General features: G+C 42.5%; 44 protein-coding genes, 3 tRNA genes, 3 rRNA genes and 1 other RNA gene (2 of these 51 cut by a window edge). 32 read left to right on the forward strand and 19 right to left on the reverse strand.

Annotated features, from left to right (window positions below):
- The 5 genes from NQ542_RS01790 to NQ542_RS01810 all read left to right on the forward strand — a co-directional run.
- Positions 1–1778: the 3' portion of a GH92 family glycosyl hydrolase gene (locus NQ542_RS01790; RefSeq protein ID WP_005640893.1), read on the forward strand. The gene continues 547 nt to the left of window position 1, outside the view; the window shows 1778 of its 2325 coding nt (coding positions 548–2325); its start codon lies beyond the left edge, outside the window; the stop codon is at positions 1776–1778.
- Positions 1779–1896: 118 nt separating this feature from the next.
- Positions 1897–3045, forward strand: a complete 1149-nt coding sequence (locus tag NQ542_RS01795) for a DUF262 domain-containing protein (protein ID WP_005651293.1) — start codon at positions 1897–1899, stop codon at positions 3043–3045.
- Positions 3042–4064 (forward strand): AAA family ATPase, encoded by a 1023-nt coding sequence (locus tag NQ542_RS01800; RefSeq protein ID WP_005640889.1) that lies wholly within the window; start codon positions 3042–3044, stop codon positions 4062–4064. The genes NQ542_RS01795 and NQ542_RS01800 overlap by 4 nt, the downstream gene beginning before the upstream one ends.
- 1 nt (position 4065) lies before the next feature.
- The gene (locus NQ542_RS01805) at positions 4066–4785 is read left to right on the forward strand and encodes a hypothetical protein (protein WP_005640887.1); all 720 of its coding nucleotides are present in this window, start codon (positions 4066–4068) and stop codon (positions 4783–4785) included.
- A 121-nt stretch (positions 4786–4906) separates the two neighbouring features.
- Positions 4907–6553 (forward strand): diphosphate--fructose-6-phosphate 1-phosphotransferase, encoded by a 1647-nt coding sequence (locus tag NQ542_RS01810; RefSeq protein ID WP_005640886.1) that lies wholly within the window; start codon positions 4907–4909, stop codon positions 6551–6553.
- Between the two features lie 450 nt (positions 6554–7003).
- Here NQ542_RS01810 and NQ542_RS01815 read toward each other — a convergent pair whose 3' ends face one another.
- Entirely contained in the window at positions 7004–7342 is a 339-nt protein-coding gene (locus tag NQ542_RS01815) for a TM2 domain-containing protein (protein WP_005640883.1), read from the reverse strand.
- A gap of 86 nt (positions 7343–7428) precedes the next feature.
- Here NQ542_RS01815 and NQ542_RS01820 point away from each other — a divergent pair, with 86 nt between their 5' ends.
- Both NQ542_RS01820 and NQ542_RS01825 read left to right on the forward strand, forming a co-directional pair.
- Positions 7429–8031: a riboflavin synthase gene (locus NQ542_RS01820; RefSeq protein ID WP_005640882.1), complete on the forward strand. Its 603-nt coding sequence runs from the start codon at positions 7429–7431 to the stop codon at positions 8029–8031.
- On the forward strand, positions 8028–8573 hold the full coding sequence (locus NQ542_RS01825) for a nitroreductase family protein (protein ID WP_005640880.1): 546 nt from the start codon (positions 8028–8030) through the stop codon (positions 8571–8573). Before NQ542_RS01820 ends, NQ542_RS01825 begins: the two co-directional genes overlap by 4 nt.
- Positions 8574–8610: 37 nt before the next feature.
- On the opposite strand, the gene NQ542_RS01830 is transcribed toward NQ542_RS01825, so the two are convergent.
- From NQ542_RS01830 to rnpB, 3 genes are all read right to left on the reverse strand, one after another.
- Positions 8611–9966 (reverse strand): MATE family efflux transporter, encoded by a 1356-nt coding sequence (locus tag NQ542_RS01830; RefSeq protein ID WP_005640877.1) that lies wholly within the window; start codon positions 9964–9966, stop codon positions 8611–8613.
- Between the two features lie 35 nt (positions 9967–10001).
- A complete protein-coding gene (locus tag NQ542_RS01835; RefSeq protein WP_005651296.1) occupies positions 10002–11360 on the reverse strand; it encodes a YihY/virulence factor BrkB family protein in 1359 nt (452 codons plus the stop codon).
- Positions 11361–11454: 94 nt separating this feature from the next.
- Positions 11455–11812, reverse strand: an RNA gene (gene rnpB / locus NQ542_RS01840) — RNase P RNA component class A.
- Positions 11813–12231: 419 nt separating this feature from the next.
- Between rnpB and NQ542_RS01845 the strand changes: the two genes are divergently transcribed.
- From NQ542_RS01845 to rrf, 7 genes are all read left to right on the forward strand, one after another.
- Positions 12232–13803 (forward strand): Do family serine endopeptidase, encoded by a 1572-nt coding sequence (locus NQ542_RS01845; protein ID WP_005641657.1) that lies wholly within the window; start codon positions 12232–12234, stop codon positions 13801–13803.
- A gap of 143 nt (positions 13804–13946) precedes the next feature.
- A complete protein-coding gene (locus tag NQ542_RS01850) occupies positions 13947–14807 on the forward strand; it encodes a sigma-70 family RNA polymerase sigma factor (RefSeq protein ID WP_005641668.1) in 861 nt (286 codons plus the stop codon).
- Positions 14808–15338: 531 nt separating this feature from the next.
- Positions 15339–16869 (forward strand): 16S ribosomal RNA (locus NQ542_RS01855).
- 155 nt (positions 16870–17024) lie between these two features.
- Positions 17025–17101, forward strand: a tRNA-Ile gene (locus NQ542_RS01860).
- Positions 17102–17111: 10 nt separating this feature from the next.
- Positions 17112–17185 (forward strand) — tRNA-Ala (locus NQ542_RS01865).
- A 149-nt stretch (positions 17186–17334) separates the two neighbouring features.
- Positions 17335–20210, forward strand: a 23S ribosomal RNA gene (locus tag NQ542_RS01870).
- A gap of 99 nt (positions 20211–20309) precedes the next feature.
- A 5S ribosomal RNA gene (rrf, locus tag NQ542_RS01875) occupies positions 20310–20420 on the forward strand.
- The 16S, 23S and 5S rRNA genes sit together here with 2 tRNA genes alongside, the layout of an rRNA operon.
- A gap of 724 nt (positions 20421–21144) precedes the next feature.
- On the opposite strand, the gene NQ542_RS01880 is transcribed toward rrf, so the two are convergent.
- Positions 21145–21984, reverse strand: a complete 840-nt coding sequence (locus NQ542_RS01880; protein ID WP_005636588.1) for a CvfB family protein — start codon at positions 21982–21984, stop codon at positions 21145–21147.
- Positions 21985–22174: 190 nt separating this feature from the next.
- Between NQ542_RS01880 and NQ542_RS01885 the strand changes: the two genes are divergently transcribed.
- The 12 genes from NQ542_RS01885 to NQ542_RS01940 all read left to right on the forward strand — a co-directional run bounded on the left by NQ542_RS01885 (position 22175) and on the right by NQ542_RS01940 (position 35105).
- The gene (locus tag NQ542_RS01885; RefSeq protein ID WP_005651544.1) at positions 22175–22975 is read left to right on the forward strand and encodes a polysaccharide biosynthesis/export family protein; all 801 of its coding nucleotides are present in this window, start codon (positions 22175–22177) and stop codon (positions 22973–22975) included.
- A gap of 1 nt (position 22976) precedes the next feature.
- Positions 22977–24581, forward strand: coding sequence for a GumC family protein (locus NQ542_RS01890; protein WP_005636584.1), 1605 nt, complete (start codon positions 22977–22979; stop codon positions 24579–24581).
- Between the two features lie 7 nt (positions 24582–24588).
- Complete coding sequence (locus tag NQ542_RS01895) at positions 24589–26397, forward strand: aminotransferase class I/II-fold pyridoxal phosphate-dependent enzyme (protein ID WP_005636582.1); 1809 nt, start codon at positions 24589–24591, stop codon at positions 26395–26397.
- An 18-nt stretch (positions 26398–26415) separates the two neighbouring features.
- Entirely contained in the window at positions 26416–27354 is a 939-nt protein-coding gene (locus NQ542_RS01900) for an ornithine cyclodeaminase (RefSeq protein ID WP_005651542.1), read from the forward strand.
- Between the two features lie 17 nt (positions 27355–27371).
- On the forward strand, positions 27372–28631 hold the full coding sequence (locus tag NQ542_RS01905; protein ID WP_005636578.1) for an oligosaccharide flippase family protein: 1260 nt from the start codon (positions 27372–27374) through the stop codon (positions 28629–28631).
- Entirely contained in the window at positions 28618–29409 is a 792-nt protein-coding gene (locus NQ542_RS01910; protein ID WP_005636576.1) for a LicD family protein, read from the forward strand. Before NQ542_RS01905 ends, NQ542_RS01910 begins: the two co-directional genes overlap by 14 nt.
- A gap of 11 nt (positions 29410–29420) precedes the next feature.
- On the forward strand, positions 29421–30587 hold the full coding sequence (wecB, locus tag NQ542_RS01915; RefSeq protein WP_005636575.1) for a non-hydrolyzing UDP-N-acetylglucosamine 2-epimerase: 1167 nt from the start codon (positions 29421–29423) through the stop codon (positions 30585–30587).
- 9 nt (positions 30588–30596) lie between these two features.
- Positions 30597–31778 carry a glycosyltransferase family 4 protein gene (locus NQ542_RS01920; protein WP_005636572.1) on the forward strand — a complete coding sequence of 394 codons (1182 nt, stop codon included), beginning with the start codon at positions 30597–30599 and terminating at the stop codon, positions 31776–31778.
- An 11-nt stretch (positions 31779–31789) separates the two neighbouring features.
- Positions 31790–32665, forward strand: a complete 876-nt coding sequence (locus NQ542_RS01925) for a hypothetical protein (RefSeq protein ID WP_005636570.1) — start codon at positions 31790–31792, stop codon at positions 32663–32665.
- A 42-nt stretch (positions 32666–32707) separates the two neighbouring features.
- Positions 32708–33064, forward strand: coding sequence for an IS66 family insertion sequence element accessory protein TnpA (tnpA, locus tag NQ542_RS01930; protein WP_005635862.1), 357 nt, complete (start codon positions 32708–32710; stop codon positions 33062–33064).
- 37 nt (positions 33065–33101) lie between these two features.
- Complete coding sequence (gene tnpB, locus NQ542_RS01935; RefSeq protein ID WP_230199192.1) at positions 33102–33416, forward strand: IS66 family insertion sequence element accessory protein TnpB; 315 nt, start codon at positions 33102–33104, stop codon at positions 33414–33416.
- Positions 33417–33491: 75 nt separating this feature from the next.
- Complete coding sequence (locus tag NQ542_RS01940) at positions 33492–35105, forward strand: IS66-like element ISBvu3 family transposase (RefSeq protein WP_005639999.1); 1614 nt, start codon at positions 33492–33494, stop codon at positions 35103–35105.
- A gap of 77 nt (positions 35106–35182) precedes the next feature.
- On the opposite strand, the gene NQ542_RS01945 is transcribed toward NQ542_RS01940, so the two are convergent.
- From NQ542_RS01945 to NQ542_RS01990, 10 genes are all read right to left on the reverse strand, one after another.
- Complete coding sequence (locus tag NQ542_RS01945; RefSeq protein WP_005650368.1) at positions 35183–36403, reverse strand: IS256 family transposase; 1221 nt, start codon at positions 36401–36403, stop codon at positions 35183–35185.
- A 327-nt stretch (positions 36404–36730) separates the two neighbouring features.
- Complete coding sequence (locus NQ542_RS01950; RefSeq protein WP_005640007.1) at positions 36731–37825, reverse strand: glycosyltransferase family 4 protein; 1095 nt, start codon at positions 37823–37825, stop codon at positions 36731–36733.
- Positions 37822–39048 carry a glycosyltransferase gene (locus NQ542_RS01955; RefSeq protein ID WP_005640008.1) on the reverse strand — a complete coding sequence of 409 codons (1227 nt, stop codon included), beginning with the start codon at positions 39046–39048 and terminating at the stop codon, positions 37822–37824. Before NQ542_RS01955 ends, NQ542_RS01950 begins: the two co-directional genes overlap by 4 nt.
- Positions 39045–40259, reverse strand: a complete 1215-nt coding sequence (locus NQ542_RS01960; RefSeq protein WP_005640010.1) for a hypothetical protein — start codon at positions 40257–40259, stop codon at positions 39045–39047. The genes NQ542_RS01955 and NQ542_RS01960 overlap by 4 nt, the downstream gene beginning before the upstream one ends.
- A 126-nt stretch (positions 40260–40385) precedes the next feature.
- Positions 40386–41696, reverse strand: a complete 1311-nt coding sequence (locus tag NQ542_RS01965) for a metallophosphoesterase family protein (RefSeq protein ID WP_005640011.1) — start codon at positions 41694–41696, stop codon at positions 40386–40388.
- 472 nt (positions 41697–42168) lie between these two features.
- Complete coding sequence (locus NQ542_RS01970) at positions 42169–42735, reverse strand: manganese efflux pump MntP (RefSeq protein ID WP_005640015.1); 567 nt, start codon at positions 42733–42735, stop codon at positions 42169–42171.
- A gap of 6 nt (positions 42736–42741) precedes the next feature.
- Positions 42742–43266 (reverse strand): nitroreductase family protein, encoded by a 525-nt coding sequence (locus NQ542_RS01975; RefSeq protein ID WP_005640017.1) that lies wholly within the window; start codon positions 43264–43266, stop codon positions 42742–42744.
- On the reverse strand, positions 43263–44216 hold the full coding sequence (locus tag NQ542_RS01980) for a glycosyltransferase (protein ID WP_005640019.1): 954 nt from the start codon (positions 44214–44216) through the stop codon (positions 43263–43265). The genes NQ542_RS01975 and NQ542_RS01980 overlap by 4 nt, the downstream gene beginning before the upstream one ends.
- Before the next feature lie 20 nt (positions 44217–44236).
- The gene (locus NQ542_RS01985) at positions 44237–44767 is read right to left on the reverse strand and encodes a DUF4199 domain-containing protein (protein WP_005640021.1); all 531 of its coding nucleotides are present in this window, start codon (positions 44765–44767) and stop codon (positions 44237–44239) included.
- Positions 44768–44974: 207 nt separating this feature from the next.
- Positions 44975–45048 (reverse strand) — tRNA-Thr (locus tag NQ542_RS01990).
- A 322-nt stretch (positions 45049–45370) separates the two neighbouring features.
- On the opposite strand from NQ542_RS01990, the gene NQ542_RS01995 reads away from it, so the two are divergent.
- From NQ542_RS01995 to NQ542_RS02010, 4 genes are all read left to right on the forward strand, one after another.
- A complete protein-coding gene (locus NQ542_RS01995) occupies positions 45371–46777 on the forward strand; it encodes an amidophosphoribosyltransferase (RefSeq protein WP_005640025.1) in 1407 nt (468 codons plus the stop codon).
- 112 nt (positions 46778–46889) lie between these two features.
- Positions 46890–48119 carry a peptidase T gene (gene pepT / locus NQ542_RS02000; protein ID WP_036724207.1) on the forward strand — a complete coding sequence of 410 codons (1230 nt, stop codon included), beginning with the start codon at positions 46890–46892 and terminating at the stop codon, positions 48117–48119.
- A 17-nt stretch (positions 48120–48136) separates the two neighbouring features.
- A complete protein-coding gene (gcvT, locus tag NQ542_RS02005) occupies positions 48137–49222 on the forward strand; it encodes a glycine cleavage system aminomethyltransferase GcvT (RefSeq protein WP_005640029.1) in 1086 nt (361 codons plus the stop codon).
- 161 nt (positions 49223–49383) lie between these two features.
- Positions 49384–50334 carry a transporter gene (locus NQ542_RS02010; RefSeq protein ID WP_005640033.1) on the forward strand — a complete coding sequence of 317 codons (951 nt, stop codon included), beginning with the start codon at positions 49384–49386 and terminating at the stop codon, positions 50332–50334.
- Between the two features lie 8 nt (positions 50335–50342).
- Here the strand turns inward: NQ542_RS02010 and NQ542_RS02015 are convergent, their stop codons facing one another.
- The gene (locus NQ542_RS02015; protein ID WP_005640035.1) at positions 50343–50840 is read right to left on the reverse strand and encodes a GNAT family N-acetyltransferase; all 498 of its coding nucleotides are present in this window, start codon (positions 50838–50840) and stop codon (positions 50343–50345) included.
- A gap of 85 nt (positions 50841–50925) precedes the next feature.
- Between NQ542_RS02015 and NQ542_RS02020 the strand changes: the two genes are divergently transcribed.
- Both NQ542_RS02020 and NQ542_RS02025 read left to right on the forward strand, forming a co-directional pair.
- Positions 50926–51363, forward strand: coding sequence for a DUF695 domain-containing protein (locus tag NQ542_RS02020; RefSeq protein WP_005640040.1), 438 nt, complete (start codon positions 50926–50928; stop codon positions 51361–51363).
- Positions 51364–51548: 185 nt separating this feature from the next.
- Positions 51549–52649 (forward strand): DUF4434 domain-containing protein, encoded by a 1101-nt coding sequence (locus NQ542_RS02025; protein WP_005640042.1) that lies wholly within the window; start codon positions 51549–51551, stop codon positions 52647–52649.
- A 108-nt stretch (positions 52650–52757) separates the two neighbouring features.
- Here NQ542_RS02025 and thrC read toward each other — a convergent pair whose 3' ends face one another.
- The 3 genes in view from thrC to thrA are tightly spaced (at most 41 nt apart) and all read right to left on the reverse strand, a layout consistent with a single transcriptional unit that may run on beyond the window.
- The gene (thrC, locus tag NQ542_RS02030; RefSeq protein ID WP_005640044.1) at positions 52758–54071 is read right to left on the reverse strand and encodes a threonine synthase; all 1314 of its coding nucleotides are present in this window, start codon (positions 54069–54071) and stop codon (positions 52758–52760) included.
- The gene (locus NQ542_RS02035) at positions 54068–55270 is read right to left on the reverse strand and encodes a cofactor-independent phosphoglycerate mutase (RefSeq protein ID WP_005640046.1); all 1203 of its coding nucleotides are present in this window, start codon (positions 55268–55270) and stop codon (positions 54068–54070) included. Before NQ542_RS02035 ends, thrC begins: the two co-directional genes overlap by 4 nt.
- A 41-nt stretch (positions 55271–55311) precedes the next feature.
- On the reverse strand, positions 55312–57671 hold the 3' portion of the coding sequence (gene thrA / locus NQ542_RS02040; RefSeq protein WP_005640048.1) for a bifunctional aspartate kinase/homoserine dehydrogenase I. 79 nt of this gene lie beyond the right edge of the window; 2360 of the gene's 2439 nt are visible here — the last part of the coding sequence; the start codon falls outside the window, past its right edge — the gene reads right to left on this strand; its stop codon occupies positions 55312–55314.

Below are 57671 nucleotides of genomic sequence, written 5' to 3' on the forward strand. Positions count from 1 at the left end.
CCAACCTGCGCATGGAAAACGATTCGACCATCACTGGCTATAAGTTGGTGAAAGGGTGGGGACCTGAACGCCATGTCTATTTTGCAGCTGTCTTTTCCAGAAAATTGACGGGTCTGCGCTTCATGCAGGACAAGAAGCCGGTGATCTATAATACATCCCGGTTCAGGAGCGACCGTGAGGCTTGGGGGAAGAACCTGATGGCTTGCCTTTCTTTCGCAACTGGGGAAGGGGAGGAAGTGATCGTGAAAACGGCCATCTCTTCCGTCAGTACCTCCGGGGCGAAGATGAATATGCAGGAACTGGACGGACTGACATTTGACAGCCTCAAAGAGAAAGGGGAGGAACTTTGGGAGAAAGAATTGCAAAAATACCGGATAACTACCGACCGGAAGACAAAGGAAACGTTTTATACTTCTGCCTACCATGCCGCCCTCCATCCGTTTGTTTTCCAGGATGTGGATGGCCGTTTCAGGGGGTTGGACAAGAATATCGAGCAAGCGAAAGGCTTTACCAACTATACGACTTTTTCTTTGTGGGACACCTACCGGGCTTTGCATCCCTGGTTCAATTTAGTGCATCAGGACATAAATGCCGACATCGCCAATTCGATGCTGGCCCACTTTGACAAGAGCGTGGAGAAAATGCTCCCGATCTGGTCTTTTTACGGAAACGAGACTTGGTGCATGATCGGCTATCATGCGGTCTCCGTCCTGGCGGATATGATCGTCAAAGGTGTGAAAGGTTTCGACTACGAACGGGCGTATGAGGCGATGAAAACGACTGCCTTGAACGAACATTACGACTGTTTGCCCGACTATATGCGGAATGGCTACGTCCCGTTTGACAAAGAGGCGGAGTCGGTTTCCAAAACATTGGAATATGCCTATGACGACTATTGTATCGCACAGGCTGCCAAAGCTTTGGGCAAGATGGACGATTATCAGTATTTTCTGAATCGTTCTCTTTCTTATCAGACTCTGATCGACCCGGAAACGAAGTATATGCGTGGTCGTGACAGCCAGGGTAATTGGCGTACTCCGTTTACTCCGGTAGCTTATCAAGGACCGGGATCGGTGAACGGTTGGGGAGATATTACCGAAGGTTTTACAATGCAATATACATGGACAGTTCCGCATGATGTGCAGGGATATATCAATTTGGCAGGGAAGAAACTTTTCGAGAAGCGACTAGACGATCTCTTTACGGTCGAATTGCCGGACGATATTCCGGGAGCGCATGACATCCAGGGGCGTATCGGTGGCTACTGGCATGGCAACGAACCTTGCCACCACATCGCTTATCTGTACAACTATTTAGGCAAACCCTGGAAATGCCAGAAGTGGATCAGGGAGATCGTTGCTCGTTTTTATGGAAATGAACCGGGATCGTTGAGCGGGAATGACGACTGCGGGCAGATGTCGGCCTGGTATATGTTCAACTGCGCAGGCTTTTATCCGGTAGCCCCTTCCAGCAATATCTATAACATCGGCTCCCCTTGTGTAGAGGCGCTTTCGATCCGGATGAGTAACGGAAAGGAAATAAAGATGACCACGGAAAACTGGTCGGAAGAGAATGTCTATATCAAGGAGCTATATGTCAACGGAAAGAAATATGATAAATCATATCTGACCTATGAGGATGTGCAAGCAGGAATTACCCTGCACTTTGTGATGAGCGGCAAACCGAACTACAAGCGTGCCGTTTCGGCGGACGCCCGTCCCGCCTCGTTGTCGTCACCGGGCAAAACGATGTTTTACCAGATATCTGATAGCAAGTAAATGGACGATTTCTATTCGATTTTCCGATAAATCTCAATATCTTTGCATGAAACATTTATCTCTTTATTAATTTAAAGACTATTGCTCAATCGTAAATCAGGATAAATATATGGGAAATATGGATATAAAAGATGAAGCATCAATAATAAACAGTGATGAAAATGTGGTTAGCGATGTGGAACAAGCCGATCTGTCAATAAACGGAGATGATTCATATACCATATATCCGAATGCCGAAGTGAGGGTGGAAAAGGCTCAATATAGTATTATGCATTTGCATACACTTTGCCTGAAGCGGAAAGAATTAATAATTGATCCGGATTTCCAGAGGCATGATGTCTGGAAACAAAGGCAGAAGTCTGAGCTGATCGAATCGATCCTAATGGGAATTCCTATACCATTAATGTATTTATTTGAGGATAAGAATGGGAAGAAGCAAGTTGTTGACGGGCGACAAAGGATAAGTGCTATTCTGGATTTTCTGGAAGGAAAGTTCAAATTGAATAATCTGAGAATATTGAAGCAGTTTAATGGATGTTGTTTTGCGGATTTGGATTTGAAGCAACAGGGAGTTATTGAAGACTTTCAATTACTTTTTTACATTATACAGCCTCCGACTCCTGAGCGGGTAAAGTATGATATCTTTGATCGGGTAAATCGGGGAGGGACTCCGTTGAATAAGCAGGAAATGAGGAATGCCTTATACCGTGGACGTTGCACACGGATGTTGGATAAACTTTGCTGTTCTCCCGAATTTTTGATTGCGACAGGGCGCTCTATTAATAAAGAAAGGATGAAAGACCAATATGTCGTTTTGCGGGCAATCGCCTTTCTTATGTTGCATCGTGGAGAGTTTAAAGATATTCCGGCTCTCCAATACCGGGGGGATATAGATGATTTTCTGGCTCGTTTTATGGTTTATGTGAATGATAATGCACCTGAAAAATTGATTGTAGATTATGAGAATCTATTTATTCGCTGTATGCAGATCAGTTATGATCTTTTAGGAGAAAATGGTTTTCGTTTTTCGGGAAATGGGATTAGAAGACCTATAAACATGCCTCTCTTTGAGGCATTAAGTTATTTGTTTTCTTTTGTCCCTGAGAAAATTGATTACACATGGGCGTCAAGACTCATACTGGATATAGAATCTGTAAAGGAAGAGTTTGATGATTCCCGTTATTTTTCCGGTAATATAGACTCGACTACAAGTGTCTCTTTCAGGTTTGATCGAATGGATAAAATAATAAACAGGATTCAGTTATGATAAAACATATACAAATAAAAGACTATAAATGTCTTCATGATGAGAACTTGGAGATAAAGCCTTTTACAATTGTAACGGGTGTTAACTCGGCAGGTAAGTCAAGTTTGATACAGTCGGTATTACTTCCTGTTCGCAGGATAGGAAAAAATGGACAAATTTTACTGGATACTATTGTGAATCTGACATTCGATACGATTAGAAATAAGTATTATAATGCAAAAAGTGTCAGGGTCGATATCGATATCGATAATGTGCATATTTCCTATCACGGAACAAATGAACTCTCTTTGGTTTTTCTTCCTTCGGAAGAGGATGCCAGCATGCCGATCGACATAGAGCAAAATTTATACTATTTGTCTGCCAATAGAATCGGGGCGGAGTTGCATTCCAAAATTTCGCCACAGTTTAAAGTGGGCGTAGTCGGTGAGTATATAGTAGGTTCATTTGAAAAAGAAAAATCTAATCCTTTAATGCCGGAATTGATTAAAGATGATTCCTCTTATACTTTATCTGCTCAGGTGAATTATTGGTTGTCTTATATTTTAGATATACCGACGGAGTTGCAGACGGAACGCCGTTTGGATGATGTGGTCGAGGTACAGTATAAAAGTGATGGGTTGGGGAATATTTCGCCTTTCCAGTTGGGAGCTGGCGTAAGTTATCTTACCAAAATGTTGATCATGTGCTTGCGGGCAAAAAAGAATGATGTTATTCTTATCGAAAATCCGGAAATCCATCTTCATCCGGCCAGCCAGGCAAAGGTTGGTGAATTCTTGGCCTTTATTGTTAGAGCCGGTATACAGGTAATCATAGAAACACATTGCGAACACCTTATATATAAGGTCGGTTATGAGATTTATAAAAAGCGTTTTTTGAAAGATGATGTGACCATTTTGTATAAAGAGGGCATCCAGAATCCGTTCATTGTACTTGGTTTTAAAGAGGATGGCAAGTTTACTCGTGACTTCCCGGAAGGTTTTTTCGATGCGACTTTAGCTGAACTACTTGAAATGGAATAATATGGGGAAATATAGTTTTGTGTTGTCTGATACTTTGTATAAGCAATATTATTTGTTTAAGGAGCATCAGGACTATGATAAAGATATACTCTTGCACTTGCTTAAGTTTCGTTGTGGCGAGTTTCTGACCAATACCAGACAATTAGATGATATCGGGATTGGCGATCGTGTGTCGAAAAGTCTTTATGACTCTTTAAAGCATGCCCGGTTAACAAAGCAGACTTTGGAAGAACTGGCAAGAAAGACTGACTATAAATTGATATTGTGTGATGACAGAACGGATTATCCGTATGTCAATATCATGTCCGATCAGATCAGTAGCCATATCACCGGTTGTTTTTATAGAAATGCCCATAGAGACAAGGCGATCAGGCACATAAGAGCACTATGCCAGGATGCGAAAAAAATATGCCTGTACGATCAATACCTGAATGCCTGCAAGGATGTCTTGAAATTGATTTTGCCGAACAAAAAAGTAGAACTTGTCTATCATTCGAAGCATTTGAATGATAGTGCTGTTGCTGATTTGCAAAAGTATAATCCTCAATGGTCTTTTTCTTTGGATGATTCACTGTTGACCCATCATGATCGATATATCGTGATTGATAATAAAATGGAAATCATCTTATCCAGCGGTTTTATGTATTTGGAATTGACGGGTAAGGAACTGACTTATGTGGTGAGGCCTGTTCAGGAAAACAGGCTGTTGGTGAATGGCTGAAGAAAAATGCGGAATAAAGGGCTATATCGTATTATCTTCTTTCGCGAATACAGAAAAATTTCTATATTTGCACCGCCTTTAATTAGGAATCAGATACTTTCTAAATAAATCAGATTAAGAAATGACAAAGAGTGCATTACAAATTGCAAGAGCAGCTTACCAGCCAAAGGTTCCCGCTGCATTGAAAGGCGCTGTAAAAGCCGTAGATGGTGAGTATACACAATCAGTTGCCGATCAGGACGAAATCAAAAAGTTATTCCCGAACACGTACGGAATGCCTGTCGTTACTTTCGAAAAGAGCAACGAAAAGAAAGAACTGCCGGCAATGAATGTCGGTGTGATCCTTTCCGGTGGTCAGGCTCCTGGTGGTCATAACGTGATTGCAGGTCTGTTCGACGGTATCAAGGCTAACAACGCAGCTTCTCGTCTGTATGGCTTTATCCTCGGACCTGGTGGTCTGATCGATCATAAATATATGGAACTGACTGCTGACATTATTGACGAGTACCGCAACACGGGTGGTTTTGATATGATTGGTTCAGGCCGTACCAAACTGGAAACAAAAGAACAGTTCGACAAGGGGCTGGAAATTCTGAAAGAACTGAACATCAAGGCTCTGGTTATCATTGGTGGCGACGACTCCAACACAAATGCTTGCGTACTGGCCGAATACTACAAGGCTACGGGGGCCGGTGTTCAGGTAATCGGCTGTCCGAAGACGATCGACGGTGACCTGAAGAACGAGCAGATCGAAACTTCTTTCGGTTTCGACACGGCTTGTAAGGTTTATTCCGAAGTTATCGGTAATATCCAGCGTGACTGCAACTCGGCACAGAAGTACTGGCACTTCATCAAGCTGATGGGACGTTCTGCTTCTCACATCGCTTTGGAATGCGCTTTGCAGACTCAGCCGAATATTTGTATCATCTCCGAAGAAGTTGAGGAAAAGAACATGTCTTTGGACGATATCGTGACTTACATCGCCGGAATTGTAGCAAAACGTGCTGCCGAAGGCCACAACTTCGGTACGGTGCTGATTCCCGAAGGTCTGATCGAATTCGTTCCGGCTATGAAACGCCTGATCGCTGAGCTGAACGACTTCCTTGCTAAACACGATGCCGAATTCAAGATGATCAAGAAGAGCGAACAACGTGCTTACATCATTAGCAAGTTGACAAAAGAAAATTCCGATTTGTATGCTTCCCTGCCGGAAGGTGTGGCACGTCAGTTGTCACTCGATCGCGACCCGCATGGAAACGTACAGGTTTCTCTGATCGAAACAGAAAAATTGCTGTCAGAAATGGTTGGCAAGAAGTTGTCAGAATGGAAGGCCGAAGGCAAATATGTCGGCAAGTTTGCTGCACAGCACCACTTCTTCGGTTACGAAGGCCGTTGCGCTGCTCCATCCAACTATGATGCGGACTACTGCTATTCTTTGGGTTATACGGCTTCTTGCCTGATCGCCGCCGGCAAGACTGGTTATATGTCTTCCGTACGCAACACGACAGCTCCGGCTGACAAGTGGATCGCTGGTGGTATCCCTGTAACTATGATGATGAACATGGAAAAACGCCACGGCGAAATGAAACCTGTTATCCAGAAAGCTTTGGTTAAGCTCGACGGCGCTCCTTTCAAGAAATTTGCTGCTAACCGCGATGAATGGGCTATGACGACAAGCTATGTTTATCCTGGTCCTATCCAGTATTTTGGTCCGACTGAAGTTTGCGACGAACCGACTAAGACATTGCAGTTGGAACAAGCTCAATAATATATTTGACGATATATAATCAATCAATAATGATAGAGGTAAGGCACTTAGCTTTACCTCTATTTTATTGTCATACTATCATGCTTTGCTGTTGAAACTATGAATGTCAAGCCCCACATAAAATGATAGTTGGCATGACAGTTGTTTTTCTATGATTGTACTATCATGGGTGTGATCGCTTTTTTACGCGTACTATATGGTTTATTATCAGATATGTAGTTGCTTTTGTCTGTCGAGATCCGGATCTCAGTTATCTGCAGACCAGGGTTTCGATAGCTTTCAGATGGGGGTGTAAAAAGCGCTCTGACGGGCATTTTGAGAAAAACATCAGGCGTCTTTAGATAAAAAAGTAACGTGTTTCGACAGAAAAGGCTTATTCTTTTCTGAAAACGTTCCACTTTTAATGCTTTTAGCGTACTTCTATGTCTGGTAAAACAGCTAAAATGATAGTTAGGGGTGATTTATGATCTCTTCTAATCTTTCCATATTCTTCCTCTTTGTCGCTCTCACGATCAGGAACCAGTCGATGATGTACCAGATTCCTAGACCACCGCCTGTGAGCAGTTTAATGATCCCTTTACCCCAGTCCCCGATCAGGAAACGATCCAAACCGAAGTATCCTAAGAAACAAGAAACGGACAACATACAGATCGGGCTTTTGAAATGGTTTTTTGCTAAAATCGCCTCTTTTTCAGGAGGAAGGTCGAGCAGTCGATGGATAGGAATTTCATAATCAGGAAATTTGCTTTCATTGGCAAGAAGAAATTTGTCTACTTTATCTGCTTCCATATAATATTAAGTATTATTGTTATATGTGGCAAATATAAGGTTTTTCCGTATCTTTGGACTTCGATAATCATTAAAACAACAATCTTATGTTTTCAGGAATTGTAGAAGAAACAGCTCAGGTCGTGGCGATTGAGCATGATAAGGACAACATTCATATCACTATGAAGTGTTCTTTTGTCGATGAATTGAAAATAGATCAGAGTGTGGCCCACAATGGCGTTTGCCTGACTGTGGTTCGCAAAGATAGGGATACATTCACAACTACAGCCATGCGAGAAACTCTGGAACGTTCCAACTTGGGGCTGCTGAAACCAGGTTCACTCGTGAATTTGGAACGCAGTATGATGATGAACGGACGTCTGGACGGACATATCGTGCAGGGGCATGTCGACCAGACTGCCGTTTGTACAAGTGTGGAAGATGCAAATGGAAGCTGGTATTATACGTTCGAATATCCGTTCGACCAAGAGATGGCGCAGCAGGGATATATAACTGTCGAGAAAGGTTCCGTCTGTGTCAATGGTGTGAGCCTGACTGTCTGTAATTCGAAGCAGAATAGTTTTCAGGTAGCGATCATTCCGTATACGCATGACAACACCAACTTCTGCCAGATCGAAAAAGGTACGGTCGTCAATCTTGAGTTCGACATTGTCGGTAAGTATATCAGTAAGATGATGCAGTTCAAATGAAAGATTTTCTCTCTTTAGCAAGCCGGCGCCAAAGTGACCGGGCTTTTGATACGCAGCGTCCGGTGGAAAAGGAAAAATTACAGCGTATTCTGGAGGCGGCGTGTATCGCGCCGTCTGCTTGTAATTCCCAACCTTGGCATTTTATTGTGGTGGATGATCCCGAACTGAAGAATCGGGTGGCAGACGCAACTTCGAACCGTGTTTTGGGAATGAACCATTTCACCAAACAGGCGCCCGTACATATCTTGGTCGTGGAGGAGAGGCCGAATCTGACAGCAGGTATCGGCTCGTGGATCAAGGACAAGAATTTCTCCCATCTGGATATCGGCATAACGGCCGCTCATCTTGTGCTGGCTGCCGAAGATGAAGGGTTGGGGAGTTGTATTGTCGGCTGGTTTGATGAAACGAAAGTTCGTAAACTATTGGATATCCCTTCCGGCAAACGTGTTTTGCTGGACATCGTCATCGGCTATTCTACCCAACCGGACAGACCTAAGAAACGTAAAGATCTGAAAGAAGTGATTAGCTATAATCGGTACTGAGATTTATGGATTATGATTTATGCAGTGTAACATGAAATCATAATTCATAAATCCTCCTTCTTCTCTTCCAGAACCCTATCTTATAATAAACGAAGGTCACGATTAGTCCGATTGTGATGCTGATACCGATCGCCCACCAGATTCCGTTGCGTCCCAACCATGAACTGAGATAATAGGCGAGGGGAATACGGATCAGCCAGAGGCAGACCAGGCTGGTTATCATTGGGAACAAGGTATCTCCAGCTCCCCTGAGTGCTCCGTTGTACACGTTCAGTGCCCCATGTACAATGAAGAAACCACCGATAATTAGCAGATATTCTTTTCCAATCGCCACGACATCTATGTCTTTCGTGAAAATTCTCATCATCTCGTTGCCGAATAGATAGACGGCGGCAAAAGTTAATAGTCCCAGGGCTATATTCGTGTACATCGTAAACTGTACTCCCTTTTTCACCCGGTCCAGTCTCCCGGCCCCGATATTTTGTCCGCAGAAAGCTGCTAACGCTCCTGATAGGGTGAGGATAGCCTGAGTGATGATCGTGTCTATCTTTCCGGCGGCCCCGTAAGCTGTCAGTGTATTGGTTCCGAAACTATTCACGATCCCCAGCAATGCGATCAGTCCGAGGGCGATCGCACATTGCTGTACGCTTGTCGGCAGTCCGATTTTTAAGCTCTCTTTGAACAGTTTCCAGTCGAACAGCATATCTTGCTTTTTGATGGATAGCAAGGGGTGCGTATTGTTTACATACGCCAGGGCTATACACATGCCGATTCCCTGCGAAACGACAGTCGCACGAGCAGCTCCCTCTATACCCCATTTGAATACGAGTATGAAGAGCAAGTCGAACGCAATGTTCAGGACTGTCGTAATCAGAATGAACAGCATTGGGCGAACAGACTCGCCCACGCCTCGCAAAATCGAAATGATGCTATTGAAGGTTACGAACAGGAATGTTCCTCCTATGTAAATGCGAAAATAGGCTACCGCTTGTGGAATAACCTCTTCCGGCGTATTGGTCAGGCGGAAAACCGGCTCGGCGAAAATAATCCCTGCAATGGATAGTATTATTCCTCCGACTAACATGAATATGAAGAAGGAGGAAAACGCAAGTTGTACCTTTTGATACTGTTTGGCTCCGAAAAGTTGTGAAATGACTACCGTAGTACCGCTTCCTACACCGATCACGAGCGAAATGATGAAGTAATAGATGAAAAAGGAAGCCGATACCGCTGCCAGTGCCTCCTTTCCCAGAAACTGTCCGACAATAATGCTGTCCGTTATGTTATAGAACTGTTGCAGCAGATTTCCGACCAGCAACGGCAATGCAAAGCGAACGATCACTTTCCATACTTTCCCTTCTGTCAGATCTGTATTCCCTTTTCTTTTATCCATCCCTTAATAATTGTCAATAATCCATTGTCAATTGTTCAAAGGTCTTTCAACAAAATGTTGTCATTCGCCTTAATCATGTCCTCGCGGGTTTTCAGCAAGGCTTTCCATTCCTTGCTGAACAATTTGGACGTGTCGATCTTGAAGTTCTCCGAGCCGTATTCGTCCATGCGTGTCAGTAGATAACTGACAGTAATCTTGTTTACGTCGATGGCCGGCTGGTAGTGAACGACGCGTTCGTCATCTCCGTAATTGACTTCGATAATGATGTGCAGTTCGGTCAGTTGATAGAGTATCTGTGTCGTGATACGGATCGGTATGCGGTAAGCGTCTGACAATTCATCTGCCGTATAAGGCTTTTCTCCTTTTACGAACCGTTTTACGATCAGGGACGCTATCAGCAGCGTGAGGAAATCCTTATATCGCCGGCTGATGTTCTTGCTGTCACGCTCGAAACTGAATTTCTTCACGTTTTGGGAAGCATACGAGATTTCCGCCCCGAACAGGCAGATCAGCCATGACAATTGTAACCACAGCAACAACAGGGGCAAGGCGGCAAAACTACCGTAGATCGCGTTGTATTTGCTCACCCAGATCTGCCCGCTGATGTAGATAAACTGGAAGAATTGGAATGCGATGCCTGACAGGATTCCAGCCACGAGGCCGTTTACAAACCGTACTTTCGTATTGGGTAATGAAATATAAAGCCCTGTGAATGCCAGGATCGTAATGAGGTAGGGAGTTATGTTCAGTATCAGTTCGACCAGTGGAGTAAAGAAAAAGTACTGGCTGATAAATGAGTTCTGCAAAGTGGACAGGAAGATGGATAAACCGCTGGACGCCGTCATCAGTACCGGTAAAATCAGGAACAAGGCCAGATAATCGGATAACTTCCGATACCACGGACGTGATTTCTGTATTTGCCAGATGTCGTTGAACGTGTCTTCTATGGATGAGATCAGGTTGACAACTGTATAAAACAGCAGGATCAGGCCGACCCCGATGATTACGCCGCCTTGTGCTTGCTCCAGATAACTTTCCACGAATTCGAAAGCCTTGGTCAATTCCACTTCATGTCCGGGGAAATAGTCGAACAATTCCTGGCGTACGGTGTTTTGGAAGCCGAACCCTTTGGCTATCCCCAACAGAACCGCCAGGAGAGGCACGATGGATAGCAAGGTGCTGTAGGTGAGGGCAGAGGCTTTCGTTTGAAGATTCTCGTTCTGAAACCCCCTGACTGCAAGAATTATTGTCTTGATGATGTTGATATAAAGTTCTTTCAGTCCGCTTACTTCATTTTCGGTGATCCGCCAAATGTCGTAAGTGACGAAACGGATCATTCTTGTCAGTAGGGCGTTGATCCGTTCTCCGAGCGTCTTTTTACCGGTTGTTTTCATATATATGATGTGCCAATAAATTAAATGTGCCAATATACCGATAGAAAACCATTTAATTGGCATATTGTTGAATTGGTATACTGGCACATTATAAAAAAGCAGCCTGCCTATAAGCCGGGTTCTGTACTCCCGTTTGCACAGGAGTGTCTGTCATTTATCTCGTCTTACTGTCACCAGTAAGCTTTAGCGGTCTACCCCCCGGCATCGGACGAGCAATCCTACATGCGCCGGTATACATGACCTTACAACCCATAAGGCGTACGGCATCCTATATTGCTATAAGACCCGGTGAGCTCTTACCTCACCTTTTCACCCTTACCGGACAGGCCGGCGGTCGTTTTCTGTTACGCTACTCTACCCTTACGGACAGCTTCCCGTTAAGAAGTATGGTGCTCTTTGTTGCCCGGACGTTCCTCCCGTCCTGAAGGACGAGCGACAGACCGGCAGACTGCAATGCGACAAAGGTAATTCTTTTAATCGACAATTGAAAATTGAAAATAGGGATAACCACATCAAAATGGTTCGATATGGTTCTCTTTTACTTTTCTTCCAGTCTAATTTGTTTTCGATAATGCTATGTATATGTTCGACATTGTTGAAAATAAATTACATAGATATCTGATGGCAGGTTCATGGGAAACATTCTGCCTTTCCTGCTGTTATATTATTGAATGTATGACCATTTGGCAGACAGTTGATTGTTAAAAAGGTACTTTGCATTACACAGTACTGTTAATCGCAGTTAAGCCCTTGCAGAGTGCCGTTAAAAGTGATAAAAAAATAGTTGCAAATGGAATAATCGCACGATTTTTGACTTTTCTTTGTCGAAAGAAAAATGTTAAATTTAAATGTTTGATAAAATAATGAGAGTATGAAAAAGATGTGGAAAAATGTGCTTGGTATAGTTCTCGTGGCTGCAATCAGTGCGGGGGCGGCTGTTGGGACGAGTGCTTACCTGATTAATAAGAATCAACCGGTATTTGGCACTTCCGGCTCAGCAAATACCTTCAACCAGCCGATCCGGTTAGCCGGTTATAACACGGTTGCTGCAGAGAATACGGATTTTACTACGGCTGCAGAAAGTACGGTTCATGGCGTTGTGCATATTAAGGCCACGACAAATGCCAAACAATATGCCGACGGAGGCAATCAGCCGCAGTATGTCGATCCATTCGAGTATTTCTTCGGATTCGGAGGACGTGGAGGGTTCCAACGCCCGCAACCGCAACCACGGGTCGGGGCCGGTTCCGGGGTGATCATTTCGACCGATGGATATATTATAACGAACAATCATGTGATCGATGGAGCGGATGAGCTGGAAGTGACATTGAATGACAATCGTAAGTTTGCAGCCAAATTGGTTGGAACCGATCCGACGACAGATATCGCTTTGCTTAAGATCGATGCGAAAGATCTTCCAACCATTCCGTTCGGTGATTCTGAAAAACTGAAAGTCGGGGAATGGGTGTTGGCTGTCGGTAACCCGTTTAATTTGACTTCTACGGTTACGGCTGGCATTGTGAGCGCAAAAGGGCGTGGTATCTCGATGGGAGGTGGAGACAAGAGCAAGATCGAGTCCTTTATCCAGACCGATGCAGCCGTGAACCCCGGTAATAGTGGGGGAGCGCTGGTGAATACGAAAGGTGAGTTGGTCGGTATTAATACTGCTATTTATTCCGAAACAGGAAACTTTGCAGGTTATTCGTTTGCAGTGCCTATCAGTATTGCAGGGAAAGTGGCAAACGACTTGAAGCAGTATGGTACAGTGCAGCGTGCAATCCTGGGTGTCCAAATTATGAGTGTGGGTGACATCGCCGACATGCTGGGCTATCCGAACTTGCCGGCTAAACAGAAAGAAGAGCTGAGCGCCTTGAAATCCAAGATAAAAGTTTCCGAAGGTGCGTGTGTGGCTGATTTCGCAGATCGCAGTACTGCCAAGGAAGCCGGAATTGAAAAAGGTGACGTGATTGTTGCTGTAAATGGTGCAAAAGTGAAATCTGCGAATGCTTTGCAGGAACAGATTAGTAAATATCGTCCGGGTGACAAGGTACAGGTTACTGTAGACCGTAATGGTAGCACCAAGACATTTAATGTGGAACTTCGTAACGCACAGGGTAGTACGGCTGTAGTGAAAGGAGCCGCCGACAGTGCTGAAGTTTTAGGAGCCGCTTTTAGCGCGTTGACAAACGAACAGAAACGTGAATTAGGTGTAAGTTATGGTATTGAAGTGACTGGTTTGTTGAATGGTAAACTGAAAGATGCCGGTATCAAAAAAGGCTTCATTATCATGGTTGTAAACGATCAGAAGATTTCATCTCCTGAACAACTTGAGAAAATAGTTGACAAGGTTTTGAAAGGAAATGAGGACGATCGTTATATCGTAGTAAAAGGTTTCTACCCGAATGGACGTACGAAAGTATATGCTATAGACCTGGCTGAATAATAAAATAACGTTATATTTGTCTTATTTGGCGGGAAGATTGTTAAAGGTTTATAATTGGCTGGGTGTAGGGTGCATCCAGCCAATTCTGTCAATAAAAATAATATTATCTTTGCACCCTGATATTCTCAATATAAAAACATTGGATGAGACAGTTAAAGATCACAAAGTCCATTACCAATCGCGAAAGCGCTTCTCTAGACAAGTATCTTCAGGAAATAGGCCGTGAAGATCTGATCACAGTAGAAGAAGAAGTAGAATTGGCACAGGCTATCAAAAGAGGCGACCGGAGAGCATTGGAAAAATTGACCAGAGCGAATCTGCGTTTTGTTGTATCTGTAGCTAAGCAATATCAAAATCAGGGGTTAAGTTTACCGGACCTTATAAATGAAGGTAACCTGGGGTTGATTAAGGCGGCTGAAAAATTTGACGAGACCAGAGGTTTTAAGTTTATTTCCTATGCTGTGTGGTGGATTCGTCAGTCTATTTTGCAAGCTTTGGCAGAACAGTCAAGAATTGTACGTCTTCCGTTGAATCAAGTGGGGTCGTTGAATAAAATCAGCAAAGCCTTCTCTAAATTCGAACAGGAAAACGAACGCAGACCTTCTCCTGAAGAACTTGCAGACGAACTGGATATTCCGGTGGATAAGATTTCTGATACGTTAAAAGTGTCAGGAAGACATATCTCGGTAGATGCTCCGTTTGTGGAAGGCGAAGACAACAGTCTTTTGGATGTGCTTGTTAACGATGATGCTCCTATCGCAGACCGGTCGTTAATGAACGAGTCATTGGCAAAAGAAATTGATCGAGCCCTTGCTACATTAACCGAAAGAGAATGTGAGATAATCAAAATGTTTTTCGGTATAGGCTGTCAGGAAATGACATTGGAAGAGATTGGCGACAAATTTGGCCTCACAAGAGAGCGTGTCCGCCAGATCAAGGAAAAAGCAATTAGAAGACTAAGACAAGGTACGCGTAGCAAGCTCCTCAAATCGTATTTAGGTTAACCTCCTCCGGAGGAAGACAAAAGGATTTAAAAAGCCCTTTATCCGTCAGGATAGGGGCTTTCCTTGTTTTTTTAGGTTTAGGCTTATGGTTGTCATGTACATTATAAAGATCTATAAAATCATTCCGTATATCCATAAACTGTTGTAAAGTGAGAGATAAAAGAAGTTGCAGTTGTAACGTTCAGAGGTTCAGGAGTTAGCGTAAAGAGATAGCAACCGGGTGAAAAAAAGTTGCAGAAATGTTTGGTGGATATGTTGTAAAGCACTACTTTTGCATCCGCATTCGAGAGAGAACGCAGGTGTTTAAATGATGAAACAAAAAACTTTTGAAAAAAGTTCCGATAAAATTTGGAAGTTAAAAATAAAAGTTATTATCTTTGCACCCACGTTCGCTAAGAGAAAGCGAAAAAAAGTTCTTTGAAAGCATTACATATCAACAAGTAGTACAAGAGACGTAGTAGGAATACTGACATACCGTCAAGACTACAATAGACAGATAGAGATTCTGAGCAAAAGGTATAAACAAAATCAACAACGAAGAGTTTGATCCTGGCTCAGGATGAACGCTAGCGACAGGCTTAACACATGCAAGTCGAGGGGCAGCATGATTTGTAGCAATACAGATTGATGGCGACCGGCGCACGGGTGAGTAACGCGTATGCAACTTACCTATCAGAGGGGGATAGCCCGGCGAAAGTCGGATTAATACCCCATAAAACAGGGGTCCCGCATGGGAATATTTGTTAAAGATTCATCGCTGATAGATAGGCATGCGTTCCATTAGGCAGTTGGCGGGGTAACGGCCCACCAAACCGACGATGGATAGGGGTTCTGAGAGGAAGGTCCCCCACATTGGTACTGAGACACGGACCAAACTCCTACGGGAGGCAGCAGTGAGGAATATTGGTCAATGGCCGAGAGGCTGAACCAGCCAAGTCGCGTGAAGGAAGAAGGATCTATGGTTTGTAAACTTCTTTTATAGGGGAATAAAGTGGAGGACGTGTCCTTTTTTGTATGTACCCTATGAATAAGCATCGGCTAACTCCGTGCCAGCAGCCGCGGTAATACGGAGGATGCGAGCGTTATCCGGATTTATTGGGTTTAAAGGGTGCGTAGGTGGTGATTTAAGTCAGCGGTGAAAGTTTGTGGCTCAACCATAAAATTGCCGTTGAAACTGGGTTACTTGAGTGTGTTTGAGGTAGGCGGAATGCGTGGTGTAGCGGTGAAATGCATAGATATCACGCAGAACTCCGATTGCGAAGGCAGCTTACTAAACCATAACTGACACTGAAGCACGAAAGCGTGGGGATCAAACAGGATTAGATACCCTGGTAGTCCACGCAGTAAACGATGATTACTAGGAGTTTGCGATACAATGTAAGCTCTACAGCGAAAGCGTTAAGTAATCCACCTGGGGAGTACGCCGGCAACGGTGAAACTCAAAGGAATTGACGGGGGCCCGCACAAGCGGAGGAACATGTGGTTTAATTCGATGATACGCGAGGAACCTTACCCGGGTTTGAACGTAGTCTGACCGGAGTGGAAACACTCCTTCTAGCAATAGCAGATTACGAGGTGCTGCATGGTTGTCGTCAGCTCGTGCCGTGAGGTGTCGGCTTAAGTGCCATAACGAGCGCAACCCTTATCACTAGTTACTAACAGGTGAAGCTGAGGACTCTGGTGAGACTGCCAGCGTAAGCTGTGAGGAAGGTGGGGATGACGTCAAATCAGCACGGCCCTTACATCCGGGGCGACACACGTGTTACAATGGCATGGACAAAGGGCAGCTACCTGGCGACAGGATGCTAATCTCCAAACCATGTCTCAGTTCGGATCGGAGTCTGCAACTCGACTCCGTGAAGCTGGATTCGCTAGTAATCGCGCATCAGCCATGGCGCGGTGAATACGTTCCCGGGCCTTGTACACACCGCCCGTCAAGCCATGGGAGCCGGGGGTACCTGAAGTCCGTAACCGCAAGGATCGGCCTAGGGTAAAACTGGTGACTGGGGCTAAGTCGTAACAAGGTAGCCGTACCGGAAGGTGCGGCTGGAACACCTCCTTTCTGGAGCTGGAATCTCTAGATTAAGTCCGATGAGGTATGTAGCTCTCTGGTACTACGGTTGAATATGTATATATATATGATCTTAAACTGGAAAGACCAGTATATAGAGAGAAAGATGATGCTGAGATGAAAATTTCAGGCACATAACGGTTGACAGTCCTATAGCTCAGTTGGTTAGAGCGCTACACTGATAATGTAGAGGTCGGCAGTTCAACTCTGCCTGGGACTACCAGTTGAAAAACGGGGGATTAGCTCAGCTGGCTAGAGCATCTGCTTTGCACGCAGAGGGTCAACGGTTCGAATCCGTTATTCTCCACGATAAACTCCGTAAGGGGTAAAAAAAGATCTTTGACGTATTGGACAACTTCAAAAAAGTAAAGTAACAAAAAAATAGAGCAAGCTGAAGATATATCAATCCGACACGGGCTTCAATTTTAGCAATAAAAGGAAGCAGTGTCAGTGATAAAGAAAGTAAGCAAGGGCAGACGGTGGATGCCTTGGCTCTCGGAGGCGATGAAGGACGTGATAAGCTGCGATAAGCTTGGGGTAGGTGCAAATAACCTTTGATCCCAAGATTTCCGAATGGGGCAACCCGGCTGGTAGAAGGCCAGTCATTCCGTAAGGAAGGCGAACGTGGGGAACTGAAACATCTAAGTACCCATAGGAGAAGAAAACAAAAGTGATTCCGCAAGTAGTGGCGAGCGAACGCGGAACAGCCCAAACCGATGATGTTTAGGCATTGTCGGGGTAGTAGGACCACGTTGTGGCAAGAGATTAAGGAAGTAGAACGTTTTGGAACAAACGGCCGTAGACGGTGAAAGCCCAGTATACGACTCTTTAACGAAGCCTAGTGGAATCCTGAGTAGCGCGGAGCACGAGAAATTCTGTGTGAATCAGCGGGGCCCATCCCGTAAGGCTAAATACTCCCGAGAGACCGATAGCGAACCAGTACTGTGAAGGAAAGGTGAAAAGCACCTCGAACAGAGGAGTGAAATAGTCCCTGAAACCGTCTGCCTACAAGCGGTCGGAGCAACGTAAGTTGTGACGGCGTGCCTTTTGCATAATGAACCTACGAGTTACTTTCTCCGGCAAGGTTAAGGGCTTCAGGCCCGGAGCCGAAGCGAAAGCGAGTCTTAATAGGGCGTGATAGTCGGAGTGAGTAGACGCGAAACCAAGTGATCTACCCTTGGTCAGGATGAAGGTTGGGTAACACCAACTGGAGGTCCGAATGGGTATACGTTGAAAAGTGTTCCAATGAACTGAGGGTAGGGGTGAAAGGCTAATCAAACTTGGAGATAGCTCGTACTCCCCGAAATGCATTTAGGTGCAGCCTTTATTTAGTATAGCATGAGGTAGAGCGACTGATTGGATGCGAGGGCTTCACCGCCTATCAAGTCCAGATAAACTCCGAATGCGTGCTATATATTGATAAGGAGTGAGGGCGCGGGTGCTAAGGTCCGCGTCCGAGAGGAGAAGAATCCAGACCATCAGCTAAGGTCCCCAAATAACAGTTAAGTTGAACTAACGAAGTCGGACTGCAGAGACAGCTAGGATGTTGGCTTGGAAGCAGCCATTCATTTAAAGAGTGCGTAACAGCTCACTAGTCGAGGAGTCCGGCGTGGATAATACTCGGGCATAAACTGTTTACCGAAGCTATGGATGTAGAAATACATGGTAGGGGAGCATTCCAACGGCGTCGAAGGTGAAGGATGACCTTTGCTGGAGCTTTTGGAAACGCAAATGTAGGTATAAGTAACGATAAAGGAGGTGAGAAACCTCCTCGCCGAAAGACTAAGGTTTCCTGATCAACGTTAATCGGATCAGGGTAAGTCGGGACCTAAGGTTAAGCCGAACGGCGATACCGATGGAAGAATGGTTTAATATTCCCATACTACTTTATGGAGCGATGTGGAGACGGAGAAGTGAAAGTCCTGCCATCTGACGGAATAGGTGGTTGAAGAGTGTAGATGTAGATTCCTGTAGGCAAATCCGCAGGGAGAGTCGACCTTGACAGTATGCCGCGTGCTTGCACAAGGCAAAATGGACGTAATCAGGCTCCCAAGAAAATCCGCTAAGCATATTCATAAAGTACCCGTACCGTAAACGGACACACGTAGTTGGGTTGAAAATACTGAGGCGCTCGAGTGATTCACGGTTAAGGAACTAGGCAAATTGACCCTGTAACTTCGGGATAAAGGGTCCCTACTGAGAGGTAGGGCGCAGAGAATAGGTCCAGGCAACTGTTTAACAAAAACACATGGCTGTGCGAAATAGAAATATGAAGTATACAGCCTGACACCTGCCCGGTGCTGGAAGGTTAAGAGGAGAGCTCATCGCAAGAGAAGGCTTGAATTGAAGCCCCAGTAAACGGCGGCCGTAACTATAACGGTCCTAAGGTAGCGAAATTCCTTGTCGGGTAAGTTCCGACCTGCACGAATGGTGTAATGATCTGGACACTGTCTCAACCGTGAGCTCGGTGAAATTGTAGTATCGGTGAAGATGCCGATTACCCGCGATGGGACGAAAAGACCCCGTGAACCTTTACTATAGCTTTACATTGAATTTGGGCAATCGATGTGTAGGATAGGCCGGAGACCGTGAAGCAGGTACGCCAGTATTTGTGGAGTCGCCGTTGAAATACGGCCCTTTGGTTGTTTGAGTTCTAACCCGCAGAAGCGGGGACACTGTATGGTGGGTAGTTTGACTGGGGTGGTCGCCTCCAAAAGAGTAACGGAGGCTTCTAAAGGTACCCTCAGACCGATTGGTAACCGGTCGTAGAGTGTAATGGCATAAGGGTGCTTGACTGGGAGACAGACAAGTCGATCAGGTAGGAAACTAGAGCATAGTGATCCGGTGGTTCCGCATGGAAGGGCCATCGCTCAAAGGATAAAAGGTACTCCGGGGATAACAGGCTGATCGCTCCCAAGAGCTCATATCGACGGAGCGGTTTGGCACCTCGATGTCGGCTCGTCACATCCTGGGGCTGGAGAAGGTCCCAAGGGTTGGGCTGTTCGCCCATTAAAGTGGCACGCGAGCTGGGTTCAGAACGTCGTGAGACAGTTCGGTCTCTATCTATCGTGGGCGTAGGATATTTGAGGGGCTCTGACACTAGTACGAGAGGACCGTGTTGGACAGACCACTGGTTTACCGGTTGTACCGCCAGGTGCACCGCCGGGTATCTAAGTCTGGATTGGATAAGTGCTGAAAGCATCTAAGTACGAAGCCAGCCTCAAGATGAGATATCCCTAGAGGGTCGTTGTAGACTACGACGTAGATAGGCTACAGGTGTAAGGGCAGCAATGTCGAAGCCGAGTAGTACTAATAGCCCGAGACTTTCGATCATGTAAGGGTTGATATATCAGCAGATGGCTGATGCCATATGTTTCTATTAGTTACTTCAGGTAATGGGGTTGTCCAGTCAAAATCTTACAAAGAGGTATTAAGGTGGTTATAGCGTTGGGGATCCACCTCTTCCCATTCCGAACAGAGAAGTTAAGCCCAACCACGTCGATGGTACTGCGTAAAAGTGGGAGAGTAGATAGCCGCCGTTTTTTAGGAGTGAGAGCGAAAGTTCTCCGTGAAGGAAGCCGATTCAGTTTTGAGTCGGCTTTTTTCGTTTCCGACAGCCCATTCTTTAGAGATCGTGTTTTTGGATGGCGAGTTTGTCCTCCACGACGTTATGTTTGATTTGCATGTAATGCTCGTATTGTAATGTCCCAAGATCCGGCAGGTGCACGAATGGGGGGATAAATGATCCGACCGTTCAGTGGAGAAAGCCCGACTTGGATCAGAATTCTACACTGGGAGTATAGAGGACACGCGGTGTACGACAAGAGGCTTAAGGAAGGCCGTTCAATGAAGAGGTTTAACCAGCCTTACAAATGGAAGGCATATCGTCCGACAAGCAGGAATCCAGAATCCGGGATTCCGGAAGATGCATTCTAGGAGCGGGAGGGTCTGATAAAAAACGGGGCCTCTCAGTGTTGAGAGCCCCCGCATAAAAGATCTTATTAAGATAGCAAACGCTTCGATTAACAAATTCTTTTTTTGAAGTCATAGTCAAGGTTACATATTTTTTCTTAGTCAAGGACTTGGATGCACAAACGTAGGCATTCCTTTTTTACTATGCAAGTATTTGTTTGTTTATTTTTGAAACAATCGGATTTTACTCTCTGAGTTATTGGAAAAAGTCGGCATGTCGACCGTTATCGTGGTCACTTGATGGGGGCGTGACGGGATATGAGCATGAGTTTTGCAATGGATATATTTTTGTGATTACTCTTTATCGATTAATCGGATTCCTTCAGGCTCGATATTGATTATCTTTTGTTTGTAAAGAGCCCCGATTGCCTGTTTGAATGCTTTTTTGCTGCAGCGAAATAGGGAATAAATAAGTTCAGGTTCACTTTTGTCATGGACGGCCGCATATCCTCCTTGAGCTTTGAGTGAATCCAGAATAGTCTTGGCAATACCTTCTACCTTTTGATATCCTAAGGGGGTAAGGCTGACATCTATCTTTTCGTCTTTTCTGACTTCTTTGATGTACCCTTTTAGATGTTCTCCTTTTTCCAAGCGTTGAAAAACTTCATTGTGATAAACCAATCCCCAATGAGTATTGTTGATGATTACTTTATAGCCTATTTCTGTGTCTTCTGCAACCAACAAATCGACCTCCTGGTTAAAGGAGTAATTGGGGATTACATTGTCTAAATATTTATCGATTCTAGCGGAGGCAACTATACGTCCAGTTACATGATCTACGTGTACATATACCAAATACCATTTTCCTTCTCGCATGGGCATTTTTTGTTCCTTAAATGGAACCAATAAATCTTTCATTAATCCCCATTCTAAAAAAGCACCTGTATTATTAACTGATTTCACTTCCATAAACTGGAATTCTCCTGCTTGAGCAAGTGGGTTGGCTGTCGTTGCAATCAGCCTGCCTTCATTGTCGTGGTAAATAAAAACCTCGACTTCATCTCCAGGTTTTACATTTTTTGGCACATAACGGGCCGGCAAAAGTATCTCCATCCCATCTCCACCATCCAGATAAACTCCAAAGTCCAGATCTTTTATGATCTTTAATGTATTATATTTTCCTATTTCTACCATTTCGCTATTTATTTTGAGGCAAAAGTACGGGAAAATAGCCTAATATCCTATATTTTTTATTTCTCAAGCAGCAATATAACAAAATTTGCATCGTTATAGTTGTAATAGTTTTTATAAGGAGTTTTTAGATGGACGGTTCCTTTGAAAGTTGTATCTTTGCAGTTCTAATTTAGAAATACTTAATAATAGCATGAGGTTGAAATATTATTTATTAGCCATTTTTTGTGTATTGATGTGTGCATGTAAAGCACCAAAAGATGTGATTTATTTTCAGGGTATAGATGATTTAACTCCTGATGAATTGGCAGAGATGAGCCAAGCATATACGATTAAAATAGAGAATGATGATCTTTTGTCAATTAATGTTACGGCTTGGGATCCTGTTGCCGTTACACCTTTTAATCCGCCAGTGTTTGCATATTCATCACAAGGAGAACAGCCATTGATTGCTTCTGAGTCAATGTATACTTATTTAGTAGATGAAGATGGGTGTATAAATTTTCCTATTATAGGAAAGGTTCATGTAGCGGGATTGACTCGTCAAGAAATTTCCAAAAAATTGGAATCAAAGATTTCTAAATATGTGAAAGATCCTTTAGTGAATGTTCAGCTTCTTAATTTTAGAATAGTACTTATGGGAGAATTTTCGCGTCCTGGTTCATATTCGGTAAAAAGAGATAGGGTATCAGTTCTTGACGCTATAGGTATGGCTGGAGATTTGCCTCTTACTGCAAATAGGAAAAATATTTTGGTAATACGGGATAACAATGGATTAAAAGAAACATGTCGTTTGGATATTACCAACCCAAACATATTCGAATCGCCATATTTTTATTTGAAGCAAAATGATATAGTATATGTAGAACCTATAAAAACAAAGCAACGTGCAAGAACTAGTTCGGATCGTCAGTTTACAATATCTTTATTTTCGACAGTGATCAGCTCCTTGTCTGTGATTGTTGCGATGGTGTTAAGCTTAACAAATAAGTAATATGGAAAATATGCAGAAAGATAGTGAGACTATAAGTCTGAAAAAAATAATAGTAGATTATTTATATCATTGGAAAGTTTTTTTAGTTGCAGCTTGTATTTCATTAGTTTGCGCAATACTATATATGGTGCTTTATCCTCAAACTTATGAATTTGTGGCTCGAATAAAGATTCAAGAAGATAAAAATCTTGGTAGTGGTGGAAGCATGGGATTGGGAGAGGCTGCCGGATTAATGAAATCGTTTGGACTGGGAAGTATTTCGGGGGGTGCCGTCAATATAGATGATGAAATTGCTATAATGTCTTCTAATGATTTGTTGAAGAAAGTTATTATCCGTTTGGGATTAAATGTTACATATAAGAAACCATATTCATTGATTTCTTTATATGAAGATTCTCCTTTGTTAATTATTCCGGACTCTTTGACTCAAGAAAATTTGGACTGTTTTGTTTCATTTAAAATAGAGGTAAGTAAAAATGGTGCTGTTTTAATAAAAATGAAAGAAACCGGTAAAGAGTATTCTTTTGCCTCTTTACCTGCTCAGCTTCGAGTGCCAGAAGGTGTATTTGATATATTATATGGAACAGAAGGAGATGTGACGAAGAAAATAGAAAAGCCTTTTTCTTTGAACATATCTGTATCTCCGGCAGGTTGGATGGCAGAAGATTTGGCAGAGGCAATAACTGTTGAAGAGTTTTCAAAAAATGCCAATACATTGGAACTATTGTATTCGGACTATTCAAGAAAACGGGGCAAGGATCTGTTGAATACTTTGATGGATGAGTATAATAATAGTTCTGAGTCTGTAAAAAAAGAAGAAGGACATAAAGCTATGACTTTTTTAGATGTTCGTATCAATGGTGTTTTACAAGAGCTTAATGGTATTGAGCGCACTATTGAAACTTATAAAATTAAGAATAAATTGACAGATATAGAATATGATGTTCAATTTTATGCTGATGCAGTGAAAAATATCCGAGAAAAAATTATTGAATATGAGGCGCAGAATCATATCATTAATTTGTTAGATACTTATGTGAAGGATCCTAAAAATAAGTATAGTGTAATTCCTGCCATGTTGTCTGCTGATGGCGAAAAAGGTGGAGCTATATCTGCTTATAATGAGGCTTTAATGGAAAGAGACAAAATAACTAAATCAACAAACTCAGTGAATCCTTTGTCTGAAATAGCTGATTCTCAGATAGACAAATTGAGAGATGGGGTTGTTTTGGCTATTGATAATGCACGAAAAAGCTCTCAGTTTGTATTGAATGATCTTAAGTCTCAAGAAAAAGCAATTATGAGTAAAATGGACTATGTTCCTACATACGAAAGAGAGTATCTTGATTATAAAAGACAGCAGGAAATTCTTCAAGGAGTGTATTTAATACTTTTACAGAAGAGAGAAGAAGTAGCTTTGTCTTTAGGTCAAGAGCGTGATAAGGGATTTATTGTAGATGCTGCAGTTGCTAAATATCGTCCTGTAGCTCCAAGAAAACTTTTTGCAGTTTTAGGATTTCTGATTTTAACAATTGTAATTCCAATGGGATATTTGTTCGCAAAACAGCAATTACGAGATTTGATAGATATTTATAAAAGAAAGTGAGAATTATATGCAAGTTATTATATTAGCCGCAGGGATGGGGAAGCGTTTGGGGGAACTTACTCAGAATAATACGAAATGTATGATTCGGGTAAATGGTGTGACCTTAATTGAACGTGTTTTGGATCAATTCTCTAAATTGAAGTTGAATAAGGTTATTATGGTAATCGGCTATAAGGGAGAGGAACTTCGTAGTTTTATTGGTGATTCATATAAGGGGCTACCGATTGAATACATTACAAATCCGATTTATGATAAAACAAATAATATCTATTCATTGTCTTTAGCAAAAGAACAGTTGCAGCAGGATGATACTTTACTTATAGAATCTGATCTTATTTTTGAAGACAAGGTGTTGGATAAAATTTTATCAGATCCATTTCCTAATATTGCATTAGTAGCCAAGTATGAAAGTTGGATGGATGGTACAGTTGTGATGTTGGATAATGACAATAACATTCTAAACTTTGTTGTAAAAAAAGCATTCAATTTTGATCATAAAGAATTTTATTATAAGACAGTCAATATCTATAAATTCAGTAAAGAGTTTTCAAGAACTCATTATGTTCCATTTTTGGATGCATATATAAATGCATTGGGTAATAACGAATATTACGAGCAGGTCTTGCGTGTAATTGCATTGTTGGATAAGCCAGATTTAAAGGCGTTGCCACTTCACGGTGAAAAGTGGTATGAAATTGACGATATTCAAGACTTAAGTAACGCTGAAACTATTTTTGCGGAAAAGGAGAATCAGTTGGCTTGCTATCAAAAAAGATATGGTGGTTATTGGAGATTCCCTTCTTTGTTGGATTTTTGTTATTTGGTTAATCCTTTCTTTCCTTCTTTGAAGATGAAGAAAGAGATGCGGGCTAATTTTGATATTTTACTAAGTGAGTACCCTTCTGGGCTGAATGTAAACTCTCTATTAATTGCGAAATATTTCGGATTGGCACAACAATATGTTTGTCCGGGAAATGGTGCTGCCGAATTGATTAAGTATTTAGTGGATGAATTAACAGGTTGCTTGGGTGTTGTTTATCCGACTTTTGAGGAGTATCCTAATCGTATGCAGGAAGATAAGGTGATTGCTTATGTCCCACAGAATAAAGATTTTTCTTATACAGCTGATGATTTGATGGCATTTTTTGCAGTTCGTGAGGTTGCTGCTATTTTATTGATTAATCCGGATAATCCTTCTGGAAATTATATTTCAAAAGTTGATGTAGTTCATTTAGCTAAATGGTGTAAGGATAAGAAGGTAACATTGGTTGTCGATGAATCGTTTGTCGATTTTTCTGAACAATCAGTGGATAATACTTTGTTGACTAATGAAATACTTGAAGAAAACCCTAATTTGGTGGTTGTGAAGAGTATATCCAAATCTTACGGAGTACCAGGGTTACGGTTAGGAATTTTAGCTTCATCAAATTTGCTTTTGATCGATCGTGTACGCAAAAATGTTCCGATATGGAATATTAATTCATTTGCAGAGTTTTATATGCAGATATTTAATAAATATGAACAGGATTATAAACAGGCGTGTCGTTTGTTTATCCGTGAGCGAGATCGTTTTTATGTGGATTTACAGCAGATAGGTTATCTACGTGTCATACCTTCACAAGCAAACTATTTTTTGTGTGAGGTTATTAGTAAATATTCTTCTAAAGAATTGACTGAATTACTTTTGAATGAATATAATATTTTAATAAAAGACTGTGGAACGAAGAAGGCCTTCCGAAATGGCGAATATATACGAATAGCAGTACGTTCAACTTTAGACAACCAACGTTTAATAGATGCATTAAAAGAATTATAATTGTTAAAAAAGATGGCAATGAAAATAATAGACTTTGAAACGATACGAAATCTTTCCATATCTCCGGCTGATTGTGTAAAGTGGGTAGAAACAGCATTAAGAATGAAATATGATAGTTGTTTACCTCATAAAATTAGTATGACAATAGAACCGGATGTCTTTTTTAATACGATGCCATCTTATTTGCCTTCTTGTGGACGTTTTGGGGTTAAGGTCGTTTCTCGTTTTCCGAAACGTGAGCCTGCATTGGTTAGTGATATTTTGTTGTATGATGCGACAAATGGTGATTTTTTGGCACTGATGGATGGAAGTTGGATTACTGCGATGCGTACTGGTGCTGTTGCGGCATTGTCCATACAGTATTTGAGGACTTCTTCAGCTCGGGAATATGCATTTATGGGACTAGGCAACACTGCTCGGGCAACACTGTTGTGCTTGATGGCTGTGTTAGAGGGGCCGTTGAACATTCGTCTTTTGTCTTATAAAGGGCAAGAGCTGGAGTTCATGAAGCGCTTTAAAGAATATTCTCGATTAAATTTTTCTATTTTTGAAAATGTGGAAGATTTGATTACAGGTGCAGATGTGGTTGTATCTTGCGTAACTGTTGCACATGGTCAGTTTGCATCGGATACATGTTTTAAGTCGGGAGTATTGGTCGTACCGGTTCATACGCGTGGATTTCAGAATTGCGATTTATTCTTCGATCAGATTTTTGCTGATGATGTCGCTCATGTAGAAGGATTTAAATATTTTAATCAGTTTAAACAGTTTGATGAGTTCGCCCGTATATTGTTAAAGCAGAATCCGGGTAGAACTTCAGATCAGGAGCGTATTTTGGCTTATAATATAGGTATTGCTTTGCATGATATTTATTTTGCTTCTCAAGTATACGACAAGGTCAAAGATTCATTACCAGATATTTCTTCGGATAAGTTAAGCGAGAAGTTTTGGGTATGAATTAGTTATGAATAGCAATGAAGTTTGGTCAAGATAATAAATACAAAGTAATTGTTCATAATACAACGTATTTGTCTGTACTTGAGATATTAAAAATGGTAATGCCTTTTGTAGCATTACCTTATTTGATATCTACAGTTGGTGCGGATAAGTACGGTTTGGTCGTTTTTGCACAGGCTATTATCTCTTATTTTATTATATTTATCAACTTTGGTCTGGATGTTTCGGCTGTAAAGAATGTTTCTATAAATCGTTCTGATAACGAGAAGCTATCGGAAGTTGTATCTTCAGTTTTGATTATTAAAGCTTTTCTTTTTATACTTTCTTTTTTAGCATTAGGAGTTTTATTATTATGTGTGAAGCAATTTAGAGATAATTATGTTTTATTTTTATTGTCTTTTTTATCTTGCCTTTCAGAAATTTTGTTTCCTGTTTGGTTTTATCAAGGGGTAGAAAAGATGAAATATATTACTTTGATTCGTTTTACTTCTATTTTCTTTTATACTGTTACAGTCTTTATTTTCATTAAAAATGAAAGTGATTATTTACTGATACCATTACTTCAGTCTTTAGGGTGGCTTTTATCAGGGGTTATTTCCTTTTTTATGCTAATTCGGGTAGAAAAGATATCCTTATTTGTGCCAACTATAGAATCGATTAGGCGGTATTTTAAAGAGAGCGTTCCGTTTTTTGTTTCTCGTGTATCAGTTGTGATTAATGCAAGTATGGCAAAGACGATTTGTGGAATTTTCTTTTCAATGCATGAAGTTGCAGTTTTTGATTTGGCCCAAAAAATTGCAATGACGGCACTTGTCCCTTTACAAATGTTGAATCAAGCTTTGTTTCCTCATATTGCAAAAACACTTGATCGGAAATTTGTCAATAAGTGTTTTCGATTGATTTTATTAGCTACAGGCTGTATCATTGTAATTGTATATATTCTTGCTCCATTTGCTGTTTTTGTTTTATCGGATGGTAAGTTGCCTGAATCTGTTGATATATTACATGTTTTTAGTTTGTTCATTTTTAGTGGAGGCATTACTTCTTTCACAGGGTCGCCAGTGCTGGTTTCTTTTGGTTATTCCAAGCCTTTTAATCGAAGTGTAGTTCTTTCGACTTTCGTCTTAATTGTAATTTATATGGTACTATATTTTACAAATTCATTCTCGATTATTAATTTTGCACTAGCCTTAGGTTTTGCAGAATTTGTAATAGCTATTTATAGGCTATATTATTGTAACCGTTATAAATTAATTATGCTTTATGGACGGGTTTAATCGTTTTAATCCAGAAGGTTCAGTGCTGAGACTTCATCAGATGAAGATGCTTCGCATTTTAGAGTTCGTAGATAGAGTTTGTAGGAAACATGGTATACGCTATTGGCTTAGTTCGGGAACATTGTTAGGTGCTGTTCGTCATGGAGGTTTTATACCTTGGGATGATGATTTGGACATAGAGATGTTATATCGGGACTATAAAAGATTGATGGAAGTCTTGCCTTTTGAATTGCCCTCTAATTTGGTGCTTCAAACAATGCACACTGATAGTAACTATGTTGCCCCTTATGCAAAATTAAGGGAAACGGATTCCTATATATCAGAAGTGAATAATATTGGTAGAAATTACAAATATAATGGGGTTTATATTGATATTTTTTATATAGAGCCTGTTAATTATCGGATGGCATGGATTGCATCTAAATTTCATGGATATATTTATAGACTTTCTTATTTAAAAAATGACCGATTAGGGATAAAAAAAGGAGTAATGAGGTGTTTGTTGTTCTTTTTGACTTATATACTTTATCCCTGCATTCGAATGATTGTTAAGTTATCTCATACAAAAGAGTACCGATTGGGATTAGGATCAGGTTTTTTGGGCGTAAGGTTGTTGGACAATATTTTTCCACTAAGTGAGGTGTCTTTTGAGGGAAAAATTTTTCCAGCTCCTGCTAATACTGATGGCTATTTGTCCTATTTATATGGAGATTATATGGTATTGCCAGATTTGAGTAAAATAACTTATCATGTAAATAATGTGGATATAAAAGAATAATATAATCGAAAATGAAAAAAGTGATGCTTATTTTTGGAACTCGCCCGGAAGCAATTAAAATGTGTCCATTGGTAAAAGAGTTTCAAAAAGATACGATAAATTTTAAGACTGTTGTTTGTGTTACTGCCCAGCATCGGGAAATGTTGGATCAAGTTTTACATGTTTTTGATGTCAAACCTGAGTATGACTTGAATATAATGAAGCAAGGGCAGGATTTATATGACATAACTTCTCGTGTTTTGTTAGGCTTACGTGATGTGTTAAAAAAAGAATTGCCGGATATCGTATTAGTACATGGGGATACAACAACCTCTTCTGCAGCAGCATTAGCAGCTTTCTATCAGCAGATACCTGTAGGACATGTAGAAGCAGGGTTGAGAACTCATAATATTTATAGTCCTTGGCCTGAAGAAATGAATCGGCAGATAACAAGCCGTATTGCTGTTTTTCATTTCGCACCAACTGAATTGAGTCGGAGAAATTTACAAAGAGAAGGTGTTGCAGACGGTAATATCTATGTTGTTGGAAATACTGTTATTGATGCCTTGCATTTAGTGTTAGAGCAAATCGGGGTAAGAAAAGATATAGAGAAAAATATTCAATTTGTATTAGAGCGCGTAGGTATTCCTCTTTCTTTATTATCTTTGTGGAAGAGTGGAGAGCGGAAAATGGTTTTAATTACAGGACATCGGAGAGAAAATTTCGGTGAAGGATTTATCCATATTTGTAAGGCGATAAAGACTTTGGCTGAGAAATATTCCATGGTAGATTTTGTGTATCCCATGCATTTGAATCCGAATGTACGGAAGCCGATTGCTGAAATATTGGGTGAAAGCCATAAAGAAACCCTAACAAATGTATTTCTTATAGAACCATTGGATTATCTTCCTTTTGTTTATTTGATGAATCACTCTACAATCGTTTTGACTGATAGTGGTGGAATACAGGAAGAGGCTCCGGGATTAGGAAAGCCTGTGCTGGTTATGCGGGATACGACTGAACGTCCTGAAGCATTGGAGGCTGGGACTGTCAAATTGGTAGGAACAGGTTATAATTCAATTATAGATAATGTTTCTGATTTACTGGAAAATAAAGATTTGTATCGACAAATGTCAAAGGCTCAAAATCCGTATGGAGATGGAAAAACCAGTCAGTCTATTGTGAATATTTTATTGTAAATCGTTTTTATGAAAAGAAAAATATTAGTTATTCATAATGGATATCCTTTGCGTGGTGATGGAGGTGATAAAGTCAGAACATTAAATATGCTTCAATCCTTGGATTCTATTGGATTTGATGTTTGTTTGTTGGCTTTTTTCAAGAAAGATTTTTCTTTGTTGGCTTTAAATAAAAAAAGTGTGCCTTCGAATATAAAATCATATTTTATATTTACATTACCAGATCGTTGGGGATTAGGAGGGATAGCAGCATTGCTTCGGGCTGTAATAACTTGGATTATTGTAAAGTGTAACCATATAGAGTTAATTCAATTAGAGACATCGCTTTCGGCTTCATGTGTCAGATATTTGAAGAAAAATATTTTGGTCGTGACTGATTTTCATGCAGATCCTGTACCTGAGTTACAAATGAATGGAAGGACGAAATCATCAATAAATCGTGCTGAAAAAGATGTTTGTTATGCATTGTCTCGTTCACAACGAATAATAGCCGTGTCGAATAATTTGGCAAATAATCTAAAGAAATATTACTCTTATGATTGTCCATTTTCTATTTTACCTTGTAGTTTTAATAGTGAAAAGTTTCATATAGATCCGGCTCAGATGATCGCTTTGCGTGAGAAAATGCATTTGAAAGAGCGTATTGTCTTATGTTATTTAGGAGGGTTGCAGAAGTGGCAATGTGTGGAAGAAACATTAGATATTTTTTTACGTTTAAAAAAGAAAGATGATAGATACTTTTTATGTATATATACAAATGATGATTTGACTCCTTTCGCAAAAAAAATAGAATTGTTGGGGAATGACTGTCTTTGTATGAGTTTGAGATATGAACAGGTTCCCTTATATTTGTCCATTATTGATGCTGGTTTTGTCTTGAGACATAATAGTTTGGTGAATATAAATGCTTCTCCGACTAAAATTGCAGAGTATATGGCTGTAGGAGCAATGGTTATTGCAACGAAATATTCGGGAGATGCCAAAGTCCTTGTTGAAGATAGTGGTTACGGCATGATTTTGGATGAGATAGAAAATATTTCATCAGAAATGATAGATGAGTTGAATTTAAAGATTCATTCTTATAAAGAAAATAAGGAAAATGCCTCTGCAACAATAAAAAATTATATATTTAAAAGTAGGCTTTGGCATGCAAATGAAATAAAATTGAAGAGTTTGTATTCAAATATATAATTCGGTTTATAATGGGTTATTTGGAAAAAATAAAATATATTCTTAGAGGTAGTCGATATTATCGTAAATATTTTCAGACAACAGTTAATAGCCTACGGTATTATTTTAGAAATTTACACTATTATTGGCAGTTGTATTCTTTTAAAAAAGATCGTGAAGTATCGGGTAATACTCTTTATTTTATTATAGATCCAAATATCAAACATCCAGGATTAGTCGATCGTTTTAAGGCAATTGTTGGATTGTTTTATGTGGCTAAAATAAACGGGTTTGATTTTAAAGTGATTTTTAATCATCCATTTAAATTGGAAGAATATTTGTCTGTGAATAAGTATAATTGGATAGCTAATCAGTCCGAATTAAGTTATAGCTTGCAGAATGTTCGGCTTATACCGTATAATGGTAGTGGAAAAATACCTAGACTGAGTAAAACTATTAAGCAGTATCATGTTTATTGTTATATAGGATATGATATTATATCTTCAAATCATGTCTTAGATGCTGAATCTGTATGGAGAAATTTATTTTTGGAATTATTCAAGCCTTCTCAAGCATTGAATGAATGTTTGAATTGTTGCAGTTTAGATAGTTCTGGTTATGTCGCTGTTCATTTACGATTTGTTAATGCTTTAGAAAATTTCGAGAAAGATCAGTTTAATAGCCTAACAGAAGATAAGCGAGAGAATTTAATACAACGTTGCCTAAAAGGCATTAGGCTGATTATAGACCAAAATAAAAATAAGCAGATTGTGGTCTTTTCGGATAGTAAAGTCTTTCTTGAACGTGTGAAAGTCTTACCTGTAATAGTATTAGATGGAAAAGTCGGGCATATATCCTTTACTGAAAACACTCATGAAGGTAAGCATCCGATAAAGTACACATTGTAGACCTAAAAACTCTTCTATTACTTTGCGTTCAAAAACGTAGTTATGAAACGATCAATGAGTAAAGAAGAGTTTTTAGCGCTATATCAGCGCCAACAGTCCAGCGGACTAACCATAAAGGATTTCTGTGATAATGAATCGTATCCTGCTTCCTGTTTTCATTATTGGAAGAAGAAATATGGATTGAGTCACCCATATACCAAACACACCGAACCTACAGGTGATTCGTTTATCCCTCTTAATATTAATCATACTCCTGCCATTCCCACTTCATCATGTGGTGACAGGCATGTAACCATAGAACTTCCATCCGGCATAAAGATCCACCTCAACATCCTAAGTAATCCGGAGATTATTTATGGCCTGATCAGTAAATTATGTAGCCATGTTCTGCCTGAATGATACGATGCGCTACTTCCTGTGTCCCGGGAAGACAGATATGCGCAAAGGAATAAATTCCCTTTGTGGGCTTGTTCATGATAAAATGGGATATGACGTTCGACTTGGCGATGTGTTTATCTTTGTCAACCGAAGCAGAACAACCATGAAACTTCTGCATACCGAAGACGGAGGTATGGTTTTATACATAAAACGCCTTGAGGAAGGTACCTTTAGACTTCCTTCCTATGATAGTGAAAGCCGTTCCTATCCCATGGAATGGCGTGATTTAGTACTGATGGTGGAAGGCATAACCGATAATCCGAGTGATAGACTCAAACGTCTTAAAGCCGGTCGAAAAGAAGGATTTTATTGATTAAAAAGAGCTTCCTAAACTTGTATAGCTGTACGATTTTCAGTATCTTTACATTATAATAAGATACTAAAAAGAATGATTCATACAGATACGATGGAACTAATAATCAAGAATCAACAGGAGCAAATAAAAGGGCTTCTGGAGACAAATCGTACCCTTGTAGAATCAAATCAGAAACTTATGGAACAGACGGGAGAACTGCAGCAAAAAGTACAGGAACTCCTGTCGCAAGTAGCCTGGTTAAACAGACAGCTTTTCGGCAGAAAGAGTGAAAAGCTGGCATCCTTGGATCCCAACCAGCTTGCCTTGTTTGATACCTTGGCTAATCCCAGGCAAGAGGAAACGGATCTTGTGGAGACTGGCGTAGGCACTAGGACATGTAAACCGGACGGAAAGAAAAAAGAATCCCGCCGTAATCGGGAACTGTTAGAGGGGCTGCCCGTTGTGGAAGTCATTGTCGAACCTGATAATGTGGATCTGAATCGATATCGTCGTATAGGTGAAGAGCGCACACGTACGCTTGAATTTGAACCGGGAAAGCTATATGTCAAAGAGACAGTACGTCCCAAATACGGACTCAAAAATAATTTAAGTCTTCCCAAAGAGGGTGAAAGCGGTGTCATAATAGCACCGCTTCCACCTTCCCCTATATACAAATGTCTGGCAGGACCTTCCTTGCTAGCCGAAATACTTCTGCAGAAATATGAATATCATGTTCCCTTTTACCGTCAGGTAAAGGAATACAGACATTTGGGTGTACGACTGCCGGAAAGTACTTTAAGCGGGTGGTTTAAGCCAGTATGTGAGTTATTAAGTCCTCTTTATTCGGAATTAGTAAAGCTCGTAACGGGCAGCGGATATGTTCAGGTCGACGAAACCACAGTACGGGTCATCAACAAAGGAAAGGGAAAAACCGATAAGGAGTATTTATGGATGGTCAGGGCAGCTATGGAAAAACTGGTCATCTTCCATTATGATGACGGTTCCCGATCCGGACAGACAATCAGAAATTTATTAAAGGACTTCAAAGGATATCTTCAAAGTGACGGATACAGTGCCTACAATGCGTTTGATGGCACTAAGGACGTGTGCCTTATTGCCTGTCTGGCCCATATCAGAAGACATATGGAGCTGGCACTGGATGAAAATAGATCACTTGCTGAATATGCTCTTAAACAAATACAGGAACTATATCATATTGAGCAGATAGCAGATGCCCGGAAACTCGATGCGCAGGGACGATGTGCACTCCGCCAGCGTTTGGCAACTCCCATACTTGACTCCTTTGAAAAATGGATGGAACAGACTTATGGCAAAGTACCACCAAGAAGTCGCATGGGACAAGCTATTACCTATACTTATCCTCTTTGGCCAAGAATGAAGAATTACCTGAAAGATGGAAATCTGAAAATCGATAATAATCTGGCGGAAAATGCGATTAGACCACTTACTTTGTCCAGAAAGAACTTCCTCTTTTGTGGTAACCACGAGGCAGCTGAAAATACAGCAATCATATGCTCACTATTAGCTACCTGTAAAGCACAGGAAATTAACCCAAGGGAATGGCTGAATGATGTCATAGCCAAACTTCCATACTATCTGGAAAGAGACTCCGGGAAAAATGTTCGTGAACTTCTTCCGGATGTTTGGAAGTTAGAGAAATCCAACACGAATCCAATTGGAGTTTAAATATTTATGTTAAAGAATAAAAGACACTGTCCAGAATTTTGTGTAAATGAAAACAGGATTCAGTTGTAAGTTTGTTCTTATATCTGGATTCTGTTTTCAAACATAAGCATAAATTGATTCATAATCAAGCCCCAGTTTGAAATAGGCATTGTCCATTTCTTTTCAATCTCCATAAGCGAAAGATATACGGTCTTTTTTACAGCATCGTCCGAAGGAAATGAAAGTTTTGATTTCGTGTACTTTCTGATTTTTCCATTCAGGTTCTCAATGAGATTGGTTGTGCAGATTATTTTTCTGATTTCCAGCGGGAATTGGAAGAAAACAGTCAAATCATCCCAGTTGTTTCTCCATGAAAGTATAGCATAAGGATACTTTCCTCCCCATTTCTTTTCCAGATTGTCAAGTTCTGTGGCTGCAACCTCTTTGTTGGGTGCATTATAGATATTCTTCATATCCGCTGTAAACTCTTTCTTATCCTTATAAACGACATATTTACAGGAATTTCTGATCTGATGTACCACACAGACTTGAGTGGATGACTGAGGGAATACACTGCGGATAGTATCCGTAAATCCATTCAGATTGTCGGTACAGGTAATCAGTATATCCTGCACTCCACGGGCTTTTAAGTCGGTCAGGACACCCATCCAGAAAGAAGAGCTTTCCGATTTGCCAACCCACATGCCAAGAACTTCCTTCAGGCCGTTCTGTTTCAGTCCGACGCAAAGGTAAACGGTCTTGTTTATGATCTTGCCGTTATCCCGTACCTTGAAGACAATACCGTCCATCCAGACTATCAGGCAAACAGGATCAAGGGGACGGTTCTGCCACTCCTGGGCAGCCTGATTGACTTTGTTGGTAATGATGGAAATGGCCGATGTAGAGAGCTCTATTTCATAAATCTCACGCATCTCTTCCTCTATGTCAGAAACGCTCATTCCTTTGGCGTATAGGGAGATAACGAGCTTTTCTATAGAAAGTCCACGACTTTCATGTTTGGGCACTGCTATCGGCTCAAACTGGCCGTTACGGTCACGTGGAATAGAAATGACAGACTCTCCATGTTCGGTCTGGATTTTCTTCGGATAACTGCCATTCCGGGAGTTGCCGGTATTGTTCCCTGTCACAGAATTCTTTTCATAGCCCAAATGGGCATCCATTTCGCCTTCAAGCATCTTCTCCAGCACCTGGGCATGCAACTGTTTCAGAAACTTGCTCACATCCGCTTCTGTCTTGAACTGGCTAAGGAACTCCTTGCTTAACACCTCATCGGGCACTACTTGATTCTTTTCTTTCATAATCTTCTTCATTTTGCAAATCTATAAAATAAAAAATACGAGACTCAAACTTGAATCCCGTATTTTCCATTTACACAAAATATTTTATAGTGCCGAATAAAAAACTCGATATTAGCTTTTGACTAAAGTTGATATCGAGTTTTCTATTTTATGAAAATACAATGTGTACTTTATCGGATGCTTACTCATGAAGTCGCAATGAAAACATTTGTAGATTTTTATGCGATTTCAAAAGCAAGTCGTGTAATTAGGATATTAGCACCTGAAATGTATAATACTGTCTTTTCTTATTATGCAGCAGTATTAGGGGGGATCATTCCTGAAGAATTACACGTTTAGTAAATTATTATATACATTAAAAGTTTGCTGGGCTATGTGATCCCAATTATATGCTTTTAAGTCATAATATACAGGATAATTGTTTTGATATATCTTATATGTTAGCTGTTGCTTTAAACTGTTCATGTGATTTACTTTGAAATAGTGCTCTTTTGATAATCCCACTGCCAAATTAGCAGGAATATCGCTAACTAAAGTATCGATATTGTAGCTCATAGCTTCTAACAATGTGATAGGTAAACCTTCATGGGAAGAGGGTAAAACGAATAATCCTGCATGTGAATAAAGCTCTTTCAATGATTCACCTTTTACCATTCCAGTCAATATAACTTGCTTTTTTCGAGCTAATTCTTTTAGATAAGTTGAATAAGATGTTTTATGGTCAGAATCTCCTGCGATAACTAAGTGATAATCCTGTAAGTTTAGATCGGAGAAGGCCATAATTAATTTGTCAAATTCTTTTTCTTTTACAAATCGGCCAACAGCTAAAATATATTTTCTGTGACTAAGTCCTAATGATTTGATATATTGATCGGTTTGAGTTGGCTGATGAATGTCAACACCGTTATAGATTAATATTGCGTTGTTTCTATTATATTTCGTTTTTAGTATATTGTCAATAACTGTGGAGATGACAATTATTTCGTCTGCCCATTTAGCGGCGAAGAATTCACCGGTTTTTAAAATGAATTTTGCAAAAAAATTCCAATTTTTACGATCATAATCTGGACCGTGATGGGTGACAACCACTTTCAATCCGAGTAGTTTTGCAAATGGAATGGCAATTGATGGTCCAATGGCATGTATATGGACTATATCTGCTTTTTGTTTATAGGCATACCAAACCCCACATATAGTGTGGATAGCACTTTCAAATCCTTTTATTTTGGGAGCTGGGAGATCTTTGAAAAAAACACCTTGATAACTTGTTAATGGAGGATTTTCCTTTACAAAGCAGGATCTTCTTACAACTGTTACATTTACTCCAAGCTTGCTGAGGCGTGGGTATAATTTTTCACAATGAGTCTCTACGCCGCCTTGTATATTGGGAAAACCTCTTAATCCAGTTACTATGATTTTCATTTTGAAGCTTTTAATATTGATTGATAAATAGAGATAAGATAGTTGAAGTGTTTGTCTGCTGAGAAATGTTGTTGTGCAAATTTATTGCAAGCTATAGACATTTCATAAAGCTTTTCTTCAGGTATTGCTATCGCTTTTCGAATAGTTTTTGTTAAATCGGCTGGGCTTCCCATTGTAAATGTGAATCCTGTTTTTTCGTCTTGTATAAGTTCAGGAATACCTCCGATATTACTGCCTATTACAGGAGTTCCCAAGGAGAGCGATTCAATAATGCTCAATGGATTGTTCTCATACCATTCAGAAGGAACGATTGTAAAAAGTGCATTTTTAACGTATTCCTTTAATTCTTGACCTTCCTTAAAACCTAAAAAAGAAACGTTTTTGGGATAGTTGTTTCCTATTTCTTTTGAAAGTGGGCCTCTGCCGATAATTTTTAAATCAATTTCGGGTATATCTCGTATTGCTTCTAATAAACTATTGATCCCCTTTTCATTAGATAATCTACCGAAATAAAGTAAGTATCTATGATTTATTTTTTTATTGATTCTTGTAGGTATATCTGGGGTAAAGTTATATAGTTGGACTGCTTTTGATGCATATCCAGGATTGAATTCGATATGTTTTTTTTGGGCGAACTTGCTGACGAAAATGAATTTGTCAATATAATTAAGTGGCTCGTAAAAGCAAGATCTGAAGCTGTTCTCCAATGAAAGTAACATACTATTTGTTAAATTTCCGTTGGAGCACCTGTTTAGTGTGCAGTGGATAAAATGTCGATCTTTGCATAATTCACAAATTTTCCCTTTTCCGTTTGTTAATGTATAAGCAGGACAAATAAGCCGATAATCGTGAACAGTCATAACAGTTGGTATTCTATATTTCTGTAAAACAGGTAATATAGAAACAGATAGGCTATTGAATAGTAAATGAATATGAGCGATATCCGGTTTCTTATCCAAAATTAGTCGTTCTAATTGTTTGGCTGCCTGTCGATTGTAAATGAATGCAGGTATGTTTGTTATTTTAGTCCAAATGTTGGATTCTGATAATTCAGGATAATCCACAAAATAAGATTCATATTCTGAAAATTTGTTTTTTTTGTTTTTTAGGGCAAAAGGTATTACTTGATGTCCTCTGTTTTCCAAGGTTGAGATTGTGTTGAAAAAAACAGTCTCAGCCCCTCCTTTTTGATAAAAATATTTATTGAGCTGTAGTATTTTCATGATTTTGAATTTGCAATTTTATTTTTCATTTCACTAAGCATTAAACCAATCATCATCATCATGAATAATCCTCTATGAGTTGTTATAGTTGAATCCGATGTCCCTTCTATTCCGAAAAAACAAATTAGTAATAATACGATGATCATTAATTTAGCTTGTTTTGTGTGTTGGAAGAATATAAGAGCTTTTTTGAATACATATATCCAGAATGTAATATAAAGCATGATTCCTACAAATCCGAATTGTGCCAATGAAGGATAATAAGTATCAGCGATGAAACTATAAAAACTTTTGCTAATCCCCCAGACATTCTCAATTCCGTATTGATTATATATGTGGGAGTAGTACAATCCTGAGGCATAGGTAGCAAAACTTCCGAATCCGCATCCGAAAGGGAAGTAGTCGATTAATATTTGGATAGAGGTTGTATAGAGTACAAAACGTGCAATTGTATCTGTTTCTGCTTCTCCTGTAATTCCTTCTATAAAGTAGAAAGAAACTTTCTTCCATGAGACGACTAATATAAGTATTAAAGTAATAATGAGAAGAATAATAGTTTTTATATTTAATTTGAAATGGTTTATGTTGGAAAAATAGATAATAACCATTACGGATAATGTGAAGAATCCATAGAATTTGGAGCGTCCGGATATAAGACCTATGGAAAGCATTATAATAAAAAGAATCCTATCTTTCATTGAAAAATCTCCTGTATAGAGAAAGCAAAGAGATGTCGCTATGACTCCTGCCGCAAAATAAGTCGCGTGAGCCATTACATTTGATAGAGTATGAGGTTTGAATATTTCTATACAAGCCAGTATTAGTAGAATCAACCAAAAAAATACACAAATTATTCTTAGTATTTTCTTTTGATTTGTTGAAAAATGAGGCCTAAGAGAATATACACAAAATAAGGCTAAATATGGCTTAAATTGAATAATAAAATCTGTGATAATAGCAGCTTTTGTGTTGCTATTGATGCACAGAGAATAACATAAATAAAACAGGAATACACCAATGGTTGTTAAAAAAGCTTTATTTATTAACCACTCCTGTGATTTGAAAAGTGAATATCCGAATAATATAAATAATAAAGTTGCGCATATTTCATCGATAAAGTCAAATCCGATAGTTCCATATAGAAGTAAACCGAATATGAGTGTAAAGACAAATAGTGAGAAAAACTGTTTATTGATGAAATCTTGAATCATATAGTGTTAATTGTTTTTTGTGTAACGGTATGCATTTGACTTTATTGTATCCAAAGATAATCTCTTTGTTTATATTTAGGAAATAAATGCGGGTGAATTTGTATTTGTAGATATTAGGGGAGGTCTTTACATCTTTTCCAATTGATTGATTTTCACGTTCTCGCTCAATGAGGAATTGGGGGAAACCTCGCTCTGTGAATATGGAATAATTTGGATTTTGGGATATTCAGCCTTGTCTGTCGGTTTGTAGGCTCCGAAGAATGTAATGTAGATTTTTTTTTCTTTGGTGTCAATGGCATATATACAAAAGCTGTTGCTGCTGAGACTATCGACTTCACGTATGACGCGATTATAGATAATTCCGACTTCGCTGGGGGCTTGATTGGTACAGAGAAGCATTTTTTGAGGGGGAATGCTTTTATTTTCATTTTCAAGATCATGTATATCAAAGTTTGTTGTAAAATGGTCATGTCCTCCTAAATAACAGATGAATTCTCCCTTACTGTCATGGAAGTTGAAATTGACAGAAATATTTTTATTATCCCTTAATTTATTGAGATATGTTTTTGATATGCTGGAGCGAGATCGGTAAGCCTCTATTATCTCAGGGATCATGAACCAAGGGTGGACAAAATCACCATCGCATAGATAAGTATTAGCTTTTGGTGAATAGGCTTGGAATGGGTAGTGGTTCAAGATGATTATACTATGTTGGTCAGTTATTCCCTTTTTTAGTGCAATATTACCTAACCAATTGATTTGTTCTTGTGAATAGTAGGCATAAATGCGTGTATTATATTCAGTGCCTGGTTGATCTAACATGTCTAATGAGATGATTCGAATAGTACCTCCTTGAGGATTGGGTATATCTGCATAGAAATAATTTTGATTTGTTTGAGTTTGCTTAGGAAATAGAATGGAGTGAATTTTTTCTTTACTGATGTAATTTTTTGAGACTTTTTCTATCATATTGCAGTCGTGATTGCCTGTGCATATAAAAGACGGGATATGATTCCCTTCGTAGAAATGTTTTGTAAATGATTCCATGAAAAGAATAGCATCTTTTCGACTGGAATTGGAAATAAAGTCTCCTGTTGCTATCAAAGCATTGATTTTGAGTTTGGATTGATTGGCGAAGGTTACGGATTGTTTTAGATTTATGGGGTTTGTATAATTGTTATTAGTAGATATTGCGGATATATGTGGATCTGATATATGAACAATCTTGAAACGTTCATATATCTTGTCGGTATCTGTTTTGTTGTACATGATCGAATCTAGGCGTTGGGTTGCTTCACTATTGTTGATTGTATATAAGTAATCATGTATGTCACTGCGTAAGGTGGATACTGTAAGATTGTCTTCTGTGTCTCTGCATGCAACAGCAAAAGGTAAGACAATTATAACATATATTAAATACAATGTTTTCTTTTCCATATAATGATTATGTTAGGTGACTTTTGGTAATTTATGAATCAATGTGTTAATACTATTTGCTAAAGATAGGGAAAAAATTGAATCTTTTTACAGATATAGAGGAAAAAGAATATGATGGAAAATAGAAAGGGACAGTGTTCTGTCTTCCCTGTTTTCGGCTGATTAAGACTGGAATCACCTAATTCCTGTGCAGTTGCTCCTATCCATTGTACTGTCTTACCAATATCCGCCGTCGGAATTCTTTTTATTTGGGGTGGGTTGCCGAAACGCGCCGAGCCAGGTTTTCGACTTGTGTCGTTTTGCCCGTATCCTGGCGAATTGTCGCTTCAAGGAGTTTTGATAGACAGACAAGATGGTGGCGGCGCGGGCTTCGATTTATATAGCGGGGAAGAACCTTGGGGTGCATTCACTGAGTTCACAGGAAACAACTGGCTTATAGTTGTTTGAGATGATGTGAAGGTGAAATGGTGACTTATCCATTGAAATAAAGATGCTCGATCAGGATTTTGGTGCCGATGCCGATCAGGATCAATCCGCCGATTAGGTCCAGTTTGAGGTCTATCTTGCGGCTGAAGTGGTTGCCGAAGTAGACGCCAAAAGCGGAGAACAGGAAGGTGACGATCCCTATCGTCAAGGCTTCCAGTGCAATGGCTGATTCGATGCAGGCCAGCGATATGCCGACAGCCAGCGCATCGATGCTTGTTGCAATGCCTAATCCGCACAGTGTCTTGTAGCATAGCGGGTTCGTTCTGCAATCCTCTTCTTTTTCCTGGGTACTCTCGTATATCATTTTGCCTCCGAGGTAAAGCAACAGCAGGAAAGCGATCCAGTGATCGAATGCCGTGATGTATTTCTTGAAGCTCATCCCCGCCAGGTAGCCCGCTATGGTCATCCCTGCTTGAAAAATCCCCATCACGCAGCCGATCTTCAGCATGTGGTGATGTCTGTAGTTTTGTATGAGAGCCCCACCGGTGACAGAAACTGCGAGACTGTCCATCGACAATCCCACAGCCAGTAACACTATTTCTAAAAATGACATATTACATTAAAATGTTTCTTCCTTGATGATCTCCTCCAACGTTTTCCGTTTTTTGGAAGTCTGTTCAAAAAGATCCGGACTTTCCGGATAACCTATCGTGAGTATAACCGCCGGCTCTATCGTGTCTGGTAAATTGAAATGCTTCCGGCATAGATCCGTGTCAAAGTTACAAACCCAGCAGCTGCCCAGACCTTGTTCAGCGGCTGCTAAGCTGATATGTTCCGTGGCGATTGCCACATCGATGTCCATATGATCTTTCCGATCCGAAGAACGTTTCCACGACTGGCTGTGGTCGCCGCAGACGAGAATGTAGAGCGGTGCGGATCGGAACCATTCGCGTGCATAGCATTCCTGTATTTTTGCTCGCCCTGCCTCTTGCCGGATTATGACGAAATACCAGGGCTGGAAGTTGACTGCCGATGGAGCCATACGTCCGGCTTCCAAGATATATGCCAGTTTCTCGTCTTCCACCGGGGAGGATGCGTACTTGCGTATCGAACAACGTTTCTGTGCCAGTTCTAACAGGTTCATAATTCTGTTTCGATTTTATATTTGTTTCGATTAGGTGAATCTCTTGAAATCAACTCTCCGATGAATCCCGCGAGGAACATCTGTGTTCCGAGGATCATGGCCGTGAGCGAAACATAGAAGTAGGGCGAGTTGGTGACCAGTGGCCGCAAATCTCCCGTGCAGATGGAAATCAGTTTCGCACTCAACACAATGACCAGTGCGATGAAACCGATGAAAAACATCACGCTTCCCCATAATCCAAAGAAATGCATCGGCTTCTTTCCGAATTTGGAGGTGAACCAGAGCGTGATCAGGTCCAGATAACCGTTTACGAAGCGGTTCAGTCCGAATTTGGTCGTTCCGTACTTGCGGGCTTGGTGTTTCACCACTTTTTCGCCGATCTTGCTGAATCCCGCGATCTTGGCAAGGTAGGGAATGTAGCGGTGCATATCGTTATAGACTTCTATGTTCTTGATTACGATGTTCTTGTAAGCCTTCAGTCCGCAGTTGAAATCGTGCAGGTTCGTAATGCCGGAGAATTTGCGTGCCGTAGCGTTGAACAGCTTGGTCGGAATGGTTTTTGACAGCGGGTCGTAACGTTTTTTCTTCCAACCGGACACCAGGTCATAGCCTTCTTCGGTGATCATCCTGTATAGTTCGGGAATCTCGTCGGGGCTGTCTTGCAGGTCGGCATCCATCGTGATGACCACATCTCCCTTTGCCCGTTGGAAACCGCAGTTCAGACCGGGGGATTTGCCGTAATTACGGCGGAACTTGACAGCGTGTACCACTTCCGGATTCTTGCTTTTAAGTGCTTCGATCACTTCCCAGGAGTTGTCCGTGCTTCCGTCATTGATAAAAATTACTTCGTAACTGAAATTATGTTCTTTCATCACCCGCTCTATCCAGGCAAACAATTCAGGAAGAGACTCGGCTTCATTGTACAGTGGTATAACTACTGATATGTCCATTATTTGTTTTTATTTTCTTCTTATTTTTCTTCGGACACAGGGCTTGCTGTTTGTTTGCGGCAAACCAGTGCTGCTACCGGTATGGATAATATGATTCCGTAAAATATATTATTGAAAATACCCTGGATAGCCATGTGGATGGGAGTGAAGTTGGTCCGGCTGATAGCCTCGATCACTTCACTGTTGAAGTCAGCGTTCTTCAGCGCCACTATGGCTTGTGTCATCGTGTTGTTCAGGAAGTCGGGCGGAGCGATAAACTGGAAGAATATGAAATGCTCGATCGAAACGATCAGGGCCGCGAAGAAATACAGCATGATGCCGAACCGCCATGCATGGAAGAAACTGATGCTTCCTCCTATGTCCTGCCGGTAACGCTTGGTCAAGTAATAGGCGATGAGAGGAACGGCAAGACTTAAGCCTTCATAAATAAAGATAAGCGAGGGTATGGAATACCCGAAAATGAGGAACAGATATTTTATCACCCAATATATGCCCATAGCCAGGCCATAAGACATCGCGCACTTCAACAGTAAACCTTTATTCTCTTCCATGATAATGCTGTTTTTTTAATGTTCTCATCAGCAAAATTAATCCTTTTGTGAGAATATACAATGCTTAGAATTGTCAATTGTCAATTGTCAATTGACAATTAACGAACGATTAACAGATAATTAACAATTGACAATAAAAAAAGACAATTGACAATCGCAATTAAATATCTTTCTTAATTGTCAATTGTCAATTGTCCATTTGTTTCGAGCCTCTTGTCGGATTCGAACCAACGACCCCGAGATTACAAATCACGTGCTCTGGCCAACTGAGCTAAAGAGGCAGGTGGGTAAGCTTACTACATCGCGCCGCTACAACCAAGTACCCTTGCTGCGGTCAAACCCTGGGGGATTCCGAGGGAGCATGCCGTGTAGGACTTACCCGGGTGCAAAAGTAGATATTATTTTTTACAATGCAAGCGTTTTCTACGAGTACGAGTGTTATTTGTTTGTAAGTGGTTGGAAACCTTTTGTTTTTAGATGTGTTAAAAAATGTATGCGATGATAGGAGGAAGATAGAGTTTGTTTATAAGGTGGGATATTTCGGATTTCTAAATAATCTTGTACCTTTGCAACCAAATTCAAAAATCAAAAACACTATTTACAATGGGTGGTTTTTTCGGAACTATTTCTAAGTCGGCTTGTTCAACTGATTTATTCTATGGCACCGACTATAATTCTCATCTGGGAACCCGGCGCGGCGGTATGGCTACATACGATAAGGAAGCCGGTTTCACACGTTCGATTCACAATCTGGAAAGTTCTTATTTTCGTACGAAGTTCGAGCCTGCTCTCGACAAGTTTGTGGGAAATGCCGGAATCGGTATCATCAGCGATACGGATGCGCAGCCGATCGTCATCAACTCCCACCTCGGTAAGTTCGCCATCGTGACGGTTGCCAAGATCAATAACATCGAGGAATTGGAACAGGATTTGCTGAAAGCGAATATGCACTTCTCCGAACTGAGTTCGGGCAAGACGAACCAGACCGAACTGGTAGCGTTGCTGATTACGCAGGGAAAGGATTTTGTCGAAGGCATTGAAAATGTTTACGACCGGGTCAAAGGTTCCTGTTCCATGTTGCTGCTGACGGAAGACGGTATCATCGTGGCCCGCGACAAGTGGGGGCGTACGCCTATTATTATAGGTAAGAAAGACGGAGCCTATGCCGCTACCAGCGAATCGAGCAGTTTACCTAACTTGGATTATGAAATAGACCGATTTGTCGGGCCGGGAGAAATCCTCCGCTTGCGTGCCGACGGCATCGAGCAGATGCGCCGTCCGAACGAGCAGATGCAGGTTTGCTCTTTCCTTTGGGTGTATTACGGTTTCCCGGTTTCTTGCTACGAGGGCAGGAATGTCGAGGAGGTCCGTTTCCAAAGCGGTTACAAGATGGGGAAGAAGGACGAGAGCGAAGTGGATTGTGTTTGCGGTATCCCTGATTCAGGCGTAGGGATGGCTTTGGGATATGCCGAAGGCAAAGGGGCTCCTTACCATCGGGCGATAGCCAAATACACACCGACTTGGCCGCGTAGTTTCACTCCGGCTAATCAGGAATTGCGTTCGCTTGTCGCGAAAATGAAACTGATCCCGAACCGGGCCATGCTGGAAGGAAAGCGAATCTTGTTTTGTGATGACTCGATCGTGCGCGGGACGCAGCTTCGCGACAACGTGAAAATCTTGTATGACTACGGGGCAAAAGAGGTACATATGCGCATTGCCTGCCCGCCTCTTATCTATGGTTGCCCGTTCCTCGGCTTTACTTCGTCGAAGAGTCCGCTCGAACTGATCACCCGTCGTATCATCAAGGAACTGGAAGGAGACGAGAACAAAAATCTGGAAAAATATGCGACGACCGACTCTCCTGAATATCAAAAGATGGTGCAGATCATTGCTGACCGCTTCGGCTTGAGCTCGTTGAAGTTCAATACGCTGGAAACACTCATCGAGGCAATCGGCCTACCGAAATGCAAAGTTTGTACGCATTGTTTCGACGGAAGCAGTTGTTTCTAAAGAGATATGATCGGATGAAATAAGGAAAATCATGTGCAGAAATGCGCATGATTTTTTTGTTGTTAGTGACACTTTAATTACTTTTATGGCTTGTAATATTAATGATAAGCTTATGACTGTAACAGATAGATTTTTGAAGTACGTGACGTTCGACACCGAGTCGAGCGAAACCACGGGTGTGACTCCCAGTACGCCGGGACAGCGCGTGTTTGCCGAAGCGTTGGTGAAAGAGTTGGAAGAGATAGGATTGGAAGACATCACCCTCGATGACAAGAGCTACCTGATGGCTACCCTGCCTGCCAATACGGCGAAGGAAGTTCCGACAATCGGCTTTATCGCCCATCTGGATACCAGCCCCGATATGTCGGGCAAGGATGTCGAGCCGCGTATCGTAAGTTACGAAGGGGGGGATATCGTGTTGTGCGCCGAAGAAAACGTGGTGCTTTCGCCGCTTATGTTTCCCGAACTGGACGATTATAAAGGACAGGATATCATCGTGACCAACGGCAAAACCCTGTTAGGAGCGGATGATAAGGGAGGAGTGGCTGCTATCATCGCCGCCATGAAATACCTGAAGGATCATCCGGAGATCGAACATGGCAAGATTCGCGTAGGGTTTACGCCCGACGAAGAGATCGGAGCCGGAGCCGACTACTTCGATGTCGAAAAGTTCGGTTGCGAATGGGCCTATACGATCGACGGCGGACAGATCGGCGAGTTGGAATACGAGAACTTCAATGCTGCCGGAGCCAAAGTCGTTTTCAAAGGGCTGAACGTACATCCGGGATATGCCAAGGACAAGATGCTGAACGCATCGTTGCTGGCGGTAGAGTTCGCCTCTTGGCTGCCTGTCGCGCAACGTCCCGAACATACGACCGGTTATGAAGGCTTTTTCCATCTGACCGGCATAAGCGGAACGGTCGAGGAGGCTTCTCTTTCCTATATCATACGCGACCATGTGCGCACTGCTTTCGAACGGAAGAAAGAGTTGCTGCACGAGTTGGTGAAGCGAATGAACGAGATGCATCCGGGCAGTACGACGCTCGAACTGCGCGACCAGTATTACAATATGCGTGAAGTGGTCGAACCGAAGAAATTCATCGTGGACTTGGCGTTCGACGCCATGAAGGAAGCCGGTGTCACACCTTTGGTGAAGCCGATCCGCGGAGGTACGGACGGTGCTCGCCTTTCTTTCATGGGACTGCCTTGCCCGAATATCTTCGCAGGCGGGTTGAACTTCCACGGACGGTATGAATTCCTCCCGGTCAAGTCGCTTGAAAAGAGCATGGAGACGATCGTTAAAATAGCAGAACTATTGGTCAAAGGTAATTATACATCATAAATCACAAATCATAAATCATGAAAACAACTCCGTTTACCGATGTGCACATTGCACTCGGTGCCAAAATGCATGAATTTGCAGGTTTCAACATGCCGATCGAATACACCGGTATTATCGACGAACACATGACCGTTGTGAATGGTGTGGGTGTGTTCGATGTCTCCCACATGGGCGAGTTTTGGGTAAAAGGTCCGAATGCGCTGGCTTTTATCCAGAGCGTTACCTCGAACGACGCTTCCGTGTTGCCGATCGGCAAAGCTCAATATACTTGCTTTCCGAATGACAAGGGCGGTATCGTGGACGACCTGCTGGTCTATCATTATGAACCGGAAAAATACCTTTTGGTTGTCAATGCGGGTAACATCGCCAAAGATTGGGATTGGTGCGTGAGCCATAATACAGTAGGGGCGGAACTGGAAAACTCTTCCGACCGTACTGCACAGTTGGCTGTCCAGGGCCCGAAAGCCGTCGAAGTTTTGCAGCGCCTGACTCCGGTCGACCTGTCTTCCATTCCTTACTATTCGTTTGTGACGGGTGAATTTGCAGGTTGCAAGAACGTCATCATCTCCAATACGGGATATACCGGAGCCGGTGGTTTCGAACTTTATTTTTACCCGGATGATGCCATGACGATCTGGAATGCCATCTTCGAAGCCGGTAAGCCTGAAGGTATCAAACCGATCGGCCTGGGTGCACGCGACACGCTACGTCTGGAAATGGGCTTCTGTCTGTATGGCAACGATCTCGACGACACGACTTCGCCGATCGAAGCCGGTCTGGGTTGGATCACCAAGTTCGCCGAAGGCAAGAACTTCACCAATCGCGCCGAACTGGAACGCCAGAAGAAAGAAGGCGTTAGCCGCAAGCTGTGTGCCTTCGAGTTGGTAGACAAAGGTATTCCCCGTCACGGCTATGAGATTGCCGATGCCGAAGGCAACATCATCGGTGTGGTGACATCCGGAACCATGTCGCCTGTCTTGAAGAAAGGTATCGGTATGGGGTATGTGAAACCTGAATTTGCAAAAGCCGGGACGGAAATCTGTATCAAGGTTCGGGGGCGTAACTTGAAAGCCCAGGTTGTAAAAGCGCCGTTCCGCAAGTAAGCTTGACGATTGATACAATCGACGGGTCGCGAAGCTTCAATCGCAAGCCTCTTTAAGCGGCTCCGTCAGGCAACGAAGCCTGTTTCGTCACACGGCGGAACAGGCTTTGATATATCTGATTATTTGTCGTACCTTTGCGCCCGAAAATAAAAGAAGGTGCTATGTTGAATTTTCTGAAAAACTGGACATTGCCCGTTGCGATGCTTGCCGGTGCGTTAGGGTATTTTATCTTTGCCAACTTCGCTTTTCTGGAGCCGACGAAACCGTTCATGAGTTCTTTTGTGGCCTATCTGACTCCCGCTTTGATCTTTGCTCAACTATTGCTGACTTTCTGCAAAGTGCAACCGCACGAGTTAATGCCTTCTCTCTGGCATGGATGGCTGTTGTTGTTCCAGCTTGTTTCGGCTTCGCTTGTAGCTGCCTTGTTGATATTCGTACACATGGATGGTGCTTACAAGGAGGTTTTCGAGGGTGCGATGGTCTGCCTGATCTGCCCGACGGCTACGGCAGCAGCTGTCATCACCGGCAAGTTAGGGGGGAGTGCATCCAGCCTGACGACTTACACGTTGCTGTCGAACGTTCTGGCGGCGATAGTTGTCCCGTTGATGTTTCCGTTGGTAGAACCTCATGCCGATATAACCTTTGTGACCGCTTTTCTGAAGATATTGAGCAAGGTGTTCCCTTTGTTGCTCTGCCCGTTTTTCCTGGCGATGTTGTTCCGCTATTTCCTTCCGGGACTGCATCATTTCCTGTTGGGTTTCCGCGACCTTGCTTTCTATCTCTGGGGTGTCGCGCTTGCCATCGTGACGGCCCAGACCGTGAAGTCTCTTGTCGAAAGTAATGCTCCGGTAGGAGTGGAGGTGCTGATAGCCTTGGCGGGCTTAGTGACCTGCGCCGTCCAGTTCTATTTGGGTAAGCGGATCGGAACCCGCTACTCCGACCGCATCAGTGCCGGGCAGGCCCTTGGGCAGAAAAACACTGTACTTGCCATCTGGATGGCTTATACCTATCTGGACCCGCTTTCATCGGTCGGCCCCGGATCATACGTCCTGTGGCAAAATCTTTTTAACAGTTATCAGTTGTGGAAGAAGAGAAAAAATGATCCCATTTAGAGCTTTTTTCAGCCGCAAGTCGGGAGCAGCAGAAGTTCGTAGTCTGCGACATCCAGCCAACGGTCGAACTTCAAGCCGACCTTCGTGAAGCGGGAAACCTGTTTGAACCCCAGTCTTTCATGTAAGATATTACTGGCTTCGTTCCCTTCCGTGATGCAGGCGATCAAGGCTCGGTAGCCATTTTCGCGACATGCTTCAATCAATCTTTGCATCAGGAGCATCCCGATGCCCTTTCCGGTATGTCCGGGAGACAGGTAGACAGTTGTTTCCAGCGTATAGCGGTAAGCTGAACGCTCTTTCCACGTATGGGCATAACAATAGCCGGTGATTTCTTTGTCTTCTTCGTAGACGAAATAAGGAAAGCGGGAAGATATTTCTGCAATTCGGGCACGCATTTCTTCTTCCTGCACCGGCTCCGTATCGAATGTAGCCACGCTGTGCAACACATATTCGTTGTAAATATTTGTGATCGCCTTTGCGTCCTGGAGCTCCACTTGTCTGATCATATCCCTTTTATCTTGTATTCTTGCCGCAAAAATAATGTATTAGAAGGAAAATAATCTGTATTTTTGTAGAATAATTGATATTGATATGAGATTAAGCAACGAGTGGTTTACCGCTCTTTCAGAGAATGAATCCGGACAACTGGTCACCGTTTCCGGTCGTGATGAATTAACTGAATTTATTCAGTCGGGCAAGTTCAAGGAACGGGTGGAAATCACCTGGAAATATGAAGGTGACGATAAAGGAATGCCTTCCGAAGCGCTTGCCGAAAAGATGGAGGAGGTACAGGAAGTTTTGCGTAAGGCGATGGAAAAAGATAAGCTGTCGATCCTGACCGGCGTTTATACCGGCGGCGGAGAGAGGATATGGGTCTATTATACCCGCACCGTCCGCGTTTTTGGTGAACGGTTGAATGAAGCCCTGGCGCCGTTTGAAATGTTGCCGATCTCTATCTATACGGAGGTGGACCCCGAATGGGAGGAATACTTGGATATGTATGAGATGAAGGAGTGGGCCATTGAATGATATGTTTTGCCCGTAGGAAAAAAATCAAGGGAACATGGTTGTAGAACTCGGAAACATGTTTGGTGATATCGTCCGGAGTTTTTGCTTCTGAGTTCTAAATAGTTTCTCTTTCCTGAAAGTTTAGAAAAACGAATGCTAAATATATTTACATATATTTGTGAGATTAGATAAAATGTATATTTACCATGAAGAATCACAACAGGAGGGATTTTATCAAGCAAGTCTCTGCTACCGGGGCTGTTTTAGCAACCGGAGCATTTGTTTCGTGTGCAGAAAAGGCATCGGCAAGCTGTTCGGGCGCCGGCACGGAAGAGAATATCCAAAGTAAACTAATCATTCCGAAGGCGCAGGGGCTGAAAATATCCGGGACTTTTTTGGATGAGATATCCCATGATATCCCGCATCAGAATTGGGGGGAAAAGGAATGGGATCGGGATTTTGCTTATATGAAAGCGATCGGGATCGATACGGTAATCGTGATTCGGAGCGGTTATCGCAAGTTTATCACCTATCCTTCGGAGTATCTGATGAAAACATTCGGCTGCTATATGCCTTCGGTCGATCTGATTGACATGTACCTGCGTCTGTCGGATAAATACGGGATGAAGTTCTTTTTCGGACTATACGATTCCGGCAAATACTGGGATACGGGCGACCTGACCTGGGAAATCGAATCCAACAAATATGTGATCGAGGAGGTCTGGAAGAAATACGGGCATCATAAAAGTTTCCAAGGATGGTATCTCTGCCAGGAGATCAGCCGTGCGACCAAGGGGGCGATCGCGGCATTCAGCAGTTTAGGCAAGCAGTGCAAGGAGGTCTCAGGCGGTCTGCCGACTCTCATCTCTCCCTGGATTGACGGAAAGAAAGCTGTCGCTGCTGCCGGAGGCGACCTGACAAAAGCCGAAGCGGTCTCTGTGGAACAGCATGAAAAGGAATGGTCTGAAATATTCGACGGGATCAAGGGAAACGTGGATGCCTGCGCTTTCCAGGACGGTCATATCGATTACGATGAATTGGATGCCTTTTTCAGTGTCAATAAGAAGATGGCGGATAAGTACGGTATCGAGTGCTGGACGAATGCCGAATCGTTTGACCGGGATATGCCGATCAAGTTCCTCCCGATCAAGTTCGACAAGCTGCGTATGAAGCTCGAAGCGGCCGCCCGGCAAAAGTACGATAAGGCGATCACTTTCGAGTTCTCCCATTTCATGAGTCCTCAGTCCGCCTATTTGCAGGCAGGGCATCTGTATGACCGTTATAAGGAGTATTTTGAAATTGGATAAATAGGTGATTGCAAAAAGTAGTACGAAGACATGAACATCTCGCCATTCAGGGTTTCGAATTGGTTTTCACCTTGAATGGCGGGATGTTTATTTTTTTGTGCAAGATGTTTATTGTGCCAACAGATAGCTTTTGAAAGTCTCGAAGTCCTTTTCCATCCCTACGCTTTGCTTTTCTCCTTGCATGAAGGCTTTTAGTTTGGCGGGGATTTCGATGTCGGCATCCAGTATTTTGTCTACCGTCCCTTTGAACTTGGCGGGATGGGCGGTTTCGAGGAACAGGCCGGTTTCGTTCGGAGCCAGTTTGTTATCGATTAAAGCCTGGTAACCGCAAGCACCGTGAGGGTCTAACACGTAGCCCGTTTCGTTGTAAACTTGCTTCATGGTAGCCCCGATCTCTTCGTCTGTGAAACGGTAACCGCTGATCAGCTGGCTGATTTCCGCGTGCGGGTTGCCGTTCTTGCCGTACAAGTCCAGGATGCGGGCGAAGTTGCTCGGATCACCGACATCCATCGCATTGGCGATGGTCGGAACGGAGGGACGCGGCGTGTAAACCCCCGTGTGCAGGTATTCCAGGAACACGTCGTTGCGGTTGTTGGCAGCCACAAAACGTTTGATCGGCAACCCCATCCGATGTGCAAACAAACCAGCTGTGATATTGCCGAAGTTTCCACTGGGGACGGATACTACCAGTTGGTCCGCTTTGCCTATTTTATCCAGTTGCGCATACGCGTTGAAGTAGTAGAAAGATTGCGGAAGGAAACGTGCCACATTGATGGAGTTGGCTGATGTCAGCTTCATGTGGCGGTTCAACTCTTCATCCATAAAGGCGGACTTGACCAATGCCTGACAGTCGTCGAACGTCCCGTCTACTTCCAGTGCCGTGATGTTTTGTCCAAGCGTAGTGAATTGGCATTCCTGGATCGGGCTTACTTTTCCCTTCGGATAGAGCACGTACACATGAATACCCGGTACGCCGAGAAAACCGTTTGCAACAGCGCTTCCCGTATCACCGGAGGTGGCCACCAACACGTTCACCTGCTTCAATCCTTCTTTTTTAATGAAATAGCCTAACAGGCGGGCCATGAAACGTCCCCCTACGTCCTTGAAAGCCAAAGTCGGGCCGTGGAATAGTTCGAGGCTGTAGATATTGTCGCGTACAGGGACGACCGGCGTCTCGAACGACAGCGTGTCCCGGACGATTGCATCGAGCGTTTCTGGTTCTATATCTTCCCCGAAGAAAGCCTGTGCTGCCGTACAGGCGATTTCATGGAATGATTTGTTTTTGAGACCGGAGATCGTATCCTTGTCCAAAGGTCGGATATGTTCCGGCATATATAAACCTTTGTCACCGGCAAGGCCTTTTACGACGGCTTCTTCCAGTGAGGCAAGCGGAGCTTGTTTGTTCGTGCTGTAATATTTCATAATAATTCTTTTATAAATTCGTCTTTCTCTAATATGCCATGTTTCCCTTCCAGTACGGAGAACTCGTCGAAACGCGTCACACTGTCGGGCTCCTGTCCCGGTTTATAGATAAGGAAAGGGACGGGAGTATTCGTATGTGTACGGATGGCACAAGGAGTCGGATGGTCGGGCAGGACGGCAATCGCTACCGGTTCATCCCATTTCTGCAATTCCTCGAAGAGGATACCGATGGCTCGTTTGTCCAGGTTTTCGATGGTCCGGATTTTCAGATCTACATCTCCTTCGTGTCCGGCTTCGTCGCTGGCTTCGACATGAAGATAAACGAAATCGTTTGTTTTCAGTGCTTCGAGGGCGGCATGCGCTTTTCCTTCGTAGTTCGTGTCGTAGAGTCCGGTGGCACCTTCCACGTCGATTACTTCCAGGCCGGCATAAACGCCTATGCCCCGTATCAGATCGACGGCCGAGATGACGGAACCCTGCTTGAAGCCATACATTTCCTGCATGGTTTGCATAGCCGGACGATATCCCGGCGACCAGGGCCATATGCTGTTTGCCGGGTCTTTCCCGGCAGCGATGCGCTGGAGGTTGACGGGGTGGTCTTTCAGTATCTCCTGCGATTGCAGGATCAGGTTGTTCAGCAGATCGGCCGTCTCTTGTGCTTCGGGTGCTTCCGGTTTGATCATCAGGGGACGGAAGGGATGTAGGGGCACATCGTGTGGCGGAGTGCAGTCCAGGCGCTTATCGCCTCCTTTCACAACCAACAGGTGGCGGTAAGACACACCGGTATAGAAATGTATGCGGTCAGACCCTAATTTCTCATTTAGAAAGCGGATCAGCTCGTCCGCTTCCTCTGTGGTGATATGGCCGGATGAATGATTCTTCAGGATATCACCTTCCACGCAGATCAGGTTGCAGCGCATGGCCATTTCACTTGGTTTCAGGTCATATCCGATACTGGCCGCTTCCAGCACGCCCCGTCCTTCGTAGACGGTCGGGAGGTCGTAGCCCAGCACTGCCATGTTCGCCACTTCGCTTCCCGGATGGAAACCGTCGGCAACGGTCTTCATTCGTCCGGTAACGCCCATTTCGGCCAGTTTGTCCATATAGGGAGTGTCCGCATACTGCATTGGTGTCTTGCCGCCCAAGGCCTCTATCGGCTCATCGGCCATACCGTCTCCCAAGATGATGATGCTTTTCATAATTCTCTTCTAATAATTGTCAATTGTCAATTATCAATTGTTTAACGGATGTTAGCGATCGAAATAATATCGGCAAAGACTCCAGCCGCCGTGACATCGGCCCCGGCTCCATAGCCTTTGATGATCATAGGATACTCGTGGTATCGTTCGGTAGAGATCATGATGATGTTGTTGCTGCCCTCCAGTTCGTAGAACGGGTGGTGGGCATCCACTTCCTGCAAACCGACTTCGCATGCCCCGTTTTCCATCTTGGCGACGAAGCGGAAACGCTTGTCTTCCGCTTCCAACTGCTGGCGCTTCTCTTCGAACCGGGCATCTAGGCCCTGTATGTTACGCCAAAAATCGTCCAGCGAGCCTTCAAAATAGCTTTCGGGAATGAAAAGGTTGCGTTTCACATCTTCCTGTTCTACTTTGTATCCGGCTTCACGTGCCAGGATTACCAGCTTGCGGATCACGTCTTTCCCGCTCAGGTCGATGCGGGGGTCCGGTTCGGAATATCCTTCTTCTTTAGCCATCATGATCGCTTTGCTGAAAGGAATGTCCGCACTCAACGTATTGAAGATATAGTTGAGCGTTCCGGAAAGGACTGCCTCCAGTTTCAGGATATGGTCGCCGCTGTTGATCAGGTCGTTCATCGTGTTGATGATCGGTAGTCCGGCCCCTACGTTCGTTTCGAACAGGAACTTGATGCCGCGGTGACGGGCTGTTTCTTTCAGTTTGATATAGTTTTCGTATGAAGAGGATGCAGCGATCTTGTTTGCCGCAACGACCGATACGTTATTGTTCAGTAATTCTTCGTACAGATCGGAGACCGCCTGGTTGGCCGTGCAGTCCACGAACACCGAGTTAAAGATATTCATCTTCAGGATTTCTTCTTTCAGATGTTCGGGCGAACTTTCCTGTCCGTTCTTTTTCAGTTCGTCAATACAGGTTTCCAGGTTCAACCCTTCGCGGCAGAAAATGGCATGCTTGCTGTTAGCTATGCCGACCACATTCAGTTTCAGCCCGTTCTGCTGCATCAGTTTCGGTTGCTGGATGCGGATCTGTTCCAACAGGTTGCCTCCGACCGTACCGACACCCGCTATGAAAAGGTTTAACACTTTGTATTGGGAAAGAAAAAAAGAGTCGTGGATAGAGTTCAATGCCTTGCGCAGGTATTTCAGCTTGATGACGAAAGAAATGTTCGTTTCGGAAGCCCCCTGTGCGCAGGCGATTACGCTGATACCTGCGCTGCCCAGTGTTCCGAACAACTTGCCGGCGATACCCGGAGTACGTTTCATGTTTTCGCCTACGATAGCGACAGTGGCCAGATCCTTTTCTGCTACCGTGTCGCTCATATCACCCTGGGCGCGTTCGAGTGCGAATTCTTCGTCCAATACTCTAACTGCCAGGTCTGCATCTGCATTCCGGACGGCAAATGTCGTATTGTTTTCCGAGCTGGCCTGTGATACCATAAACACGCTGATGCCATTCTTTGCCAATGTCTTGAAAATACGATAGTTGACGCCGATAACACCCACCATACCCAGACCTTGCACCGTGATCAGGCACGTGTCGTTGATGGAGGAAATACCTTTGATCATCGCCTTGCTGTCATCCTGCACCCGTTCTTTGGAGATATAAGTGCCCCTTGCAGTCGGGTTGAAGGTATTCAGGATGCGGATCGGTATGTTTTTGTGATAAACCGGATAGATCGTCGGAGGATAAATCACTTTCGCTCCGAAGTTGCATAATTCCATCGCTTCCGTGAATGTCAGCCGGTCGATGACATAAGCCGAACTGATCACACGCGGATCGGCCGTCATGAAGCCGTCCACATCCGTCCAGATCTCCAGCCTGCGGGCATTAAGTGCTGTTGCCAGGATAGAGGCCGTATAGTCGGAGCCCCCGCGTCCGAGGTTAGTCACTTCTCCTTCCTTGCTGGAAGATATAAAGCCGGGAACCAGCGATACTTTAGGCAGTGGGTCGAATGTTTCTTCGATCAGGCGGTTTGTCAATTCGAAATCGACGATATGCTTGTTGAACTGTTTGACCGTTTTGATGAATTTGCGCGAGTCGAACAGTTTGGCCTCGTTTATCACGTTCGAAACGATCAGAGAGGAGATACGTTCGCCGTAGCTGACGATCGTGTCGGAAGTTTTGGCCGACAAGTCGTTGATGAGGTACACACCTTTGTAAATATTACCCAGTTCGTCGAGCAAAGCCATCACTTGCTTCTGCACTTCGATCCGTTTTGTTTTGTCGGGGATAACACCTTGTATGACGTCGAGATGGCGGGCTACGATTTCGGAAAACTCTCTTTCATAAGCTACGTCTCCGTTCGTCGCCATCGAGGCTGTCTTCAGCAGTTTGTCCGTGATCCCTCCTAAGGCGGATACTACGACGATTACAGGCTCTTCAA

It is taken from the genome of Parabacteroides merdae ATCC 43184 (genome assembly GCF_025151215.1).
Classification (GTDB): Bacteria; Bacteroidota; Bacteroidia; order Bacteroidales; family Tannerellaceae; genus Parabacteroides; species Parabacteroides merdae.

Excerpts from the sequence above, each read along its gene's own strand:
- NQ542_RS01795 (WP_005651293.1), top strand. The coding sequence starts at position 1,897 with ATGGATATAAAAGATGAAGCATCAATAATAAACAGTGATGAAAATGTG.
- NQ542_RS01800 (WP_005640889.1), top strand. The coding sequence starts at position 3,042 with ATGATAAAACATATACAAATAAAAGACTATAAATGTCTTCATGATGAG.
- NQ542_RS01805 (WP_005640887.1), top strand. The coding sequence starts at position 4,066 with ATGGGGAAATATAGTTTTGTGTTGTCTGATACTTTGTATAAGCAATAT.
- NQ542_RS01810 (WP_005640886.1), top strand. The coding sequence starts at position 4,907 with ATGACAAAGAGTGCATTACAAATTGCAAGAGCAGCTTACCAGCCAAAG.
- NQ542_RS01815 (WP_005640883.1), bottom strand. The coding sequence starts at position 7,342 with ATGGAAGCAGATAAAGTAGACAAATTTCTTCTTGCCAATGAAAGCAAA.
- NQ542_RS01820 (WP_005640882.1), top strand. The coding sequence starts at position 7,429 with ATGTTTTCAGGAATTGTAGAAGAAACAGCTCAGGTCGTGGCGATTGAG.
- NQ542_RS01825 (WP_005640880.1), top strand. The coding sequence starts at position 8,028 with ATGAAAGATTTTCTCTCTTTAGCAAGCCGGCGCCAAAGTGACCGGGCT.
- NQ542_RS01830 (WP_005640877.1), bottom strand. The coding sequence starts at position 9,966 with ATGGATAAAAGAAAAGGGAATACAGATCTGACAGAAGGGAAAGTATGG.
- NQ542_RS01835 (WP_005651296.1), bottom strand. The coding sequence starts at position 11,360 with ATGAAAACAACCGGTAAAAAGACGCTCGGAGAACGGATCAACGCCCTA.
- NQ542_RS01845 (WP_005641657.1), top strand. The coding sequence starts at position 12,232 with ATGAAAAAGATGTGGAAAAATGTGCTTGGTATAGTTCTCGTGGCTGCA.
- NQ542_RS01850 (WP_005641668.1), top strand. The coding sequence starts at position 13,947 with ATGAGACAGTTAAAGATCACAAAGTCCATTACCAATCGCGAAAGCGCT.
- NQ542_RS01880 (WP_005636588.1), bottom strand. The coding sequence starts at position 21,984 with ATGGTAGAAATAGGAAAATATAATACATTAAAGATCATAAAAGATCTG.
- NQ542_RS01885 (WP_005651544.1), top strand. The coding sequence starts at position 22,175 with ATGAGGTTGAAATATTATTTATTAGCCATTTTTTGTGTATTGATGTGT.
- NQ542_RS01890 (WP_005636584.1), top strand. The coding sequence starts at position 22,977 with ATGGAAAATATGCAGAAAGATAGTGAGACTATAAGTCTGAAAAAAATA.
- NQ542_RS01895 (WP_005636582.1), top strand. The coding sequence starts at position 24,589 with ATGCAAGTTATTATATTAGCCGCAGGGATGGGGAAGCGTTTGGGGGAA.
- NQ542_RS01900 (WP_005651542.1), top strand. The coding sequence starts at position 26,416 with ATGAAAATAATAGACTTTGAAACGATACGAAATCTTTCCATATCTCCG.
- NQ542_RS01905 (WP_005636578.1), top strand. The coding sequence starts at position 27,372 with ATGAAGTTTGGTCAAGATAATAAATACAAAGTAATTGTTCATAATACA.
- NQ542_RS01910 (WP_005636576.1), top strand. The coding sequence starts at position 28,618 with ATGGACGGGTTTAATCGTTTTAATCCAGAAGGTTCAGTGCTGAGACTT.
- wecB (WP_005636575.1), top strand. The coding sequence starts at position 29,421 with ATGAAAAAAGTGATGCTTATTTTTGGAACTCGCCCGGAAGCAATTAAA.
- NQ542_RS01920 (WP_005636572.1), top strand. The coding sequence starts at position 30,597 with ATGAAAAGAAAAATATTAGTTATTCATAATGGATATCCTTTGCGTGGT.
- NQ542_RS01925 (WP_005636570.1), top strand. The coding sequence starts at position 31,790 with ATGGGTTATTTGGAAAAAATAAAATATATTCTTAGAGGTAGTCGATAT.
- tnpA (WP_005635862.1), top strand. The coding sequence starts at position 32,708 with ATGAAACGATCAATGAGTAAAGAAGAGTTTTTAGCGCTATATCAGCGC.
- tnpB (WP_230199192.1), top strand. The coding sequence starts at position 33,102 with ATGCGCAAAGGAATAAATTCCCTTTGTGGGCTTGTTCATGATAAAATG.
- NQ542_RS01940 (WP_005639999.1), top strand. The coding sequence starts at position 33,492 with ATGATTCATACAGATACGATGGAACTAATAATCAAGAATCAACAGGAG.
- NQ542_RS01945 (WP_005650368.1), bottom strand. The coding sequence starts at position 36,403 with ATGAAAGAAAAGAATCAAGTAGTGCCCGATGAGGTGTTAAGCAAGGAG.
- NQ542_RS01950 (WP_005640007.1), bottom strand. The coding sequence starts at position 37,825 with ATGAAAATCATAGTAACTGGATTAAGAGGTTTTCCCAATATACAAGGC.
- NQ542_RS01955 (WP_005640008.1), bottom strand. The coding sequence starts at position 39,048 with ATGAAAATACTACAGCTCAATAAATATTTTTATCAAAAAGGAGGGGCT.
- NQ542_RS01960 (WP_005640010.1), bottom strand. The coding sequence starts at position 40,259 with ATGATTCAAGATTTCATCAATAAACAGTTTTTCTCACTATTTGTCTTT.
- NQ542_RS01965 (WP_005640011.1), bottom strand. The coding sequence starts at position 41,696 with ATGGAAAAGAAAACATTGTATTTAATATATGTTATAATTGTCTTACCT.
- NQ542_RS01970 (WP_005640015.1), bottom strand. The coding sequence starts at position 42,735 with ATGTCATTTTTAGAAATAGTGTTACTGGCTGTGGGATTGTCGATGGAC.
- NQ542_RS01975 (WP_005640017.1), bottom strand. The coding sequence starts at position 43,266 with ATGAACCTGTTAGAACTGGCACAGAAACGTTGTTCGATACGCAAGTAC.
- NQ542_RS01980 (WP_005640019.1), bottom strand. The coding sequence starts at position 44,216 with ATGGACATATCAGTAGTTATACCACTGTACAATGAAGCCGAGTCTCTT.
- NQ542_RS01985 (WP_005640021.1), bottom strand. The coding sequence starts at position 44,767 with ATGGAAGAGAATAAAGGTTTACTGTTGAAGTGCGCGATGTCTTATGGC.
- NQ542_RS01995 (WP_005640025.1), top strand. The coding sequence starts at position 45,371 with ATGGGTGGTTTTTTCGGAACTATTTCTAAGTCGGCTTGTTCAACTGAT.
- pepT (WP_036724207.1), top strand. The coding sequence starts at position 46,890 with ATGACTGTAACAGATAGATTTTTGAAGTACGTGACGTTCGACACCGAG.
- gcvT (WP_005640029.1), top strand. The coding sequence starts at position 48,137 with ATGAAAACAACTCCGTTTACCGATGTGCACATTGCACTCGGTGCCAAA.
- NQ542_RS02010 (WP_005640033.1), top strand. The coding sequence starts at position 49,384 with ATGTTGAATTTTCTGAAAAACTGGACATTGCCCGTTGCGATGCTTGCC.
- NQ542_RS02015 (WP_005640035.1), bottom strand. The coding sequence starts at position 50,840 with ATGATCAGACAAGTGGAGCTCCAGGACGCAAAGGCGATCACAAATATT.
- NQ542_RS02020 (WP_005640040.1), top strand. The coding sequence starts at position 50,926 with ATGAGATTAAGCAACGAGTGGTTTACCGCTCTTTCAGAGAATGAATCC.
- NQ542_RS02025 (WP_005640042.1), top strand. The coding sequence starts at position 51,549 with ATGAAGAATCACAACAGGAGGGATTTTATCAAGCAAGTCTCTGCTACC.
- thrC (WP_005640044.1), bottom strand. The coding sequence starts at position 54,071 with ATGAAATATTACAGCACGAACAAACAAGCTCCGCTTGCCTCACTGGAA.
- NQ542_RS02035 (WP_005640046.1), bottom strand. The coding sequence starts at position 55,270 with ATGAAAAGCATCATCATCTTGGGAGACGGTATGGCCGATGAGCCGATA.